This window comes from Pseudoalteromonas shioyasakiensis (assembly GCF_024518675.1).
Taxonomy (GTDB): Bacteria; Pseudomonadota; Gammaproteobacteria; order Enterobacterales; family Alteromonadaceae; genus Pseudoalteromonas; species Pseudoalteromonas shioyasakiensis_B.
On sequence record NZ_JANIGL010000001.1, the window covers coordinates 1,153,429 to 1,211,099 of the forward strand.

The 57,671-nt window shown below is 40.6% G+C and carries 48 protein-coding genes and 1 tRNA gene (2 of these 49 only partly in view); 13 read left to right on the forward strand and 36 right to left on the reverse strand.

Annotation, left to right across the window (positions count from 1 at the left end; translation table 11 throughout):
- The 3 genes in view from NQT69_RS05045 to NQT69_RS05055 are tightly spaced (at most 32 nt apart) and all read left to right on the forward strand, a layout consistent with a single transcriptional unit that may run on beyond the window.
- On the forward strand, window positions 1-1,295 hold the 3' portion of the coding sequence (locus NQT69_RS05045) for a type I secretion system permease/ATPase (RefSeq protein WP_256826583.1). It extends 844 nt beyond the left edge of the window; 1,295 of the gene's 2,139 nt are visible here — the last part of the coding sequence; the start codon falls outside the window, past its left edge; its stop codon occupies window positions 1,293-1,295.
- A complete protein-coding gene (locus NQT69_RS05050) occupies window positions 1,292-2,713 on the forward strand; it encodes an HlyD family type I secretion periplasmic adaptor subunit (RefSeq protein WP_256826584.1) in 1,422 nt (473 codons plus the stop codon). The genes NQT69_RS05045 and NQT69_RS05050 overlap by 4 nt, the downstream gene beginning before the upstream one ends.
- A gap of 32 nt (window positions 2,714-2,745) precedes the next feature.
- Entirely contained in the window at window positions 2,746-3,333 is a 588-nt protein-coding gene (locus tag NQT69_RS05055; RefSeq protein ID WP_256826585.1) for a response regulator transcription factor, read from the forward strand.
- Window positions 3,334-3,356: 23 nt separating this feature from the next.
- Here NQT69_RS05055 and NQT69_RS05060 read toward each other — a convergent pair whose 3' ends face one another.
- The 3 genes from NQT69_RS05060 to NQT69_RS05070 form a co-directional block, all read right to left on the reverse strand.
- A complete protein-coding gene (locus NQT69_RS05060) occupies window positions 3,357-5,342 on the reverse strand; it encodes a bifunctional diguanylate cyclase/phosphodiesterase (RefSeq protein ID WP_256826586.1) in 1,986 nt (661 codons plus the stop codon).
- Entirely contained in the window at window positions 5,342-6,055 is a 714-nt protein-coding gene (locus NQT69_RS05065) for a transglutaminase-like cysteine peptidase (RefSeq protein WP_256826587.1), read from the reverse strand. The genes NQT69_RS05060 and NQT69_RS05065 overlap by 1 nt, the downstream gene beginning before the upstream one ends.
- 119 nt (window positions 6,056-6,174) lie before the next feature.
- Window positions 6,175-6,627 carry an LPP20 family lipoprotein gene (locus tag NQT69_RS05070; protein ID WP_256826588.1) on the reverse strand — a complete coding sequence of 151 codons (453 nt, stop codon included), beginning with the start codon at window positions 6,625-6,627 and terminating at the stop codon, window positions 6,175-6,177.
- 145 nt (window positions 6,628-6,772) lie between these two features.
- Between NQT69_RS05070 and NQT69_RS05075 the strand changes: the two genes are divergently transcribed.
- Complete coding sequence (locus NQT69_RS05075) at window positions 6,773-7,960, forward strand: flagellar assembly protein FlgT (RefSeq protein ID WP_372822926.1); 1,188 nt, start codon at window positions 6,773-6,775, stop codon at window positions 7,958-7,960.
- On the opposite strand, the gene NQT69_RS05080 is transcribed toward NQT69_RS05075, so the two are convergent.
- On the reverse strand, window positions 7,944-8,846 hold the full coding sequence (locus NQT69_RS05080) for a LysR substrate-binding domain-containing protein (RefSeq protein WP_256826589.1): 903 nt from the start codon (window positions 8,844-8,846) through the stop codon (window positions 7,944-7,946). The two genes, NQT69_RS05075 and NQT69_RS05080, sit on opposite strands and share 17 nt — an antisense overlap.
- 112 nt (window positions 8,847-8,958) lie before the next feature.
- On the opposite strand from NQT69_RS05080, the gene NQT69_RS05085 reads away from it, so the two are divergent.
- Window positions 8,959-9,687, forward strand: coding sequence for a glutathione peroxidase (locus NQT69_RS05085; RefSeq protein WP_256826590.1), 729 nt, complete (start codon window positions 8,959-8,961; stop codon window positions 9,685-9,687).
- 129 nt (window positions 9,688-9,816) lie between these two features.
- Complete coding sequence (locus NQT69_RS05090) at window positions 9,817-11,265, forward strand: dihydrolipoyl dehydrogenase (RefSeq protein ID WP_256826591.1); 1,449 nt, start codon at window positions 9,817-9,819, stop codon at window positions 11,263-11,265.
- 298 nt (window positions 11,266-11,563) lie between these two features.
- On the opposite strand, the gene NQT69_RS05095 is transcribed toward NQT69_RS05090, so the two are convergent.
- The 11 genes from NQT69_RS05095 to rppH all read right to left on the reverse strand — a co-directional run bounded on the left by NQT69_RS05095 (window position 11,564) and on the right by rppH (window position 21,073).
- Window positions 11,564-11,638, reverse strand: a tRNA-Arg gene (locus NQT69_RS05095).
- A 99-nt stretch (window positions 11,639-11,737) separates the two neighbouring features.
- On the reverse strand, window positions 11,738-12,412 hold the full coding sequence (locus tag NQT69_RS05100; RefSeq protein ID WP_256826592.1) for a FlgO family outer membrane protein: 675 nt from the start codon (window positions 12,410-12,412) through the stop codon (window positions 11,738-11,740).
- A gap of 7 nt (window positions 12,413-12,419) precedes the next feature.
- Window positions 12,420-13,094, reverse strand: a complete 675-nt coding sequence (locus NQT69_RS05105; protein ID WP_256826593.1) for a FlgO family outer membrane protein — start codon at window positions 13,092-13,094, stop codon at window positions 12,420-12,422.
- A gap of 12 nt (window positions 13,095-13,106) precedes the next feature.
- Window positions 13,107-13,700: a FlgO family outer membrane protein gene (locus NQT69_RS05110; RefSeq protein ID WP_256826594.1), complete on the reverse strand. Its 594-nt coding sequence runs from the start codon at window positions 13,698-13,700 to the stop codon at window positions 13,107-13,109.
- 51 nt (window positions 13,701-13,751) lie between these two features.
- On the reverse strand, window positions 13,752-14,324 hold the full coding sequence (locus tag NQT69_RS05115; protein WP_256826595.1) for an SPOR domain-containing protein: 573 nt from the start codon (window positions 14,322-14,324) through the stop codon (window positions 13,752-13,754).
- Window positions 14,325-14,720: 396 nt separating this feature from the next.
- On the reverse strand, window positions 14,721-15,602 hold the full coding sequence (gene galU / locus NQT69_RS05120; protein ID WP_256826596.1) for a UTP--glucose-1-phosphate uridylyltransferase GalU: 882 nt from the start codon (window positions 15,600-15,602) through the stop codon (window positions 14,721-14,723).
- Between the two features lie 98 nt (window positions 15,603-15,700).
- A complete protein-coding gene (locus tag NQT69_RS05125) occupies window positions 15,701-16,552 on the reverse strand; it encodes a thymidylate synthase (RefSeq protein WP_256826597.1) in 852 nt (283 codons plus the stop codon).
- 12 nt (window positions 16,553-16,564) lie between these two features.
- Window positions 16,565-17,368 carry a prolipoprotein diacylglyceryl transferase gene (gene lgt, locus NQT69_RS05130; protein WP_256826598.1) on the reverse strand — a complete coding sequence of 268 codons (804 nt, stop codon included), beginning with the start codon at window positions 17,366-17,368 and terminating at the stop codon, window positions 16,565-16,567.
- A 12-nt stretch (window positions 17,369-17,380) separates the two neighbouring features.
- Window positions 17,381-18,190, reverse strand: a complete 810-nt coding sequence (locus NQT69_RS05135) for a sulfite exporter TauE/SafE family protein (protein WP_256826599.1) — start codon at window positions 18,188-18,190, stop codon at window positions 17,381-17,383.
- Between the two features lie 82 nt (window positions 18,191-18,272).
- Complete coding sequence (ptsP, locus tag NQT69_RS05140) at window positions 18,273-20,543, reverse strand: phosphoenolpyruvate--protein phosphotransferase (protein ID WP_256826600.1); 2,271 nt, start codon at window positions 20,541-20,543, stop codon at window positions 18,273-18,275.
- An 8-nt stretch (window positions 20,544-20,551) separates the two neighbouring features.
- Window positions 20,552-21,073: an RNA pyrophosphohydrolase gene (gene rppH, locus NQT69_RS05145; RefSeq protein WP_256826601.1), complete on the reverse strand. Its 522-nt coding sequence runs from the start codon at window positions 21,071-21,073 to the stop codon at window positions 20,552-20,554.
- A gap of 530 nt (window positions 21,074-21,603) precedes the next feature.
- Between rppH and mutH the strand changes: the two genes are divergently transcribed.
- Window positions 21,604-22,275 (forward strand): DNA mismatch repair endonuclease MutH, encoded by a 672-nt coding sequence (mutH, locus tag NQT69_RS05150; protein ID WP_256826602.1) that lies wholly within the window; start codon window positions 21,604-21,606, stop codon window positions 22,273-22,275.
- 94 nt (window positions 22,276-22,369) lie between these two features.
- Here the strand turns inward: mutH and eno are convergent, their stop codons facing one another.
- The 5 genes from eno to rlmD form a co-directional block, all read right to left on the reverse strand.
- Window positions 22,370-23,668, reverse strand: a complete 1,299-nt coding sequence (gene eno / locus NQT69_RS05155) for a phosphopyruvate hydratase (RefSeq protein WP_256826603.1) — start codon at window positions 23,666-23,668, stop codon at window positions 22,370-22,372.
- Between the two features lie 107 nt (window positions 23,669-23,775).
- Window positions 23,776-25,410 carry a CTP synthase gene (locus tag NQT69_RS05160; protein WP_256826604.1) on the reverse strand — a complete coding sequence of 545 codons (1,635 nt, stop codon included), beginning with the start codon at window positions 25,408-25,410 and terminating at the stop codon, window positions 23,776-23,778.
- Window positions 25,411-25,570: 160 nt separating this feature from the next.
- Window positions 25,571-26,371, reverse strand: coding sequence for a nucleoside triphosphate pyrophosphohydrolase (mazG, locus tag NQT69_RS05165; RefSeq protein WP_256826605.1), 801 nt, complete (start codon window positions 26,369-26,371; stop codon window positions 25,571-25,573).
- Window positions 26,372-26,379: 8 nt separating this feature from the next.
- Entirely contained in the window at window positions 26,380-28,536 is a 2,157-nt protein-coding gene (gene relA / locus NQT69_RS05170; RefSeq protein WP_256826606.1) for a GTP diphosphokinase, read from the reverse strand.
- 8 nt (window positions 28,537-28,544) lie between these two features.
- Window positions 28,545-29,870: a 23S rRNA (uracil(1939)-C(5))-methyltransferase RlmD gene (rlmD, locus tag NQT69_RS05175; protein ID WP_256826607.1), complete on the reverse strand. Its 1,326-nt coding sequence runs from the start codon at window positions 29,868-29,870 to the stop codon at window positions 28,545-28,547.
- A 98-nt stretch (window positions 29,871-29,968) separates the two neighbouring features.
- Here rlmD and barA point away from each other — a divergent pair, with 98 nt between their 5' ends.
- Complete coding sequence (gene barA, locus NQT69_RS05180; protein ID WP_256826608.1) at window positions 29,969-32,734, forward strand: two-component sensor histidine kinase BarA; 2,766 nt, start codon at window positions 29,969-29,971, stop codon at window positions 32,732-32,734.
- Window positions 32,735-32,747: 13 nt separating this feature from the next.
- Here barA and NQT69_RS05185 read toward each other — a convergent pair whose 3' ends face one another.
- A complete protein-coding gene (locus NQT69_RS05185) occupies window positions 32,748-33,722 on the reverse strand; it encodes a hypothetical protein (RefSeq protein ID WP_256826609.1) in 975 nt (324 codons plus the stop codon).
- A 122-nt stretch (window positions 33,723-33,844) separates the two neighbouring features.
- Between NQT69_RS05185 and NQT69_RS05190 the strand changes: the two genes are divergently transcribed.
- Window positions 33,845-34,312, forward strand: a complete 468-nt coding sequence (locus NQT69_RS05190) for a YcxB family protein (RefSeq protein ID WP_256826610.1) — start codon at window positions 33,845-33,847, stop codon at window positions 34,310-34,312.
- Window positions 34,313-34,346: 34 nt separating this feature from the next.
- Here the strand turns inward: NQT69_RS05190 and csrA are convergent, their stop codons facing one another.
- The 6 genes from csrA to NQT69_RS05220 form a co-directional block, all read right to left on the reverse strand.
- On the reverse strand, window positions 34,347-34,538 hold the full coding sequence (csrA, locus tag NQT69_RS05195) for a carbon storage regulator CsrA (RefSeq protein ID WP_004587515.1): 192 nt from the start codon (window positions 34,536-34,538) through the stop codon (window positions 34,347-34,349).
- An 89-nt stretch (window positions 34,539-34,627) separates the two neighbouring features.
- Window positions 34,628-35,845 carry an aspartate kinase gene (locus tag NQT69_RS05200; RefSeq protein ID WP_256826611.1) on the reverse strand — a complete coding sequence of 406 codons (1,218 nt, stop codon included), beginning with the start codon at window positions 35,843-35,845 and terminating at the stop codon, window positions 34,628-34,630.
- Between the two features lie 6 nt (window positions 35,846-35,851).
- A complete protein-coding gene (gene alaS / locus NQT69_RS05205; RefSeq protein WP_256826612.1) occupies window positions 35,852-38,452 on the reverse strand; it encodes an alanine--tRNA ligase in 2,601 nt (866 codons plus the stop codon).
- Window positions 38,453-38,471: 19 nt separating this feature from the next.
- A complete protein-coding gene (locus NQT69_RS05210) occupies window positions 38,472-38,924 on the reverse strand; it encodes a regulatory protein RecX (protein WP_256826613.1) in 453 nt (150 codons plus the stop codon).
- 8 nt (window positions 38,925-38,932) lie between these two features.
- Window positions 38,933-39,718 carry a BPSS1780 family membrane protein gene (locus NQT69_RS05215; RefSeq protein WP_256826614.1) on the reverse strand — a complete coding sequence of 262 codons (786 nt, stop codon included), beginning with the start codon at window positions 39,716-39,718 and terminating at the stop codon, window positions 38,933-38,935.
- 78 nt (window positions 39,719-39,796) lie between these two features.
- Window positions 39,797-40,420, reverse strand: a complete 624-nt coding sequence (locus NQT69_RS05220; RefSeq protein ID WP_256826615.1) for a GTP cyclohydrolase II — start codon at window positions 40,418-40,420, stop codon at window positions 39,797-39,799.
- 237 nt (window positions 40,421-40,657) lie between these two features.
- Here NQT69_RS05220 and NQT69_RS05225 point away from each other — a divergent pair, with 237 nt between their 5' ends.
- Complete coding sequence (locus tag NQT69_RS05225; protein WP_256826616.1) at window positions 40,658-41,740, forward strand: energy transducer TonB; 1,083 nt, start codon at window positions 40,658-40,660, stop codon at window positions 41,738-41,740.
- Between the two features lie 33 nt (window positions 41,741-41,773).
- Here NQT69_RS05225 and NQT69_RS05230 read toward each other — a convergent pair whose 3' ends face one another.
- The 5 genes from NQT69_RS05230 to NQT69_RS05250 form a co-directional block, all read right to left on the reverse strand.
- A complete protein-coding gene (locus NQT69_RS05230) occupies window positions 41,774-42,223 on the reverse strand; it encodes a low molecular weight protein-tyrosine-phosphatase (protein ID WP_256826617.1) in 450 nt (149 codons plus the stop codon).
- A gap of 14 nt (window positions 42,224-42,237) precedes the next feature.
- Window positions 42,238-42,657 (reverse strand): tetratricopeptide repeat protein, encoded by a 420-nt coding sequence (locus NQT69_RS05235; protein WP_256826618.1) that lies wholly within the window; start codon window positions 42,655-42,657, stop codon window positions 42,238-42,240.
- Window positions 42,658-42,715: 58 nt separating this feature from the next.
- Window positions 42,716-42,913: a TIGR02450 family Trp-rich protein gene (locus NQT69_RS05240; protein WP_256826619.1), complete on the reverse strand. Its 198-nt coding sequence runs from the start codon at window positions 42,911-42,913 to the stop codon at window positions 42,716-42,718.
- A gap of 63 nt (window positions 42,914-42,976) precedes the next feature.
- Entirely contained in the window at window positions 42,977-43,483 is a 507-nt protein-coding gene (locus NQT69_RS05245; protein ID WP_256826620.1) for a DUF3087 domain-containing protein, read from the reverse strand.
- A gap of 70 nt (window positions 43,484-43,553) precedes the next feature.
- Window positions 43,554-45,296, reverse strand: coding sequence for a potassium/proton antiporter (locus NQT69_RS05250; protein ID WP_256826621.1), 1,743 nt, complete (start codon window positions 45,294-45,296; stop codon window positions 43,554-43,556).
- Between the two features lie 382 nt (window positions 45,297-45,678).
- On the opposite strand from NQT69_RS05250, the gene NQT69_RS05255 reads away from it, so the two are divergent.
- Window positions 45,679-46,818 carry a PQQ-dependent sugar dehydrogenase gene (locus tag NQT69_RS05255; RefSeq protein ID WP_256826622.1) on the forward strand — a complete coding sequence of 380 codons (1,140 nt, stop codon included), beginning with the start codon at window positions 45,679-45,681 and terminating at the stop codon, window positions 46,816-46,818.
- A gap of 275 nt (window positions 46,819-47,093) precedes the next feature.
- Here the strand turns inward: NQT69_RS05255 and NQT69_RS05260 are convergent, their stop codons facing one another.
- Both NQT69_RS05260 and pbp4b read right to left on the reverse strand, forming a co-directional pair.
- Complete coding sequence (locus NQT69_RS05260) at window positions 47,094-48,470, reverse strand: Na+/H+ antiporter NhaC family protein (RefSeq protein WP_256826623.1); 1,377 nt, start codon at window positions 48,468-48,470, stop codon at window positions 47,094-47,096.
- A 122-nt stretch (window positions 48,471-48,592) separates the two neighbouring features.
- Entirely contained in the window at window positions 48,593-51,037 is a 2,445-nt protein-coding gene (gene pbp4b, locus NQT69_RS05265; RefSeq protein ID WP_256826624.1) for a penicillin binding protein PBP4B, read from the reverse strand.
- 401 nt (window positions 51,038-51,438) lie between these two features.
- On the opposite strand from pbp4b, the gene NQT69_RS05270 reads away from it, so the two are divergent.
- Together NQT69_RS05270 and NQT69_RS05275 are read left to right on the forward strand one after the other, a co-directional pair.
- Entirely contained in the window at window positions 51,439-52,284 is an 846-nt protein-coding gene (locus NQT69_RS05270) for a MurR/RpiR family transcriptional regulator (RefSeq protein ID WP_256826625.1), read from the forward strand.
- Window positions 52,285-52,751: 467 nt separating this feature from the next.
- Window positions 52,752-55,775, forward strand: coding sequence for a TonB-dependent receptor (locus NQT69_RS05275; protein ID WP_256826626.1), 3,024 nt, complete (start codon window positions 52,752-52,754; stop codon window positions 55,773-55,775).
- 706 nt (window positions 55,776-56,481) lie between these two features.
- On the opposite strand, the gene NQT69_RS05280 is transcribed toward NQT69_RS05275, so the two are convergent.
- Complete coding sequence (locus NQT69_RS05280) at window positions 56,482-57,591, reverse strand: exo-beta-N-acetylmuramidase NamZ family protein (protein ID WP_256826745.1); 1,110 nt, start codon at window positions 57,589-57,591, stop codon at window positions 56,482-56,484.
- Window positions 57,592-57,663: 72 nt separating this feature from the next.
- Window positions 57,664-57,671: the 3' end of an N-acetylmuramic acid 6-phosphate etherase gene (gene murQ / locus NQT69_RS05285; RefSeq protein WP_256826627.1), read on the reverse strand. 928 nt of this gene lie beyond the right edge of the window; 8 of the gene's 936 nt are visible here — the last part of the coding sequence; the start codon falls outside the window, past its right edge; it ends in the stop codon at window positions 57,664-57,666.

The window sequence follows — 57,671 nt, forward strand, 5'->3', positions numbered from 1 at the left end:
ATCTGCCTTTTGTGTTTTTATACATCATAGTAATTGCCATAATCGGCGTTCCTTTGAGTATTCCGATTATTGCAGGCGCTTTATTTTTACTGTGTTACGCATTAGCAGCGCATAGAAAATTAGAAGCTTTTTCTGAACAAACAATGAAAGCAAGCTCGATGCGCAACGCTACGCTGGTTGAAAGTCTAACTAATATTGAAGACGTAAAAAGTTTTCATAGTGAATGTAAAACCCAAGCTATTTGGGAAAAATCAACCATATTTATCGCCCGTATAAATGCACAAAGCAGGCTTATATCTGGGTCTATTTCAACTACGGCCACCTGGGCTCAACAATGTGTTGGCGTCATTATTGTTATTATCGGTGTTCATCTCATTATCAATGGTGATCTAACCCAAGGCGGGTTAATTGCTGCTTACTTATTATCGTCTCGAGCTATGGGGCCAATCGGGCAATCTGCGGCGGTTTTGGCCCAATTTCATCATGCAGCAATAGCTATGCATTCTCTTAACGAGATCATGGAGAACGAGGTTGAACGCCCGCCTGGAAAACACTGGGTAAGTCACCCAATATTAAGAGGCGATATTCAATTTAAAGACGTACGCTTTAAGTACTCAGATGAAAGTAATGATGCGCTATCAGGTATTAATATAACAATAAAAGCAGGTGAAAAAGTCGCTATTTTAGGCCGTAATGGCTCAGGTAAAAGTACACTTGAAAAACTTATATTAGGGCTTTACGAACCAACATCTGGGTCAATTTCTATTGATAATAGCGACATTCATCAAATTGACCCAGCCGAACTGAGACACAATATTGGTTATGTGCCGCAAACAGTTTCTTTGTTCTACGGTACTTTAAAAGACAATATCACCCTAAGTGCATGGCATGCTAAGGACGAACAAATTATTTCTGCCTGCGAAAAAAGCCAACTTTTTGAATTAATTAATTCTCATCCGGATGGGTTTGATCTACAAGTCGGCGAACAAGGCAGGCTATTATCTGGTGGTCAACGACAAGCGGTAGGCATTGCCAGAGCGCTTATAAATGACCCACCAATACTTATTTTAGATGAGCCAACATCTGCCCTTGATCATAATAGTGAAGCAAAAATTATTGCGAGCTTAAAACAACACAGTGTTGATAAAACCTTAATTGTAGTTACTCACAGAACTTCGCTATTAGAACTTGTTGACCGCATAATTGTATTAGACCAAGGAAAGGTATCAGCCGATGGCCCCAAAGATAAAGTCATCGCTTCACTTAACAAAACACCTGTGGAGCGTGCTTCATGAGTGAGAAAAAGCCGCCATTAGAGCAGCGTTCCTTCGAGTCGATGGAGCGGGCTATAGCAGCCAGCAAAGGCCACAAACCTTCAATATTTAATGGTTTATTTAAAAATTGGTTATCACCGCCAAACAACCAAGACTGGGTAGTGGATGCACAATGGGAAAAAATGCAACAACAACCTGCACAGGCGCGATTGCTGTTATATTTGATATGTTTGAGTATGTTGCTGTTAATTGTTTGGTCTGCGTTTGCAAGTCTAGATGAGGTAGCTCGTGGTGAAGGACGAGTGATCCCATCCAATAAATTGCAACTTGTACAATCTTACGATGGCGGCATGGTAGAACAAATCAACGTACGTGAGGGGCAAGTCGTTAGTGTCGGTGATGTATTAATCAAAATCGATCCTACTCGCTATATCTCAAGTTTTCGTGAAAATCAGGCTAAAGTACTCTCTCTCAGTGCCAAAGTTACCAGGTTAAAAGCACTTACGCAAAAGCAGCCTCTAACTTTTGATGAGCAACTAAAAATAGACTCCCCCGATGCAGTTATCCATGAGCAGGCACTTTATCTGAGTAATAAACAAGAATTAGATCAACAAATCAGTATTCATAAGCGCCAATTAGAGCAACGCCGACAAGATCATATCGAAGCCCAAGCCGCATTAAAGCAGCATACTGATGCTCTGCGATTAATATACCGGGAGCTACAAGTTACCCGCCCATTATTAAAATCAGGCGCTGTTTCTGATATCGACATCATCCGCTTAGAACGCCAAGCCATTGACCTGAAAGGTGAAATAAGCAGAACAAAAGCGGTGATAAATCGCAGTCTATCAGCCATTAATGAAGCAAAAAATAAAGTCGCGGAAGTTGAGCTAGTGATGATAAATCGATGGAATAATGAATTATCTGAAGCGTTATTACGCCTTGAATCGATTAAAGAAACTGAATCAGGTCTGGCGGATAAAGTCACCCAAACTGAAATTAGATCGCCGGTGAACGGCACTGTTCAGCGCTTAATGGTTAATACTGTCGGCGGCATCCTGCAACCAGGTAGTGACGTATTAGAAATAGTACCTCTGGATGATCAACTCATTGTAGAAGCGAAAATACCGCCTAAAGACATTGCTTTTCTGCGCCCAGGGCAAGCAGCAATGATAAAGTTTACCGCTTACGATTTTGCCATTTATGGTGGTTTACATGCCGAAGTGATACAGATCAGTGCTGATACAATTACCGATGAACGAGATAACACTTTTTATTTAGTGCAATTAAAAACCAATAAAAAACAATTTGCCGATGACCTTACCATTATCCCAGGCATGACAACCCAGGTAGATATAATTACAGGCAAAAAAACCGTCTTAGAATACTTACTCAAACCTGTATTGCGGGCTACCTCACTGGCCATGACTGAACGCTAAGCCTTAACCATTAGCCTTAAACGGGAGTTATAATGCGCTCACACATCTTTATTAGCACAGCTGAACTTGTATCTCCACATTGGAGCAATGCTTATCCTAATTGTGAGATCAAACAATTAGCGCCTAAGCATGTTACAGCTGATAGTGTAATTTGGATTTTAGCGGGAATGCCACAATGGTTAGAAATAATTGCTAGGTATAGCAAAAACCGCATTCCAGTGATCGTTATGGCAAAAGAGCTCAATATTAATGAGCTCGGTGCCGCACTAAAAATGGGTGCTAGAGGGTATGTTGAAGCCTTTGCAAGTCAGGTTATTATTGAGCAAGTAGCCGACACGACACTCAGTGGTGGTATTTGGCTACCCGGGCAATTATTGTCTAACTTAGTCGGCGCTCTATCTGAACAACCGATCAATTACAAACATGATTGTGACTTAAACTGCTTAACCAAACGCGAGCGTCAAGTTGTTGATATTGTAGTTACAGGTGCAACAAACAAACAAGTAGCTAAGCAACTAAAAATCACCGAAAGAACCGTTAAAGAACACATGAGCTCTGTGCTCAATAAATTAAACGTGCGCGATCGTATGCACCTAATGTTAGCCGTTAAAGGCAGCTAACATTAAAAGCTATATAGACGCTGTTAGTTATCTTGCTCTACAGTCTCATCTGTCGGCTGCGAGACAACACCATCAAAGCCAAGTGATTGCAACATGGTTAAATCATCAGGGTTATTAACCCCTTCTGCAATAACCTTAATTCCAATTGAATGCGCCATTGAACACACTCCCCGCAAAAACGTTTGGTTATCTTGGCTATAACTTATATTGTGGCCATAAATACTATCAACCTTTATCATCTCAAGACCCAGCTCTTGTAATTTATCAAGCTTGGTAAATGCAGAGCCCACTCTTTTGAGCGCAACTTTAGCGCCCATACTGTTTACTTGCCCACAAAAGTCTCTAAAAATTTTCAACTCGGCAACAGCTATACTCTCTTTTATATCAAAACAAATGTGCTTTGCTAAATCAGGGAAGGCTAAAAGATAAGTTAAGATTGCAGCAAGCGCACTATCATCAAGTAATGTTTCTTCTGATAACTCAACAGAAATCAATTTTAAATCTTCACGTTCATCAAACACTCTAACTAAATATTTGATTATTCCCCAATCTAACCGAGATAGTAATTTTAATCGCTTAGCCCAGTGGTAATAATAACCATGGCGGTAGAGCTCGCCATTTAATAATAAGCTCAACGTTAGCTGATTATGCAACAATTTACCGTTAAAACTGGTAACCGGATAAAGCATAATATCTAAATCATCATTATCCAATGCTTGTTCAATGGCCTCACGCCAACTATCTGGATTATCAAATAGCTCACTTTTGTTTTTATTGTCAGTCAGTTCAGCTTGAGTTGTTTGTTCACTTGAAGCAACTTTTAATAAGTTATCCACCCGTTTCAACAAAGTAAAACGGGTATCTTTACTCTCAATAAATGTACAACTATGTGGCACTGCTAAATCAACACCTTGATACTCACTTACCAATGTTTTATGCAGCTGTAATATCCGCTCACTAAGTAGTTTTAAATCATCAATGTCTGTCAGCAAAACAGTGAAGTCGGTATGTGACATACGCGCGATATGATTTTCAGAGAAACGATCTTCGTTTTCTTCTAAAAAGAGAATTAACGTTTTAGTAAAACGCCGTAAAAAGTCAACCATTTCAACTCGTCCCAACCGCTCACTAATTTGGTCTAAGTTCATCACTCTAAATAAAAACAACGCACCATGTGCATGATCTTCTGATTGTTTTAACTGCGCCTCTAAGGTGGCAGAAAAATACTCTCTATTTGCTAAACCGGTTAATTCATCATGCTGGCTTTTAAATCTAAATTCTTCTAAACGCTTTTTGTCTTCTTTAATTATTTGACTAAAGCGACTAGAGAGTTGATTCATCGAACTTACAAGGCGAGCAAATTCATAAGTATGTGGTACTTTTGATTTTATAAAACGCTTATTGCCTAATTCACTGGCCTGATACACCACATCATCCAATGGCCGTAATATTCTTGATAAAAAGTAGCTGCTTGCAATACAAGCCACTATTGCTACCAATAAGAAACTAAAAAATAACCTCACCGCGCTTTGCCATAAAGCCTGCTCTGTATACTGGCTATGACTTTCTAAAAATACAGTGCCAAACTGGCTCCAACCATCATTAACTTGAGAAACCCCAGGCGCAACATCTAAGTGATATAGGTGGTGAAACCAATCAGGTGTAGAAGTATCAAAATCGCCACTGAACACCCGCTTTGCGATGACTTCCCCGGTTGGGTCTTGTAACTCAATTCGCTGATAGTGACCGGTATCAAAAGTAGCAGAAATAAGTAACTCTAAACTTACAGGATCTTTCTCCAACTGGCTTATCATTAAGGCTAAATTGTTAGCATTATCTACATTTTTTAAATACAACTGAGATGAAAAGTAGTTTTTTGCTGAATAAGTACTAATCAATAAACTACTGATAAAGCCAACAAGTATCACCACCAGTATGGCAAGCCACAATTCTTGCCGAAGCGTGATACTGCTTTTTCTATTACGTTTAAATAAGGAAAAAAATGCCATTACCACATAACTCCTTCTCGTTGTGTTTGCTCTAATATCCGACGCCAACGCGATAAACGAGCTGTTGGGTTCGCAACACTTTTGGTTGAATTATTTGCCCATAACCCCTGACTATTGAAACTAAATACAGGGCTTAGATCTGTCCTTTTTGCCGCAGGTAGTACTTTTGTTATTAAACTATCAAGAATAAGAGGTTGAGCATTGGGGGTAACAAAATAACCCAGCACCATATGGGCCTGCGTTCTATTTGAACGGGGCCCACCGATTTGTGCTTTAACATAGATAAGCCTTAGCTTATTGTCATCAACACCTAGGGCTCGCAAGCTGATATATTTAGCAATTGCATAATCTTCGCAATCCCCCAAGCCTTTACCTAAGGTTTCAAGTGGCGTCGCCCAATAATCTTTTTGTTGCCAGAGCTGAATATCTGTTCGATAACGTAAGTTACGAGCAAAAAAGTCATTTACGATTAAAATTTTTTGTTGTTCAGGTTTGTTTTGTGATTGCACCAGCATGGTTTGCCAGCTCCGTGCAACCGCCAGCCTTGAAGGTCCAAACTGTTGATTAATTTGCTGAAAAAACACATTGAATTGAATAGGTAAACGGGCAGCGAATACCAGGCCATTAAGTACTACCAGCAACAATATAATTTGCCAAATATAGCCTTTATAACCTACAGGCCAAAGCCTGAGCTGCTTTACAAAAGCGTGCACAAGCAAAGCCACATAATAGCTGTTAAAAAATAAGTAAAACCTTTTCGTGCCACAGTTTTAGATCAAAAAGAATTGTTAAACAAAGCATAGCACTTAGGGATAAATATGAGATATTTTGACTAATAGTAAGTTACTTTTTTCACTTCTCGTGGCTTGATTTCACCGATATACAAATCGTGTACACGTTTCATATCAAGTCTAAGCTCTGTCGCGTAACTGTCACCCACTGGGTAGCTTTTGACTACTTGGGCGCCCTTTATGATCCCTTGCACCTGGCTTTGTAACTGATCATTTTGTGCAATACTGCCTTGCACTGTGGTCCCTGCGGTAATTTTTTGCCCATATACTTGCTCAGCAAGCTCACGATATGCTTCAAGCTTAGACGCCTTCAAGGCCATTAACGAGCGTTGCGATTCGTTTTCACCGGGTTGTGCACTGATTGGCGCATAACCTACAGCTTTTAAAACGGGGTAGCTGTCTGGCTCTATATAGCTGTATTCAACATGTTTATCAAAAATGCTACTACAACCTGCTAAACTGAAAAAGGCTAAAGTTAAAAGAACAATACGCATAAGATCTCACGTTAAAAAATGGTTTTATAGTGCTCTCAATGCACAATCAATGCCATGTTCTTGTGTGACTCTTATATTTTAAACAATTGGTATAGTCCTTGCGTAACAAGAGCAATTAACCAATATAATGGCGTGGACGTTTGAGATGAAAAAACTATTTACTTATGCTGTATCTGCAGCGTGTATTGCTCTATGTATAAGTATGAGTGCTCATGCACAATGGTTTGAATCAACAGGTCACGCAAGCATTAAAAACAACGATATTGCTAAAGCAAAATCGGTTGCCATCAAAGACGCTATCACTCAAGCGCTAGTATTCTCAGGGGCGCGAGTTACATCGATGCAAACCTTAGTTGATGGCGTACTCACCCAAGACCAACTAAAAATAAACAGCCATGGTGAAATACAAAAAATTGAAATGATCAGCGAAGACAGACATGGCGATCAATTTGCAATTACTCTACGTTTAGATATTTTCCCACAACAAGAGCATTGCCCAGCAAGTAACTTTAATAAGTTTGTTGCGATAACTCAAACTCAACTGAAAAACCGTGAACAAGCCAGAATGGGTCAAATTTTTGACATCAATAAAGCCACCAGCGAAAACCTGTATAACACGTTAAACGAATCACCAATAAGTACGCGCCCTACCGCTTACTTTAACTTCCCTATCCGTGTGAGTGAGTTTTTTACCCAGCAGTACGATTACAGCAACGCTCTACTTGAAGAAATTGCCTCTCGCAGTAATTCACAATATGTGTTGCTGAGCCAAATAGTGGATATATCGAATAGTGATAAACTTAATAATAGTTATGCGTTTTGGCAAGATGAAACCTATAAACGTGCATACAATGTTGATTTTGTATTATTTGATGGCACCACCTACGAACGACTTTGGCAAAAAAGCTACCGTGGCCAAGGCATATGGCCGTTTGAAAAAACTGAATTAATCGATGTCTTCAGCGAAAAATTTTGGCATTCTGATTACGGACAAACGATTACTGATATCAACCAAACACTTAGTTATGACCTGCAAGCTGCGATGGCCTGCCTTGAGACCCAAGGCAAAATTTTACATATTGAAAACGATAAATTAGTGATTAATTTAGGTAAAGCGCATGGGCTTGAAAAAGGGCAAATTTTAAATATTGCCCACCATAACTACTTAACCGACGTCGCTGGCAATAAACTGCCAAACCTTATCACGACTCTAAACCAAGTTCAGATAGAGCAGGTCTATCAGCAAAGCGCGGTTGCAACCAGTGTGGATAAACAGCCACTGCCTAATATTCAAATTAACGATATTGTAGAATTAGCTAAGTTATCACTTTAGTGAGCTGTTTACGTAAACCTGGATGCTCACTAAGCCATTTAGCTAATAGTTCAACACCAGCCAAGTGCGGGTAATGCTTACGAGATGCCAACACTACACTGCGTTGCTGAGTAGGGAATATGGGCAAATACTTGATTCCCTCACGCTCAGCAGCTGCAAGCTTAGGTACAAACGTTACACCATCATCCATAGCAACCAGCGCCAATAAGGTCTCTAAGCTATTTCCTTGGTACTCATGTGACACATCAACGCCTGCGGCAAAACAAAAGCGCTGCGCTTGATCTCTAAAACAATGGCCATCACTGAGCATTAATAAACTACATGCTTTTAGCTCATCTAGAGCAATTTTGCTGCGCTTAGCAAGCTTGTTTTGTGCTGATAATGCCACCAAAAAATCTTCTTTATATATATTAACTGTATGATAAAGCTTGAGTTCAGACACATCTGCTAGTATTGCAATGTCTAACTCACCGCTATCTAGTGCGGCTAAAATAGTGCTCGTTTGCATTTCCACAAAAGCAAACTGACTATCAGCAAAAGCTTCTTTCATAGAGGTGAGTAAGGTTGGCAATAAATACGGCGCAATGGTTGGGATAATGCCAATTTTTACTCTACCCTGTAATGGTGCGCTCGAGGTTGCCGCTAGCTCTTTTAATATTTGGGTTTGCTCTAACACTAACTTTATTTGTGTCAACAAACGTTCACCTTGCGTCGTTAAAGTAACTTGCTTAGTAGAACGGTCAAATAATGTAACACCCAGTTCTTGTTCTAGCTTTTTAATTTGTCCGCTCAAAGTCGGCTGACTCACATAACAGGCGTCTGCCGCTTTACGAAAATGTTTGTAATGAGCAACCGCTTTTACATATTCAAGATCTTTTAAATTCATAGTAAGGCCAAACTAATAGGTATTATCTATCATGGTAATACAAACAAACGATTGGAGCTATTATAACTTTCACGACATAATGGCTATCAACAAATCAAGAGGAACTAAAAACATGTTAAACAATATTGAAGGTCAAACAATTCCACAAGTTACATTCGCAACTCGCGTAAACGATGAGTGGAAATCAATCACATCTGACGACATTTTTAAAGGTAAAACTGTTGTTGTATTTTCACTACCAGGTGCATTTACACCAACCTGTTCATCAACTCACTTACCGCGCTATAACGAATTAGCGGGTGTACTTAAACAAAATGGTGTTGATGATATCGTATGCGTATCAGTAAACGACACCTTTGTAATGAACGCTTGGGCACAAAACCAAGAAGCACAAAACATCACTTTATTACCCGATGGTAACGGTGAATTTACTGACGGCATGGGCATGTTAGTAGACAAAAATGACCTAGGCTTTGGCAAACGCAGCTGGCGCTATTCTATGCTGGTTAAAGACGGCGTGATTGACAAAATGTTTATCGAGCCAGACTTACCAGGCGACCCGTTTGAAGTATCAGATGCAGACACCATGCTTGATTACATCAACCCTAAGCAAGTAAAACCAGAAGCCGTTAGTATTTTTACAAAACCGGGCTGCCCATTCTGTACTAAAGCAAAGGCACTACTTGAAGAAAAAGGCTTAGTGTTTGAAGAAATTACTATGGGTGCTGGTGCATCACTAACAAGCCTAAAAGCAATTTCAGGTCGTGAAACCGTACCACAAGTATTTATCGGCGGAAAACACATTGGTGGCTCTGACGATTTAGAAAAATACTTTGCTTAATTAAGTAATCCTTTAAGCACATAATTAGGGGCATTAATGCCCCTACTTTTACCTTTTACGTACCCATTTTATTAACTTATTTTGAAAACCAGTTTTTTAATAAAATTGGTATCACACAAGGACACCACGATGAAAGAATTAAACACAGATGTTGTTGTAATTGGTGCTGGTACAGCAGGCTTAAGCGCATACCGTAACGCCAAACAATACACCTCAAACGTACTTATGATCGAAGCCGGAGCGTATGGCACTACTTGTGCGCGTGTTGGGTGTATGCCAAGCAAATTGCTTATTGCGGCTGCCGAAGCTGCTCACTCAATCGAAACCGCCCCCGCATTTGGAGTACATAGCTCAAAACCCACTATCAACGGGGTAGAGGTTATGGCACGTGTGCGCAGTGAACGTGACCGCTTTGTTGGCTTTGTCGTAGAGGCTGTCGATGAAATCCCAAGTGAAGATAGAATTCGCGGCTATGCAAAGTTTTTAGATGCTAATAGAGTACAAATTGACGACCACACAATCATTAACGCCAAGCGCTTCGTGATAGCAACAGGGTCTCGCCCTGCTTACCCTGGGGTATTTAATAACTTTGGCGATAAATTAATAATTAATGACGACGTATTTAACTGGCAAGACTTGCCCGAATCAGTCGCCGTATTTGGTCCTGGTGTTATTGGCCTTGAAATCGGCCAAGCCCTGCATCGGTTAGGTGTTAAGGTAAAACTATTTGGTGTTGGTGGTGCAATCGGCCCTATTACAGACCCTGTTATTAAAGATTACGCAAATACCGTATTTGCTGAAGAGTTTTTTGTAGATACCGACTCAAACGTCTCAGATATGAAAAAAGTAGGCGACAAAGCGCAGCTTACTTATGTTGATAAAAACGGTGACAAACAAACTGAACAATTCGATTTTGTACTCGCCGCCACTGGCCGCATACCAAATACTGATAAGTTGGGTCTTGAGAATACCGGTATTGAACTTGATGAACGTGGCGTGCCAATCGCTGACAAACACACTATGCAATGTGGCGACTCAAATATATTTATCGCGGGGGATGCCAGTAATATGATCCCGCTGTTACACGAAGCGAGCGATCAAGGCACTATTGCTGGGCAAAATGCGGGGCGTTTTCCTGATGTACGTATCGGCCTGCGTCGTACACCAATCGCTGCGGTATTTAGCGATCCACAAATAGCCATGATAGGTGAAAGCTATAAGCAAATAACCGAGCGCTTAGGTGAATGTGGTTGCTTTGAAGTTGGCGAAGTCAGCTTTGAAAACCAAGGCCGCAGCCGTGTAATGCTAAAAAACAAAGGCCATATGCGGGTATACGCAGAGCAAGGTACTGGTTTATTTATAGGTGCCGAGTTTATCGGCCCACAAGCTGAGCACATAGCACATTTACTTGCATGGGCGGTGCAAAACAAAATGACCGTACCACAGATGCTCGATATGCCATTTTATCACCCAGTGATTGAAGAAGGTCTGCGCACCGCCCTTCGTGATTTAAATGCCAAACTTAAATTTGGCCCAGATATTATAAACCACTGCATGGAATGTGGACCGGGGAGCTAGGTTGCTAGGTTGCTAGGTTGCTAGGTTGCTAGGTTGCTAGGTTGCTAGGTTGCTAGGTTGCTAGGTTGCTAGGTTGCTAGGATAAAATATAACCAATAATCAAGGAGGTCTAGGCCTCCTTTGGTATTATTGGTTAACTCTATCACCATGACTTGGCGGCGTTGAGGTAACAATAAAAACCAAATCGTCCTCACCATAATTACATAGTTGATGAACAACCCCCTTTAACTTACTGTGCTACATATATGCTACACAGAAATTAAAAAAAGAACTTAAAACTGTAACCTATTGACTTTATTGGTAGCCCCTGCAGGAATCGAACCTGCAACTGCCCCTTAGGAGGGGGCCGTTATATCCATTTAACTAAGAGGCCACATTCGAGCTGATAGCTGATAGCTGATAGCTGATAGCTGATAGCAAAAGTATAACGGCTTATCCTGATTTTAATCAAGCTGTTAAAAAGAGAACTTAATTAATTTAGGCTGACGCGTTTGAGGTTTATATCGTCGTTATTTAAAACATAGTACGGCAGTAGTTTTTGACTGCTGGCGATAACACGCTTGCTTTGTACATCAATAACCCGCGTATTCACCTCTACCCCACTGCTACGATAGATTAAAGTACCGGATAACACATGACTGGCGATACGTTTGTTAGCTAGGTTTTCAATATCCCGTGAAAATACAAAATCACCACGTTCGTTCACTAAGATTTGATCTGTGGTTTTAAAGTCAACTACGCCATAGCCAAACTGCTGTAACTGATAAATAAACGACTCAGACAGTTGATTACCTAATTGGCTGCTGTTATTCAAGCTTGCATCTAAATCTACAAAAGAGGTGACTGCAATCGCTATATCTTGCTCTGATTGCATAGTATCAACTAAATCCAACGCCATTTGCTCTACATAGTGAACCAAAGTTTTATGATGATTTAGCGGCGTAAATTGAGTTGCATCTTGATATTCTTGCTGCTCACTTAATTGTGCTTGGCGTATCAGCTGATTTAAGTCATAACCGCCCGCTGTAGTCTGGGGTTTCTCTGTTACTGGTTGTTGCGTTGAGTTATCAAACGTACTACAACCAGTTAAAAGCGAGACCATTAAGCTAAAACTTACACATGCAGCATGCTTAGTTAAGATTGCCATATTAAATTCACTCGTTTGCTTGTTTGAGCATCACACCGTCGGTGCGGTAACTACTGTCTAGTGCATCAACGACAGACTGTGGAATAAAGCCTTGTGCTGAGCCCACAACTGCTTTGCTGGTTAATCCAATAATACGAGCATTTACAAGAACACCACCCTGATGGTTTACCATAGTGCCAGCTAATACATAATTAAAGTTTTGATCTTGGCTCAGCTCTAAATAATCACGACTAAAAACAAAATCACCACTTGGCGTGACCCGCATATAATTAGTAGTTTTAAAATCAATAACAGGCACACCAAAGCTATGCAACTCATGCATAAAGCTTTCAGAGATTTGATTCCCTAACAAAGTCCCATCATTGTACTCATCATCAAGATAGATAAAGCTTGCTACTGCTAAAGGGGTTTTAGTGTTTACATACTGCAGGTTCTCAGCCATATCTTGCATAATACCGCGGACATAATGATTAATATTTTTGCGTGTTGGTCGACTTATTTGGCTGTTATCATTCATCACTGCTGCATTTTGATAAAGTGAGCTACTTTGTCCAGGCTCTGCCACGGCTCGTTGTGTTATCAGTTGAGGCGAGTTGTCTTGTGCTGAGGTACTACTGTCATTCATAATTTGCGAACAACCAATGCCCAGAGGCAAACATAAAGTAAGTATAAAGCGTTTCATGAAGGCTCCTAATTAGTATTCGCTACGGTAGATATAACCACCACGTTGCTGAATTTTTTCATCTCCCCACATTACATTGATAGGGATTTCTGTGCTTGCGGCAGAGGCAATTACATTATCTTTTGTATCCACCATTCGAGCATTAACAATATAGGCATGTTGTTGCCGTGTAAGCGTGCCTGTTATTACGTAGTCAATATTCTGACGTTGACGTAGCTTAGTAATATCTCTGCTAAGCATACTATCGGCAGATGCAGATAAATTAATAGTGTTTTCTAAACGGTATTCAATAATGTTGTAACCCAACTGAGTGAACTGAGTGATCAAACTTTCTTGTATTTGCTGGCTCAGTCCATCGACTTGGCCATTAGCAAGGCCTGTTTCGAGCTCATCTGCTAGGTAAAAGCTGGTTACAGCAATACGTGCAGAGCTTTTAAATGGCCCATTAATATGACTAAGCTGGGTACTTAAATCATTCACATATTGATGCACAGTATAAGCAGACATGGCCGGTGTTTCGACTTGGCTTGGTGTCTTTTCTGGCTCATCACTGGTTAAACTACAAGCGGTGAGTGAAAGCGAAAATAAAATAATTAAAAGGCGCATATTTGCCATCCTCTAAAAGCATGGCAAATATAAAGCAATAATTATGCCTATTTATTGAGTGTATGGAGTATCAGTGTAATTACTAACTAAACAATCTACATTAAAGCTTTTAAACGTTTGGCAATCCGCCAAGGCATTTTTATAATACTTATAAGCGCCAAACTTGAGCCTATAGACATGCGTGTTTTGCACCATCGCGGTTTCAACATTAGTGATAAATCGGCCCTGAAACAAATTAGGCGCTTTATTTTTTAATGACGATAAACTGGTTGTTAAATTATCCCTGTTGTTAACTGATGCAATTTGTAGTGAAAACTGCCATTTTACATGCTCACCTTCAGACACATTTTTGCCATCATCAGTCATACTCATAAGTGGGAAAGGCTGTGTTGCCCTTTTGGCAATCAGTGAAGAGCTTTTTATGTTTTGATAAGAATAAAATAAATCATCATCGGGTGCTCGCAGAACATAATTACGCTGAGTTGGTAATTTACTTGCCTCACTGATAGCAATCTCAGTCTTGCTATTATCAATGTAGCCGCTTGGAACATTTTGGCAGCTCAAAAGCATTAAGCCAACCGATATAAGTCCAACAAAGGAAAATAAACGAGTGTGGTAGCGCATAAACTCCTAGCCTGTACAACATGCAATCTTCATCACAGCCAATTGCATAACAATAAATTAGTCACTAGTTCCATTTAGCAATTACTAGTTTTACAAAGACAAAAATAAAGACCTTTTAACCAGATTATATTATTAAAATGTTAATTTCTATACTTTACTAAAAAAGCAGAAAAAATCATTAGTCTCTATAATGGGTTTATAACTATGTACTCAGCAATGTTGATCAAAGATAAAAATGATAGCTGATAATCTAATGAGTTGTGATTCAACTATTGAGGGCTCTAAATAAAGTCCTCATTACGTGTCGTTTTCAACTATGATGAATTCATAGTTTAATACTTATAAAAACAAAAAAAGTGCCATTTAGGCACTTTCTTACAATTAATTCAGTTAAGTTTATTTAACTAAGTCTTTAATAAACGACCCTAAATCATCTTTAAATTCATCACGACGAAGAGCAAACTCAATTGTCGCTTTTAAATAGCCCAATTTACTACCGCAATCATGGCTACGGCCTTTAATTGCATAAGCTGCAACGGCTTCTTTTTCCATCAGCATCGCGATAGCGTCAGTTAATTGAATTTCATCGCCTGCGCCCGCTGGCGTTTTAGCAAGTAACGGCCATATATTTTTACTTAAAACATAACGCCCAACAACCGCAAGGTTTGACGGGGCTTGATTCACAGGAGGCTTTTCAACCATATTTAAAATACGAGCGCTTTGCCCTTGGCCTATCTTTTCGTCACCTAAGTCAACGACACCAAACTTGTTAACGTCTTGCATTGGTACTGGCTCTACCATTATTTGGCTTTCACCGGTTTGCTCAAAGTGAGTGATCATTTCAGCGAGATTGTCTTTTTCTAAGTTACTTTCGTAATCATCAATGATCACATCAGGCAATATCACCACAAAAGGTTCATCACCAATAATAGGTGCCGCACAATTAATTGCATGACCAAGGCCTTTAGCTTCACCTTGGCGTACCTGAATAATGGTTACATCTTTAGGGCAAATTGATTGCACTTCTGCTAATAATTGTCGCTTTACACGTTTTTCAAGCGTGGCTTCTAATTCAAAGCTGGTATCAAAATGGTTTTCAATTGAGTTTTTACTTGAGTGCGTAACCAAAACAATTTCTTTAACGCCAGCAGCAATCGCTTCGCTCACTACATATTGAATTAGCGGTCGGTCAACAACTGGTAGCATTTCTTTTGGTATCGCTTTCGTTGCTGGCAACATACGCGTTCCTAGGCCTGCAACAGGGATAACAGCTTTCATTAGTCTCTCCTTAAGTGGGTATTATTCTAATTTAATTAGCCTAGGTCATATTAGCATGCTAATTTGACCGTTCGCTTAATACCATTAGATTTACCAAATTATACTGAAAATGGGTATTTAATAGCGTCATGGTATTGGTAGCCAATCACTTCAAAGTCGTCTCTGGTTACCCATGTTTCAATGTCTTCTAATGTTTTTATTTTTGGGTTGATATGTAATTGCGGTGAGTCAAATGGTTCACGCTTTAATTGCACATCACGCATTAATTCTAGCTGATTTTCATAAATATGCGCGTTAACAATTTTATGATACGCCTTGCCTGCTTTATGCCCTGTAATTTGTGCTACTAAAGCAAGCAAAACAAAACATTGGATTTGATTAAAGTTCAAGCCAAGTGGCACATCACAGCTACGCTGATACGAGGTTAAATAAAGTGTATCACCTAAAAGTGAAAATGTATGAGTATGCATACAAGGGCGTAAGCAACCTAGCTCAAATTCACCCGGGTTATAAAAGGTGATTATCTCGCCTCTATCATCTACACCGTTTTTAAGGTTATCGATCACTTTTTTCAACTGATCTAGCGGCGTGCCATCTGGGCGCTGCCAATCACGGGCTTGCACGCCATAAACGCGCCCCATGTCGTCTTCACCCTTTCGATTAGGGTTATTTAGCCATGCTTGGTTTTCGTTAGCATTTGCATCCCAAGTCATGCAGCCTATTTCACGAAATTGCTCAGCACTGCTATAGCCACGTAAATAACCTAATAACTCTGCAATCGCGGCTTTATAATAACTTTTACGTGTAGTGATCATCGGAAATTTGTTATTCGCAACGTCGTATTCAAGCTCGGCGTTAATGACGGTTAAGCAACGTGTTCCGGTACGTTTATTTTCAACCCAGATGCCTTCATCAACTATTCGCTGACATAATTCTAAATATTGTTTCATTGTTCGCTCTTCTTAGGCTTTCTTTGCAGTCGCTGGTTGTGGCTTGTTATAGGCCCATAATATCAAACCAAGGCCGCCGATGATCATCGGCAACGATAAAATTTGCCCCATAGAAATAAATCCGCCGAACAAACCTAGGTGTGCATCAGGCTCACGGAAGTATTCAATGGCAAAGCGAAACACGCCATAACCTAATAAGAACAATCCACCCACACTCCCTGCTGGACGTGGCTTTTTAGTGAATAGATAAAGAATAATAAACAGTACTAGACCTTCAAAAAAAGCTTCATAAAGCTGCGATGGGTGACGCGCAAGTGGCCCACCTGTTGGGAATACCATCGCCCAAGGCACATCAGTGGTGCGCCCCCAAAGTTCACCATTAATAAAGTTACCAATACGTCCTGCAAGTAAGCCTACTGGTACTAACGGCGCGACAAAATCCCCTACAGCTAACAATTGCTTTTTACGAGTCCAAGCAAATACACAAATAGCGGTGATCACACCTAATGTACCACCATGGAATGACATACCACCTTGATCAATTCTAAATAAATACAATGGGTTTTCTAAAAAGTAGCTAAACTGATAAAACAGTATATACCCTATTCGGCCACCAAGAATGACCCCAAGCATACCGTAAAAAAGTAAATCGCTAACTTCTTCTTTTGTCCAGCCTGAATTAGGCTTTTGTGCTTGCCGATTTGCCCACCACATAGCAAAGGCAAAACCAATTAAATACATTAAACCGTACCAACGTACGCTCAATGGACCAACCGAGAAAATAACGGGGTCGATTTGTGGAAACTCAAGAGCCATAAAAATTAAACCTTAACTAAACACCATTTGCAGTGCGATAATAACCAATAATACTGCGAACGCTTTTTTAATCGTCGCAACGGGTAAATAATGAGTCGCTTTTGCACCGATTGGTGCCATAAACCACGAAGTGATTACTATACCTAATAATGCCGGTAAATAAACAAATCCTGCAAAGCCATGTTCTAAATCAGTCACTTTCCAACCGGCAGAAACATAACCAACAGAGCCAAATAACGCAATGACTATACCGCATGCAGCGGCACAACCAATGGCCTTTTTAATATCAATGGAAAAGTGGTTTAACAACGGCACTATAAGTGCCCCACCACCAATACCAATTAGCCCTGACAGCCCCCCCATTATTGCACTTAAAGTGCCAATAATAGGCCCGCTCGGCATTACATTTTGGCTTTGCTCAATTTTGCGGGTTGAAAGCACCATTCGAGCGGCAATAAACACCACACTTGTAGCAAAAACACCGCGTAGTAATTGTTCGGGGATATAACTGGCGGCAAAGCCACTTATCAGAGCACCTAAACCAACTCCTCCCATAACCCATGGCGCAATATCCCAAGGTACATTATTATTTTTATGATGAGCAAGCGCTGAAGAGGTCGAGGTAAATAAAATAGAGGCAAGGGAGGTGGCTATAGCAACCACTAGTACATGATCTGCAGATGCAACATCAAAGTTTACTAATAGTACACTTAACACTGGCACAATGATCAAGCCACCACCTATGCCGAGTAATCCAGCTAAAAATCCGACTATGCTCCCTAAAATTGCACAGCTGGCGATCAGTAAAACTAAATCATGCATAGCACACTCTTATAAATAAAATTGTTATATGCATATACTAATGGATTATAACGTATGTTCACAGCTAAAATTGTGGCCTTGTTTAACTATGATTTGGTGTGTAAAACAATTCACCAAGCTTATGTTCAATCATAAAGTTTCGGGTTAAGCGCAGTACTTGTTTAGCCGTTGATTGTGCTAAACATTCTGTAAGTAGCGCTTCCATATCAGTGACTTTTAAACGCCTTAGTACCCATTTCACCTTACTTAATGATGAATTATTCATACTTAAACGCCGATAACCCATAGCAATGAGTAAAATAGCGCCTTCTGGGTCGCCACCTAACTCACCACATAAACTTAATGATAAATCGTGCTGATTACATTCCAAGGCCACTTTTTGCAGCACCCGTAGTACAGCAGGATGATAAGGGTTAAATAAGTCTGCAACCCGTGCATTTGAACGATCTACGGCGAGTAAATATTGGGTTAAATCGTTACTGCCCACAGAACAAAAGTCTACTTTTTTCGACCATTCTGGCATCATAAATACACTTGAAGGAACCTCTAGCATCACGCCAATTTCTGGGCGTTCAATAACCTGCTCAGGGTATTGCTCTTCAAGCTCAAAATAAGCTTGCTCTAATAAAGCTAATGACTCATCAACTTCTTCTGTACCACTGATCATCGGCAGCATTATTTTTAAATTACCCAAGCCAATATTCGCTTTTATCATCGCTTTAAGCTGATCTAAAAATAGCTCAGGATGATCTAGGGTGACACGTATACCGCGCCAGCCCAAAAATGGGTTTTCTTCAGTGATATCAAAGTAATCTAAAACCTTATCACCACCTATATCTAGCGTTCGCATGACGACGGGCTCTGGGTGATAACTCGACAGTACTTCTCGATACCAATCTTCTTGCTCAGCTTGCGAAGGAAACTGGCCTTTTTGCATAAACCACGCTTCAGTACGGTATAAGCCAACGCCATCACAGACCTTAGTATTTGCAGTTTCAGTATTAAGATCTAAACCAGCATTCAGTAGCAAGCTAATATGCTCACCGTCCAAAGTAACCGCTTCACACTCTTCTTCAGCAATGAACTTATCGTTTAATAAGGTTTCTTGGTACTGTAATTGGCGATACTCGTCTTGCAGCATCTGCGATGGAGAGATATATAAACGCCCGGCATAGGCATCTAAAATCATCAACTTAGTATCTAGTTGCAATAATGGTACATCTTCGATACCCCAAATAGCCGGAATACCCATTGCACGCGTTAAAATAGAGGCATGGCTATTAGCAGCACCGTTCACACTGACTACACCAGCCAAATGGCCTTTGGGTACTTCTGCCAGCATCGCAGGCGTTAACGTATTAGCGATTAATACGGTGTCTTTTGGGTAGCTTTTAGCTGCGTGCTCAGTATTAACTAAATGATGTAATACCCGTAAACCAATGTCTTTAACATCAACAGCGCGCTCTTTAATGTAAGGATCTTGCATAGCGTTAAATTGCGCAATAAGTTTTTCAATCACGATTTTTAACGCACTTTTAGCACACCAACCTTGTTGTAATTGCGCTTCTACATTTTGCCCTAAGCTTTTTGCATCTAATAATTGCTGATATACATCAAATACAGCGAGTGCTTCTTTAGGGATAGAATCACTGAGTGTCATTGATAAAGTATTAAATTCTTTGCGTGTAGCAGATACAGCTTGGCTAAATAAGCGCTGTTGCAATACGGTGTTATCGTCTTTTTTCAGCTCTATGGATTTAAAGTCAAGCTTTGGAATAACCACATAAGCTTGACCGATTGCGATCCCAGGAGCACTTGATACCCCTTTTAGCACCGAGGTTTGATGAGATGACTCATCTTGACGTAATACTTCTTTTATCTCAGCATGCGCTAGTTGCGAAGCCAACTGAGCAGAAAGTGTAATTAAAAAGGACTCTTCATCTTGGCTAAATACGCGGGCTATTTTTTGTTGTACCACAATAACGCCAAGTACTTTCTTTTGATGTACAACAGGCACCGATAAAAAAGCGTTAAAGCCTTCTTCATCCACCTCAGGGGAGAGCTTAAATCGCGGGTGCGATTTAGCAAATGCAATATTGATTGGCTCTTCCCGTTGTGCCACTAAGCCAACTAAGCCTTCAGTAAAGCCAATTCTAAATTTACCCACAGCCGCCGGGTTTAAACCTTGGGTAGCCATAAGAACAAAGTCATCTTGGCTGTAGTCAGCAAAGTAAATAGAGCAACACTCGGTTTGCATGGCCTCTTTCACCATTTTAACAAAGCATGCTAAAGCGCTATCCAAATTCGCTTGTTGCGATACGGATTCTGCAATAGCTCTGAGTGTTGCTAGCATAGCTGTCCTTATCTACCTTTATGTCGCCATGAATCTTTTGACTGTTCACGCTTGTTAAATGGCATTGCGAACGGTGCAAACTCTTTCATAACGCGGCGATATACATCACGCTTAAAAGAGACCACCTGACGCACAGGATACCAATAACTCACCCAGCGCCAATCATCAAACTCAGGGTGGTGTGTTTTTAATAAGTCTACATCTTCGTCTTTACAACGAAGCTTCAGTAAAAACCATTTTTGTTTTTGCCCAATACACACCGGACTAGAATCACGGCGGATTAATCGTTTGGGTAATTTATAACGTAACCAATGTTTTGAACTTGCGACAATTTCTACATCTTCCGGGCGCAAGCCGACTTCTTCGTGTAATTCACGGTACATTGTTTGCTCTGGCGTTTCACCACTGTCGACACCCCCTTGCGGAAACTGCCAAGAATGTTGACCATAACGCCTAGCCCAAAAAACTTGTCCCTGATTATTGCAAATTACAATTCCGACATTGGCACGAAAACCTTCGGCATCAATCACCTTAGTGCCTCATTTGTAAGTCGATTTTTAACGATTGTTCCACATTAGGCGCGTTACGGCAAACACTATTATAGCCAACTAAGGTTCACTAACAAATTTGCCAGCTAATTCAGTGCAATATTTAATCATTCATGAGGTATCACAAGCAATTACTATCGTTATGCTTAAGACGGCAAGGGTTTTACGCACTTTACTCACAGCTTGTGCATAACTTTAGCTTATAGCGGTTATTTTGCAAACAAGTCCACAATAAGTGATCTTCTAAAACGCCTTTTCCACAGATTCTGTGGATAACGTTGTTCATATATCTGTATTTATCCCCGTAAACAATTTATTATTATTATTTCGCTGTATTTGTAAAACAACAAAAAACATTAAAATCATTAACTTACAAAATAATTCACCCAGTTAAGTCCTGTTCAAAAGTTAACTTTAAAATGGCGAACAAAAAACAGGCAAAGGCAGAGATATCCACGGTTACACACTTTTGCTATCATGATGAATGAATTTATACAATAGAATAAAGTGCAATGCGAGTTAATAAACCACAGTCAATCAATGAATTAATGCAACGTGTGAGCAACATAGCAGGCATGACATTGGGGCAACTAGCGCAGCAGTATCAATTTAAAACACCTGACGATTTACTACGTGAAAAAGGCTGGACGGGTCAACTTATTGAATATGTGCTTGGTGCAACGGCTGGCTCAAAACCCACCCCTGATTTTGAAGAACTAGGCATTGAGCTCAAAACACTGCCAATTTCTTATAAGGGCAAGCCCCTTGAAACCACCTTTGTCTCTGTTACGCCTTTGCTCAATGTAACAGGCATGACATGGCAACAAAGCCACGTTCGTAACAAGTTAAACCATGTATTATGGCTACCTATATTAGGAGAGCGCGATGTTATTCCCTTTGACCGAACCATTGGCAGTGGCTTTTTGTGGCAACCTACTGCTGAGCAGGATGCGCAATTACAACGTGATTGGGAAGAACAAATGGAGTTAATTGCACTTGGCAGAATTGATGAAATTTCGGGTCACTTAGGTGATGTAATGCAGATTCGTCCAAAAGCCGCCAATAGTAGAATTGTCACCGACGCCATAGGACCAAATGGAAAAATTATAAAAACCCTCCCCCGCGGTTTTTACTTAAAAACCAACTTTACTAGCGAAATCCTAAAGCAACAGTTTCAGCTGTAAAAATAAATGAAAAGCACAATGTAAAATTACGCCTACAAAACAAAAATCCCCGCCTGAGCGAGGATTTTTAAAAGTTTAAAACAGCAGCTAAAGCTTACTGACCTTTAACTTCTTTTAAACCGTTAAATGGTGCTTTAGAACCTAGCACTTCTTCAATACGAAGTAGTTGGTTGTACTTAGCAACACGATCAGAACGGCTTAATGAACCTGTTTTTATTTGGCCTGCAGCAGTACCCACAGCAAGATCAGCAATTGTTGCATCTTCTGTTTCACCAGAGCGGTGAGAGATAACAGCTGTGAAACCTGCATCTTTAGCCATTTTAATCGCAGCTAAAGTTTCAGTTAATGAACCAATTTGGTTGAATTTAATTAAGATTGAGTTAGCAATACCGTTGTCGATACCACGCTTTAAAATCTTAGTATTTGTAACAAATAAATCATCACCTACTAACTGAACTTTATCGCCCATTAATTTAGTTTGATGTGCGAACCCATCCCAATCTGACTCATCAAGGCCATCTTCGATAGAAACAATTGGGTATTGCTCAGTAAGCTGTTGTAAGAATAAGTTAAACTCTTCTGACGTGAACTTTTTACCTTCACCTTTAAGGTCGTAGATGTTTGCTTCTTTGTCGTAAAACTCAGAGGCAGCACAATCGAGTGCTAAGGTAATGTCTTTACCAAGCTCATAGCCTGCATTCGCAACAGCAACTTTAATTGCAGCAAGTGCAGCTTCGTTAGACTCAAGGTTTGGTGCAAAACCACCTTCATCACCAACTGCTGTAGAGTGGCCATCAGCTTTAAGTACTTTTGCAAGGCTGTGGAATACTTCAGCGCCCATGCGTAGTGCTTCACGGAAGTTAGCAGCGCCAACAGGTTGGATCATGAACTCTTGAATATCAACAGAGTTATCAGCGTGCTCACCACCATTGATGATGTTCATCATTGGCAATGGCATAGAATACACACCTGGCGTACCGTTTAAGTCAGCAATATGTTCATAAAGCTCAACTTTTTTCGATTGCGCAGCCGCTTTTGCAGTTGCAAGTGATACAGCAAGAATAGCATTAGCACCTAATTTTTCTTTATTTTCAGTGCCATCTAAATCTAACATTACTTGGTCAACAGTGCTTTGCTCTAATGCATTTTGGCCTTCTAATGCGCTATTGATTTCATTATTAATAAAACCAACTGCTTTTAAAACACCTTTACCTAAATAACGTGCTTTATCACCATCACGTAACTCTAGTGCTTCGCGAGTACCTGTTGATGCACCAGATGGTGCAGCAGCGCGACCCCAAGAACCGTCAGCTAAATGTACATCAGCTTCAACAGTAGGGTTACCACGCGAATCCATAATTTCGCGACCAATCACTTTTACGATATTTGACATCTCGATTCCTCTTTTCCCAAAATGGTGAGTTTGTCGGCTTTATTAATTTTCCTTAATACCGCCGCTTTAAAACAAATAAGCCGTGCATAGAGCACGGCTTATTCACATTACGATGACGCTTTTTGATGAGTATGTGCAGCTGCAACAAACCCTTCAAATAGCGGGTGACCATCACGTGGTGTTGACGTGAATTCCGGGTGGAATTGCGCGGCAATAAACCAAGGGTGATCTTTATTCTCAATGATTTCTACAAGCTTTTTATCTTCTGATAAACCAGTAAAGCTTAAACCAGCTTGTTCAAGCTGCTCAACAAAGTTGTTGTTTACTTCGTAACGGTGACGATGACGTTCAACAATTTCATCGCTACCATACACTTCATGTACTTTAGAGCCAGGTGTTAAGTGACATTTTTGTGCACCTAAGCGCATTGTGCCGCCTAAATCTGATGCTTCATCACGTATTTCTATCTTACCATCGGCGTCTAACCACTCAGTGATCAGGCCAACTACTGGCGCTGAAGATTTAGTATTAAACTCTGTTGAGTTAGCATCTTCTAAACCTGCAACATTACGTGCGTACTCAATAAGTGCTACTTGCATACCTAAGCAAATACCAAGGTAAGGAACTTTATTTTCGCGAGCGTATTTAGCCGCTAGAATCTTACCTTCAACACCACGACCACCAAAACCACCTGGAACCAAAATAGCATCTAGGTGAGAAAGTAACTCAGTGCCTTTGCTTTCAAGATCTTGTGAGTCAACATATTCAATGTTAACCGTTAAGCGATTTTTAAGGCCTGCATGTTTAAGTGCTTCGTTTACTGATTTATAAGCATCTGGTAATTCAATGTATTTACCTACCATACCAATAGTCACTTCACCCGTCGGGTTAGACTCTTGATACAGCACTTGTTCCCACTCAACTAAGTCAGCCTCTGGCGCTTCTAGGTGGAAACGACGGCATACAAAGTGATCAAGCTCTTGAGACTTTAATAGCGCTGGAATTTTATAAATGCTGTCAACGTCTGGTAACGAAATAACGGCTTTCTCTTCAACGTTAGTGAAAAGTGCAATTTTAGCGCGCTCGTTATTTGGTAGCTTACGATCAGAACGACAAATAAGGATATCTGGTTGAATACCAATCGAACGTAACTCTTTAACTGAGTGTTGTGTTGGTTTAGTTTTCACTTCACCTGCAGGGCCTAAGAATGGCACTAGCGTTAAGTGAATAAACAATGCGCGCTCACGGCCAATTTCGGTGCCAAGCTGACGAATTGCTTCTAAGAACGGTTGTGATTCAATATCACCCACCGTACCACCAATTTCAACGATGGCAACATCATGGCCTTCAGCACCATCATATACACGTTGCTTAATATCGTTGGTAATATGTGGGATTACCTGAATAGTTGCACCAAGGTACTCACCACGACGTTCACGACGTAGTACATCTTCATATACACGGCCTTGTGTGAAGTTGTTACGGCTTGTCATTTTGGTACGAATGAAACGCTCATAGTGACCTAAATCAAGGTCGGTTTCTGCACCGTCTTCGGTGACAAATACTTCACCGTGTTGAATTGGGCTCATTGTGCCTGGGTCAACGTTGATGTAAGGATCCAGCTTTAAAATGGTAACATTTAGACCACGGGCCTCTAAAATAGCTGCCAACGATGCTGCTGCAATACCTTTACCCAACGAAGAAACAACCCCGCCGGTAACGAAGATAAATTTTGTACTCATGCGAACCCTAGAATATCAGGAATTAAAAGGAATATAATACCCAAACAAGTGATTTTGGAATATGTTCAAGACGGGGCGAAATTATAGCAAAAGGCTCACTATCAATCCAGCAGAAATTAGCAATTGAGCGCACAAAAAACAACCGTGTTAATTTGCAATATTACGGTTGCTTTTTAATTTCATCCCACGCAGCGTCCATTTCTTCAAGGGTTGCCGTATCGAGCGATTGTCCGTGTGCATGTAAATACGCCTGAACTTTTTCAAACCGCGCCGAAAACTTATCATTGGCATTGCGAAGTAATTGTTCTGGATCTCGCTTTATATGACGAGCCACATTAACAGTAGCAAATAACAAATCGCCAATTTCTTCTGCGCTGTGTGCTGAGTATGGATCTACTGCTAGGGCTTCTTTAACTTCATCAACTTCTTCAGCCACTTTTTCTAGTGCGCCATGGTAACTTGGCCAATCAAAACCCAGCCCAGCCACACGCTGCTGAATTTTTTTGGCTTTACTAAGCCCAGGTAGGTTTGCTGGTATGTCTTGCCATAAAGCAGGAGGGTTACCCGAGTTCTTAGTGGCGCGCTCTTGGGCTTTTATCGCTTGCCATTGCTGTGCCACCTGTTGCTCGGATAACTTGCTATTGCTGGCAAAAACATGAGGATGGCGCCTCACTAATTTATCATTTAATGCGCTAATTACATCTTCAAAATCAAAGAGTTTTTGCTCCGCGGCCAGCTGGGCATAAAAAATCACCTGAAACAGTAAATCACCCAGCTCAGTTTTAAGCTCAGTAAAATCACCACGTTCAATACAATCAGCCACCTCATAAGCCTCTTCGAGTGTGTGCGGCACGATGGATTTAAAGTCTTGCTTTAAATCCCACGGACAACCGTTTTGCGGATCGCGAAGTTTAGCCATAATGGCTAATAACTCAGGTAATGCACTGGCCGACTTACTCATACAACCCTCTACTGACCTCGTTTAGCTTGGTGAACACCTTCAATTTGATCCAGCTTTGATAACAAACGATTAGTGCCTGATAAATCATGCACTTCAACTTGCATTGTAAATTTAGCAAGCTGCCTGTCTTCAAGTGTTTCCATATTCATGTTCAATACATTCACTTTTTCATTCGCAAGTACTGAGCTAATATCACGTATAAGTCCAGCCCTGTCACTGGCTTCTATTTTAATGCTTAGCGCATATGAACCATTTATTTCATCAGACCAACTAACGGCAATGACACGTTCTGGGTGATTATTTTTTAAATTATTAAATGAGTCACAATCATTACGGTGAACAGCGATCCCCCGCCCTTGAGTGATATAACCAATAATCTGCTCACCCGGTACTGGGCGACAACACTTAGCAACGTGACTCATTAAACTGCCTACGCCATCAACCACTATGCCGTTTTTATCCCCGCTCATTTTGGTTGGGTTTTTAAAACGAATAACCGGTTCATCATCAGTACGGTCAGTTATAAAGTTAAGCAACTGGTTTAAACGTACATCCCCCGCACCAATAGCAACGAGTAAGTCATCAAGCTCTTTAAAGTTATACCGTGCAATGGCAGGTTCAAGCTCTTTATATGTCAGCTCAAGTTTTTGCAGTTCATTATCTAAAATCTCTTTACCAGCGCTTAAGTTTTTATCGCGATCAAGTTGTTTAAACCAATGATGAATTTTCGCTCGCGCTCGTGATGATTTAATATAACCAAGAGATGGGTTTAACCAATCACGGCTCGGATTAGGTTGCTTTTGAGTAAGAATTTCAACCTGATCCCCCGTGCTCAATTGGTGGGTAAACGGCACTATTTTACCAAACACCTTTGCGCCAATGCAGCGATGCCCAACATTTGAATGAATGTAATAGGCAAAATCAAGAGGCGTTGCGCCCAGTGGTAGGTCAAAAATATCGCCACGTGGGGTAAATACATACACGCGGTCTTCGACCACTTGGTTTTTAAGTTCGTCAGCTAAATCACTGCCATCAACCACTTCTTCTTGCCACTGAAGTAACTTACGCAACCAGCTGATCTTTTGTTCATACCCTGAGCCACGCCCAGGTAATGCGCCTTCTTTGTACATCCAGTGCGCCGCAACGCCCAGCTCGGCATCTTGGTGCATGGCGTGAGTACGAATTTGAATTTCAACGGTTTTCCCTTCAGGGCCAAACACCACAGTATGAATAGATTGATAGCCATTTTGTTTTGGTGTTGCCACGTAATCATCAAATTCTTTATTAAGATGACGCCAATTGGTATGCACAATACCTAGTGCACCGTAGCAGTCCTGCAATTCATCAACCACAATACGCATCGCACGAATATCAAAAAGTTGATCAAATTCGTAGTTCTTTTGCGCCATTTTTTTGTAAATGCTGTAGATATGCTTTGGTCGACCATATACCTCGGCTTGAATACCCACTTGTTCAAGCTTGGTTTTTACTTGCTCAACCATATCTGCCATATACGCTTCACGACCAAGGCGTTTATCGTCTAATTGTTTGGCAATACTTTTATATAAATCAGGGTGAAGGTAACGAAAAGAAAGATCTTCTAGCTCCCACTTTAATTGCCCAATACCTAAGCGGTTTGCAAGTGGCGCAAAAATATCGGCTGTTTCTTTAGCGGCAATAACACGCTCTTCTTCGCTGGCATTTTTTAATTCGCGTAAATGGCACACTTGCTCTGCAAGCTTGATAACCACAGCTCTCACATCTTCAACCATGGCTAATAACATGCGACGAATATTATCCACTTGCACAGTGCCATTACCTTGATGAGCTAATGTACTAATGGTAGCCATTTGCGCTACACCGGTTAGTAATGTTGCAACATGCTCGCCCATCACCTCAGTCACGGTATCAATAGAGACTAAATCAGCTAAAAAATAAGGCGTAATATAAGCAGTTGCCAAAGTATCGGCATCCAGATTCATCTCCACCAAAATTTCAACCATCTCCATAGCCATAATTTGGTGCTGTTGATCAGGTAATGCGGCACATAAACTATTTGCTTGAATTAATAGCTCACGTTTTTCTTGTGCGACTGCTAACAAATCTAGTCGGGTGCTAAAATCTACCGGCTTTTCTTGCTGGTGTGACTGTCTCGTAGCTACCATGTTGCGCTCTACCTCCGTTGAAATAACGCCATTGTTTCAATATGCCCGGTATGTGGAAACATATTCATCAACCCTATTTTTTGCAGTGAAAATCCTGCTTGCGAAATAATTGCACTGTCACGGGCTAAAGTAACAGGATCGCAAGATACATATAAAATCGTCTTAAATTGCTTAAGCGGCAGTTGCTCTAAAATTGCTAATGCACCGGTACGAGAAGGGTCTAGCAACAAAACATCTAGCTCTTTACTAAACCACGGTGCCTGCTCAATTGTTTGAGTTAAATCAAAACAATGAAATTGCGCATTCGCTATTTGGTTAGTTTGCGCATTTTGCCGTGCCATTGCAACCGCTGATGACACACCTTCGACACCAATCACATTTTTTGCACATTTAGCCACCACTAAAGAGAAGTTACCGATACCACAGAACAGATCAAGCACCTGCTCGTCACCATTTAAATTAAGCCAGTCAACGGCTTGAGTTAGCATTGCTTGATTAACTTTGGCGTTAACTTGAATAAAGTTTTCTAATCCAAATTCAAACTTTAACTGTTGTGTTGGTAAGCGATAAAACGGCATTGGTAAATGGTCATGCTCAATAAGGTGACTTTCACCTTGGAAAATAACTTGCCATTGTTGTGCTAAACCAATTTCAATAATGGTTTGTTTGAGCGATTCACTGATTGTTTTGGTATGACGCAAGATAACAAAGTTTTGTTCATCTGCTTGGCATAACTGAATGTGACTTACACTGCGTAATTCGTGGTGGCTATTTAAAAGCGTATCAAACTGACTAAATACATCATCAAAAACCTGGCTTAACACGGGGCATTTGTTAATACTTACTATCTGTTTCGAGTTTTGCGCTCTGTATCCTACACGCATGCGTTTGGCCGCTTTATCATACATAACGGCTAACCGGGCGCTACGGCGATAATGGCTAGATTCACTCAGTAAAGGTTGTTGCCATGCCATATCGTCAAGTTTTGCAAACTTAGCAAACAATTGACTAACCGCTATTTGCTTTTCCACCAATTGCTGGTCTAACCGTAAATGTTGCAACTGACAGCCGCCGCATTGATGATAATGCTCACAAAATGGTTTTACTCTGGCATCACTGGCTTGCTCAACTTTTAATATTTTTGCTGTACAGTAGCGTGCTTTATCTTCGGTTAATTTAGCTTTAACTATTTCGTTGCTTAACGCCCCGCTGACAAAGCATACTTTATTTTTGTGTTTGGCTATTCCTCGCCCTTGGTGATCCATGCCTGTAACGGTCAGTGAAACGGCTTGCCCTGACAGGGTCTTTTTTTTAGCTTGAAAAAACTGTGCCATCGGGCAACACCTTAAATATTGATTTAACGGGCAAGATTGATTACTCGCTTATAAGTATATACTCTTAGATAACTAAAAATGATAACAACGTTTACTCTATGACTAAACTTGGTTTGCGCGACTCAGTTTTAACACTCACATTGATCCCTACAGTTTTAATCGGATTAATACTCGGCGGCTATTTTACAATAAATCGTTACTTTGAGCTTGATGAAATATTATATCAACAAGGTACGACTATTTCCGAACCTTTATCTATCGCAATTGAACAACCTTTGCTGGTTAATAATAAGCAGCAGCTAAATAGGTTGATTAGCCATGCCCACAACAAGCACTCTCCGGCAATTAAAACCATTGCTATTTTTGATGCCAATGCACAATTAGTATTGACCAGTAATTATCATCGCGATTTTGATGATTTAATGTTGAGCCAACACATAAACTCAGATAAATCGACTAAAGTGATTCAAAATAATGACTTTATTACGTTTTATACGCCTGTCATTAATCACTCAACACCTCAAGCGCATTGGAACGATGCTACATTTCAAGCTTCGATAGGTACTGTTGTTGTCCAGCTGAATAAAGATCAAGCCATTATAGGCCAGCAAAGAGCGCTGTTAGTTAGTGGTATCGTGATCATTTTTGCGTTGTTATTGGCTGTGATTCTTGCCATACGATTAAGTCGGATGTTTATGACCCCTCTTAATAAGTTAGTACTTGCAACCGACAAACTAACAGAGGGTAAAAGAGAAACTGGTTTAAACACACCAATGATGGGCGAATTTGAATTATTGCGTCAGGGTTTAAATACCATTTCAGATACCATGGTGATGCAAAAAGACGAAATGCAAAAGCATATCGACCAAGCTACCAGCGATTTACGCGAATCGTTAGAAATGTACGAGATGCAGAATATTCAGCTCAATATTGCCAAAACAGATGCTCAAGATGCAAACCGTGTGAAATCTGACTTTTTAGCAAAAATGAGTCACGAATTAAGAACCCCATTAAACGGTGTGATCGGCTTTACGCGTCAGTTGCATAAAACGCCGCTGAATAAACATCAAAAAGATTACCTTGATACCATAGAGCTTTCAGCTAATAGCTTGATGACAATCATTAGCGACATTTTAGATTTTTCTAAATTAGAAGCCGGTGCCATGGAGCTTGAGTCTATCCAATTTCAATTGCGTGATAACATCAATGAAGTGCTCACATTATTAGCTCCCAGCGCAGATGAAAAGCAGCTTGAGTTGTCGATTTACATTAACTCGCAAGTGCCAGATAACATTACCGGCGACCCAACTCGCTTTAAGCAAGTACTAATAAACCTGATCAGTAACGCTATCAAGTTCACTGAAAAAGGGGCCATAAAGATTGATGTTGGACATCGCTTACTTGATGAAGAGCGCACATCTATTTTAGTGTCTGTCACCGACACCGGTGTGGGTATTCCTATGGACAAGCAAGACGCGCTATTTACCCCGTTTGGCCAAGCTGATTCAAGTATAACCCGTAAGTTTGGTGGCACAGGTCTGGGTCTTATCATAACAAAACACATCGTTGAGGCGATGGGAGGCCGTATAACGCTAAACTCAGCCCCAGGCCACGGCACCTGCTTTACCTTTAATGGCGTATTTAACTTACCGAGCCATGGTTACAACAGCGATTTACCAAGTAAATCACTGGCCAATAAACGCATATTATATCTCGAGCCACACGAACACACTCATCAAGCCGTCGTGTCGTTATTAAATGAATGGCACACTCAAGTTACCGGCTGCTTTAATGAAGAAAGCTTTTTAGAAGAAGTGAAAAAAGACTTTAATTACGATATTTGTATTATCGGCCATGTTGCTTCAGTTGATGAAATGCAGCGGCTGAAAAGCTATATAAAAGCAGCACGTGAATCTACTGATTATCTCTACCTAATGCTTAATACTGTGTCACACAGCATGCGCGAAGCATACATTGGCAGTGGCGCTGATGCTTGTTTAAGCAAACCATTAAACCATCGTAAATTATGTGAAGTATTGGCCGCGCCCTATCGTCTTGATCACCCTGTGCATAATATTGAAGAATCTGACGAAAAACTCCTACCACTAAAAGTGTTAGTGGTTGATGATAATGATGCCAACTTAAAATTAATTTGTACTTTACTCGAAGAACAAATTGAAATGATTGATACCGCACATAATGGCTCACAAGCGTATAGTTTAAGTAAAAGCCATAAGTACGATATTATTTTTATGGATATTCAAATGCCAATTATGGATGGTATTACAGCGTGTAAGCTTATTCGCGAATCATCCTTAAACGAAGATACACCCATCATAGCCGTAACCGCGCATGCGTTAGCTGGCGAAAAAGAACAGTTAATAAAAGATGGCTTCAAAGGGTATTTAACCAAGCCTATTGACGAGGATATGCTTAAACAGATCATCAGTGATCACAGCCCAAAATCCCCGCTAAAGCGTGATAAGAGCCGTCAAGAGCAAGCGAACTATGAACCGCCTTTTAACAGCAGCTCTTTAGATTGGTCACTCGCGATGCAACGCGCTGGAGGCAAACATGAGTTGGCCCTTGAAATGCTGAATATGCTGCTATTAAGCGTACCTGAAACACTGCGTTTATTAGACGAAGCGATACAAAGCCAAGATTGCGAACACGTGCTGAGTATTATTCATAAGTTTCACGGCGCATGCTGTTACACGGGCGTTCCAAAGCTGAAAAAGCTAGCCGAAGCATTAGAAACCGCCTTAAAAGGTGACTGCGACTTAAGTTATATCGAGCCTGAATTGTTTGAATTACAAGATGAGCTTGAAAACTTAATGAAAGATGCTGGCATGGCTGAACAATAACGCTTAGGTTTACCTAACGGCACTCCCGAGTTAAAGGCTCAGCAGTTTTTAAGCTGCTGATATGCCAACTTACGCTGCCTTCATGGGCTTGAATAGCAACCCGTGCTATATCACTCACCATATAATCACCTGGGGCGTTTAAACGAGTGAGATTATCACTAAGTTGCTGCTGGCAATTAGGACCTGTATCACCATGCATCACCAAAACGGGTTTTGCTACCATTTTTGCAAACTGCGCGATAGCATCACGATAAACTTTAAAGCCATCACAGTTGCTGACGACCGTTGCACTGCATGCGCTCTGGCTGGTGCCATGGCTATAAATATCAGCCTGAAAACCAATAACATACCCTTTAGCTTCTGGATCTGCTGCCGCTAACCACGCCAAGTTGCGCTCATCTCGTTGCGCCGCGGCGTTGTTCGCTTGCGCTTTATCTGTTAGCAACACCTGCCTACGACCATTATGGGTACCAGGTATATGCAAGGTCATAAATTCCACACCGGCAAACTGCCAGCGGGCATTCTCACGCATTTCAGGCTGGGTTTTATAACCTGTCAATTGTTTTGCTCGTTGCTGATATTCAGTTGAATACATCAGGTTTTTTATAAAGGTGAGCCTTTCAAGTTCATCAAAACGAGGTTGAAGATTCTCACGATCGCAATCTGTCCATTCATTATCACCGGGTGTATAAATAAATGGCTGCTCTGTCAGCCCTGTTAGTAACTGTTTATTACGCTTCAGTAATTCATCTGCACAAGGTTGTGAACCGGCTTTTATATCGCCTAAGTGCATTAAAAATCCATGAGGGGTTTGCGTTATCTTTTTGGCGAGTATTCCACCGGCTGTTAAATTAGCGGTATCGATTGGGGTATAAGGCATATCAGCAATAACTAAAAACTCATTAACTGTGGCAGGAGATGATGTGGCTTCAACGCTTGATAGCGCCCCTACAGATAAAACCTGAATCATACTAAAAACAGCTAACATATTAACTCCTTATAAACCTAAGCTCTCTCTATTAAACCATCTCATAATGACAGATAAAAGAAACGGCTTTTTTTGCTCAGTCTTGTTAAAATAGCGCAACCGTTATTATTAACAGCCCTATTATGCAATTTACCACCAGCTACACGCTTGATAAGCCCTACTTCTACGAATGTTTCGATGAGTCACTGCCTTACAGTGCACAGGCCAAACCTAAATATGCTTTTTTAGTGCTCTTAATTAGCTTAGGCTTAATTTCGATTTATGCGCTAGAACAACACTACCTAGGTAACTTTATGATTATGGCAGCTGTTCTTGAATGCGTCGCCTTTTACTATCGCAGACCGTGGTGGGTAACAAGGCAAATGTTGAGCCGTGCTTCTGGTTCGCAAGCTACGCTGACAATCGATGAGCAAGGTTTTAGCAGTGAAAACCCACATAAAAGTTATCAAATAACATGGCAACAAATTGATGAGGTTATTTTTACTTCACGAGGCATTTTGCTGAAAAGCAAACAAGGTATGCAATACATATCAAACAGTGTATTGAGTGATGACGCTATAAACTACATAAAAAAAAGAGCCGCTAAATAGCGGCTCTTCTATATCAATTTAATTGATATGTTGATTAAGCATTGCCCGGATTAGGGTTAGACTTTTCAGCTTGAATACGCATGTAAATTTCTTCACGGTGTACTGAAACGTCTTTAGGTGCATTTACACCAATACGTACCTGATTTCCTTTAACACCTAGTACAGTGACTGTTACTTCGTCACCAATCATTAGGGTTTCACCTACTCGACGAGTTAGTATTAGCATTCTCTTGCTCCCATATTCCAATAAATTAAAAGATTCCGCGTTCGTATCTTAAAGAAAATAAACCTTAAAAGTAAGTAAAAACTCTATTTCTATTCATTTTCTGTTAAAAAAACTCTGTGTAATGCACGAACTGCTAGCTCTAAATATTTTTCATCGATCAAAACTGATATTTTTATCTCAGAGGTTGATACTAACAACACTTTAATATTTTCTTGAGCAAGTGCATCAAAAAATAAACTTGCCACACTAGAGTGGGACTTCATACCTACACCAACAGCTGAAACTTTTGCCACAGCATTACAACCAGAAACTTCGGTACTACTAATAATATGGTGGTTGTCATGCAATACTTCAAGCGCTTGTTCAAAATCATTGCTGTGTACAGTAAAAGCATAGTCTATTTTTTCAAAGTTATGATTAACTTGATTAATCATGTCTATTTCGATGCCATTATTTGCAAAAAGTTTCAATATAGCGGCTAAATATTGTGTTCCGTTTGGCACACTTTTGATCTCGATCAAGCTTTCATCACGATTAAAGGCTATTCCTGATACTACATTGTTTTTCATCTCGGTTTGCTCAAAACTAATCAAGGTACCTTGATCGGGGTTAAAACTAGATAAAACGCGAACGGGGATATTATATTTGCCGGCAGCTTCAACACAGCGAATATGTAACACTTTAGCTCCCAAACTGGCCATTTCGAGCATCTCTTCAAAAGTGACCTGACTCATACGTCGCGCTTTGGGTTCAATGCGCGGATCAGTGGTATACACCCCATCAACATCAGTATAAATTTGACACTCGTCAGCCCCAATAGCACCGGCAATTTCGACTGCTGATGTATCTGTGCCACCACGCCCTAGCGTGGTTATATTTCCCTCGATATCACGGCCCTGAAAGCCAGCAATTATCGCAATACGATTATGCTCAAGTTCATGCTTTAAACGTGTCGCAGCCACATCGGTAATACGGGCTTTACCAAACATATTATCAGTTTGAATATTAACTTGGTCAGCCAGTAAACTCACTGCAGAGTGCCCACGTTTAATAATCGCCATGGCAAGTAAAGCAACTGATACTTGCTCACCTGTGGTTAGAAGAACGTCGAGTTCACGGCTGCTCGGACGAGCATCGATTTGTTTAGCAAGATTAATAAGGCGGTTGGTCTCCCCTGACATTGCAGAGAGTACCACCACCACTTGATGTCCTTGTTGTTTGGTTTTCACAACAAGGTCGGCGACAGCTTCGATTCGCTCAATTGAGCCAACCGAAGTACCACCGAACTTTTGAACAATAAGCGCCACGTAAGCTTATACGCGCTCAGTCAACCATGATGTTACACTATCTAGCGCTGCACTTAGGTTCTGTGGCTGTGAACCACCAGCCTGTGCCATATCTGGACGACCACCACCTTTACCACCGACTTGCGATGCCATATGGTTTACCAGCTCACCGGCTTTTACTTTACCAGTTAAATCTTTGGTCACACCGGCAATAAGGCTTACTTTAGCGCCATCAGCAACACCTAAAGCAATAACACCTGAGCCAATCTTGTTTTTAAGGTCATCAACCATGCCACGTAGCGCTTTTGATTCTGTCCCTTCAACATTAGCAACCAATAATTTAACGCCATTGATTTCAACAACAGAGTCAAGTAACGATGCGCCAGCTGCACTCGCTAGTTTATCGTTAAGTTGTGCGATTTGCTTTTCAAGGCCTTTAGACTTTTCAAGTAATGCAGTCACTTTTTCAAGCACTGATGCACTATCACCTTTAACAAGCGCGGCCACATCATTTAAGTGCTGCTCTTGCTCATTCACATACGCAATGGCATCAGCACCGGTCACAGCTTCAATACGGCGAACACCCGCTGCAATACCACTCTCTGATACAATTTTGAATAGGCCAATATCACCAGCGCGGTTAACGTGTGTACCACCACAAAGCTCGATTGAATAATCGCCAATTGTTACTACGCGTACTTCGTCATCGTATTTTTCACCAAATAATGCCATTGCACCTTTTGCTTTAGCATCATCAATCGCCATAAGCTCAGTTTCAAGCGCAAAGTTGCGACGAATTTCGTCATTAACCACACGTTCTATTTCGCGAAGTTCATCTTTTGTTACGGCTTCAAAATGCGAGAAGTCAAAACGTAAACGCTCAGGGTCAACTAATGAACCTTTTTGCGATACATGCTCACCTAATAATTGGCGTAATGCTTCGTGCAAAATGTGCGTTGCTGTGTGATTCTTTTTAATACGCTCGCGACGGGCGTCATCGATGTTTGCTTCAACCTTGTCATTGACACCAATACGCCCCATCACAGTACCGTGATGAGCAAATGCGTTACCTAGTTTAGTAGTATTCGTTACTGTAAATTCACCACCAGCCACAGTCAATGTGCCGGTATCACCCACTTGGCCACCAGATTCTGCATAAAACGGTGTGCGATCTAGAACGACAATGCCTTGTTGGCCATCTTCAAGCACAGACACTGATTCACCTTGGGCAAACATTTCAATCACAGTGCCACTGTAATGAGTCGCATCGTACCCTTTAAAGTCAGTGTGTTTATCAGACTTTAATTGCTGATTGTAGTCGGCACCAAACTTACCTGCTTGCTGAGCCGTTTTACGCTGTACGTCCATGCACTCTTGGAAGCCTTTTTCGTCAATGGTCATAAAGCGTTCACGAGCCACATCAGCCGTTAAGTCAGCAGGGAAACCATAAGTATCGTAAAGTTTAAACACTAGCTCGCCGGGGATCACATCGCCAGTTAAATTAGTTAAGCTGTCTTCTAAAATAGCTAAACCACGCTCAAGCGTTTTGCCAAACTGTTCTTCTTCAATACGTAGCACTTTTTCGATAATTTCTTGCTGCTTAGCAAGCTCAGGATACGCTTGTCCCATTTGCTCAATTAACGCGGCAACCAATTTATAGAAAAATGCGCCTTGGGCACCTAACTTGTTACCGTGGCGAACAGCACGACGAATAATACGGCGTAGTACATAACCACGGCCTTCATTTGAAGGCATAACACCGTCTGAGATTAAAAATGCACATGAACGAATATGATCCGCAACTACGCGTAAAGACTTATCGTCCATATCTTTAGCATTGGTTACTTCAGCGGCGGCTTTAATTAAACCTTGGAATAAATCGATTTCGTAGTTTGAATGCACGCCTTGTAAAATAGCAGCAATTCGCTCAAGGCCCATGCCGGTATCAACAGACTGCTTTGGTAGTGGCTCCATAGTGCCGTCGCTTTGACGGTTATATTGCATAAATACCAAGTTCCAAATTTCGATAAAACGGTCACCATCTTCTTCTGGAGAGCCCGGAGGACCACCCCAAATTTCTTCGCCGTGATCATAAAATATTTCAGAGCATGGACCACATGGACCCGTGTCACCCATCGACCAAAAGTTATCAGATGTATCAATGCGAATGATGCGTTCGCTTGGTAAGCCAATGTCTTTCGACCAATAATCGAATGCTTCCTCATCAGTATGATAAATAGTAACCAGCAGCTTTTCTTGTGGAAGTTTTACAACCTCAGTTAAAAACTGCCACGCAAACTTAATCGCGTCTTGTTTAAAATAATCACCAAAACTGAAGTTACCTAACATTTCAAAAAATGTATGGTGGCGCGCGGTATAACCCACGTTTTCTAAATCGTTATGCTTACCACCGGCACGTACACAGCGTTGAGAGCTGGTTGCACGATTGTAAGGACGGCTTTCTGCGCCTAAAAATACATCTTTAAATTGCACCATACCGGCATTATTAAATAATAACGTCGCATCGTTGCCCGGAATAAGCGAACTTGATGGAACAATTTGGTGTTGTTTAGAGGCAAAAAAGTCTAAAAACTGTTGCCTGATCTGTGCGGTAGTCATGTGCTGCATTTGAAAGTCTCACCCATTTTTACTGTGCTTGCATTGCAAAATCTATTTGTTCGTAACTGAACCCTCGATACATTAAATAGCGCGTACGCTTTGCTTTTTCTTTGTAGTCGAAATCGTTCTGTGCATTTGAATACTTTTTTAAATACGCATCCTGCGCCAGTTGAAACCAATCTATTTCCATTGTTTCAACAATTGTACTGAGCAAGGCTCTATCAATTCCCTTTGCCATGGCTTCGCTTTGTATACGCTTTAAACCATGCTTTTTAGCAATTTGACGGCGAACAAACCCTTCTACATATCGTTGCTCATTAATAAAATTGTGCTCTTCACACCAATCTAATAAAGCTTCAATAAACTCAGGAGTTGCCTCTTTTTGCTGTAATTTTTTAGTTAGTTCGCGGCGTGAATACTCTTGCCGCCCAAGTAACCATAGTACGTAATTCTTTAACTTCTTTTTTACCGCTTCATCCATTTGTATCATTAAGCGTCAAAACGCCCAGTGTCGTTATTTTGCGGCGCAGCAGGTTCATTTCCTGCAGGCGGCACAACGGGCATAAAAATAGCCTGATATGAAACAAAAAAGCTAATGTAGCAAATTGGCATTAAAACCAACAGCGGTAAGAAGGTTAAAAACGCAGATATCACCATAAATACAGCACAAATAGCACCATAAACACTCAATGCCGCCATATTATGATAAAACACTAACAATGAACTTTTCAGCACATCAAAAATACGCTTTTGTTGATTAAAGTAAACCAGCGGTACGGCATAGGCAAACGCCGTTAGGTAAAATGAAACAGCTAATAAAAACAGCACTAAGTTAGCCATAGAGATACTCTCTATCACTTGTTGTAAAGCAAGATTGGGGTCAATATTAGGGTTGCTCATAATAGCGACCGCCTCAGCAAACAAGCCATTTGCTAACAACGCCATTAATACACCTGCGGCCATTTGATAAAGTGCTAAACGCAGTAAGCCAAGACGATTACCTTTAGCCGAAAAAGGCTTAAGGATATCTGCCAGCATAATTTTACCACCCTGCTGTTTCGTGAGTACCGCTTGGTAAAAACCCGCCGTTAAAAACGGCGTTGCAAGGGCTGCAATAATTTGCAGAAATGGCAAAAATAATGACAATAAGCCAACTACACCAATAAATAAGTGCATAAAAATAAACGTCAGAGGTTGGGTTTTAAATATAAGCCAGCCGGCTTTAAACCACTTAACTCCCGCTTCAGCTTTAAATACTCGTAACTCGATTGACATACGTGCTCTTTAGTTAACAACAAAACACGCCGAGTATAACTCGGCGCTTAATGGGATTACAGGGGCGAGACTGTAAAACTACGGTTTTTTAATCTTCTTTATATCTAACATATGCGCGCCGTGTTTAATTTTGGTTTCTAGGTAAGATTTATTACCAGCAACACCAGCCTTAATATGAGCATGAGTGCCAATAACCGAATCAACCTCAATACCCGCATCTTTTAGGGCATTGAGCTTTTTAGGGTTATTGGTCATTAATTTCACATGCTTTAAATTCATCGCTTCAAGCATTAATACGGCATCTGAAAAATCACGTAAGTCATCAGCAAAACCTAAATGGTTATTTGCTTCGTAGGTGTTCATACCTTGCGACTGCAACACGTAAGCATCAATTTTATTATATAAACCAATGCCTCGGCCTTCTTGGCGTAAATAAAGTAAAATACCGCCTTGCTCATGCATCATTTCGATACATTCATTGAGCTGCTCTCCGCAATCGCAGCGCGATGAATGAAAAACATCACCCGTTAAACACTCTGAATGCATACGAATTAGCGGAACTGATTGCTCGCTATCTGCATTATTAAACACCAAAGCAACGTGCTCTTGGCCATCATTTAAACCGCTGAAAGAAATTATTTCTGCGGGGATATCACTGTTTTTGCCAACATTAAGCTGGACTCTAGCTCTTACTTGCGCCACGACAAATCCAAATTTATAAAGTAAATGCGATACTGCAAATGTGATAATATCACAAAAATAACATTAATTAAGTTCATCGCAATAAGTGGTAACTATATTGAGGCGGTAACCTACAATTCAAGTATTATACCCGAACCACCTAAAGATACGAGTTTCAAACAAACGTTTGCTAAAATTTAGCGACAAACACGTCCCTATTTGATAGGCTGGTTTTCTAACACGATAATAAGGATTATTATGAAAGCAGCTTCATTAGTGCTCTGCCTCAGCCTTGCTTATAACAGCTATGCGCTGGCTGACGAGAGCTTAACCACGCAATTTAAAAGCGCCTACCAAGCCTACTTAACCGCCCAAGAATCCGCTGAAAATGCACTTCCTTTTGCTGAGCAAGCCTATGTATTGGGTAAAGAAGTCTATGGTCCGCAATCAAATAACACTGCCAACTTAGCGGTTAACTACGCCAATGAGTTAAAAAATACCACGAAAGAGCTTAAAGCTAAGCGTTACCAGCTATTTAACAGCGCTTACGAAATTTTGCTAAGTAATTATAATGCGACAAGTTTAGAGCTTGTTGATTCTTTGTCTGGCATGGCCAATAGCGCTCCCTCTGCACACAGCGCTGTAGATTTATATGATCAAGTTATTGAGCTCGCTGAAAAGCAAAATCTTCCAAAGCTAGCTGCAGACCTAAAAATCAGTGCCGCAAAAGACTTAGCCTATAACTACCGAGGCAGTAAGTACCGTACAGCACAGGATTACTTAGAACAAGCAGACGAGTATTACACACAAAACTTACCCGAGAACTCAGTTGAACGCATAAAAGCAGACTTTTTAGTTGCTGCATTCGCACAAGGTAAAAGGCAATATAACAAAGCAATCGAACGACTAAACCGAGTCGTGAATGTGTTTGATAAAGAGCTTAGTTTTGATCACCAAGCAGAACTCTCTGCGCACTCTAAACTTGTTTACCTTTATGAAAAAGAAGGCCGAAGTGACGAAGCCACAGAACACTGTATCGCCATTGCTAAAATGGTACCGTGGAAAGAAGACCAAGAACAAACGCCCCTTTATCGCGAGCCTCCCGAGTACCCAATGAACAAAGCAAAACAAAGACGAGACGGCTACGTTCAAATGCGCTTTGATGTGAGTAAGGCAGGCTTTGTTGAAAATATAGAGGTAATTAAATCTAAAGGCGGAACAGCCTTTGAAAAAGAAGCAGTAAAGGCCATGGAAAAGTGGCGCTACGCACCTAAATTTGAAAATGGGCAAGCCGTGGTTGCAAGCTCTAAAGTGCAACTTGATTTTAAAATTGGCAGTTAAGCTATCAAATGATAGCCCTAACTAGGGCTATCTTTATAAACTATCGAGTAATTTCTCACTGGCACCTTCAATTAAATCAAGCACCTGCTCAAAGCCATTAGCGCCACCGTAATAAGGGTCGGGTATTTCTTCAATATCACTGTCGCTATAGCTTAGGAATAAAGCTAATTTATATTGCAAATGCACAGGGCAAAGAGCATTTAAGTCCGCTAAATTTTGTCGATCCGCAGCTAAAATTAAATCAAAATAATCAAAATCACCCTGCTCGACTTGTCGGGCATGGATCCCTTTAAATGAATAACCTCGTTTTAAAGCCGCCGATTGAGAGCGTTTATCTGGTGGATTACCGCAGTGATACGCCGCAGTCCCGGCCGAGTCGATATCAATATCAATATTTCTCTGTTTTGCTTTTGCGCGTAAAACAGCCTCTGCTGTTGGAGAGCGACAAATATTACCTAAACACACCACCAGCACTTTTTTCACAGTTTTGTCCTTGATTAACGTTTAAGATCATTCAATAACTCATCGATTTCGCTTTTAAGTTCTTTATCTGCAATTTTATTAGCGCTTATTTTGGCATTCTCAAGCGCGGTAATTGCAGCGTCTGTTTGCCCCAATTCAATGTGCATGGTGGCTAATGAATAACTTATAGACGACATATAGTCTTTTGCATTAATTGCGGTTGCCTTTACTAATGCCTTTTCATAAAGCGTAACTGCATCAGCAAATTCATCAGTAAAATCGGCCAATGTTTCCCACTGTACAGGGTGATCTTTAGGCGTATTTTCGTTCTCTAAACACAGTGTATTTAGCTGAGAGTAAAGCCTATCAAAACGTTTTTGATCTTTTCTTTGCGCCGCATCAACAAGCTCACCGGCTAAATTAAGTACCACTTTGTACAGCTTAGTATTCATCATGTTTACAGCCTTTTATGGATAAGAACTTTATCATAACTTATCACTTCCAACCTTGTAACTAGCTGTGTTGATCTTTTAATTGTTGCCAATCGATAAGCTGCGTGCGTTTAGACATAACCGCTTCTATCTCACAATGGATAACATGGCCTTCTTCATCAAACTCCATCTCTGTGATCATAAAATGTTTGTCTTTATTGATAGGAGATACCGCTGTCCATTTACTGTTGAGCAATTTTTTAGGGGTTATTTTATTCATGTTCAGCACTATAAGCGTATGTTAATTTAATTAAACATACGCTTATAGCGTTAATAGAGTTCATTAATATTGTTTTAGAATTGCTTCATCGTAATCATCTGCGTTTAACGTTAAGTTAAACTTTTCTGCAACGCTATCAAGCTCAGTTTGCTTAATAGCCAACTCGTCCATAGTAATCGTGTTATCGTCAAGCTGCCATAACAGCCGCGAGCCGGCGTAGCTATAATGAATAGCAAGTAATGCATTAGCATCACCTTCACGTCCAGCGGCTTTAAGTTTCGGCATTTTACGGGTGATTTTATTGAGCGCTTGTTTCAGCTCCCACACATACACCACTTCAGTCATATAATCATGTTTACGGTATTTATTGAGTAAATACGCAATTGCTAAACTCGTTACCACCACACCTAACAAGTTCCAATGAAAATGGCTGCCACTTTCATCTGGAAATAACGCAATTAAAGTTTGCGAAATAGCTAAGCTACCTGCGGCTAAAGCTAAACCACAGCCAATAATGACGCGGTTTAAGTGTTTGCGATAACGCGCTTTATCTATTTGTATAAGTTGCATAACTGCCTAATAAAGTAAAAACAAAAATAACAAGCCATTGTAACTAATCATACTCGCTTTTAGTACTTGCCTAATTAACTGTAATCTCTTTACTTTTTTCACTGATGTATTTTAAACCAATTGTTACTATGCGGGTGTTAACCATGGTAATGACGCGCAATTGCACATTATTAATCACCAGTGTCGCACCTTTACGCAGTGGCTCATCGAGTTGCTCGTTTATTAACTCTTCTAAACTCACATTTTCTGGCGCGTCTATTTTCATGTTGTATGAATAATAAATATCACCCACTAAAGTAACACCTTTTACTCTGAGCTCATTTTTAGAAAGGTGATTATCTTCTTGATGAGTTTCATCAGTGGCTGCAAAAACTAAGTCAACAAACGGCCTATTTTTAGGTTTAAGTACCACAAACAAATGATCTTGCGACTTTAAAATAGTTGAACCTCTAGGAGGAATCGTGGAGCTACCACGGGTTATCATCGCCACCACAACGCTTTCGGGTAGTGCAGCTCTTGATAAACGTCGCCCGACAACACGTGATTCATCACTGAGTGTATATTCGACAATCTCAATATCGATTTCATTAAGCGCAGTGATCTCCAATTTAGCCGCAGCATGCATCGGCGGCGCTTCAACTAAGCCTAATTTGTTTGCAATCCATGGCATTGTTGCACCTTGCAGCGTCGCTGATATTAATACAACGAAAAACACCACATTAAAAATCAGCTCTGCACCCGTAAGGCCAAAAAGTAATGGAAAGATTGCCAAAATAATAGGCACTGAACCACGCAAACCAACCCATGAAACAAATATCGTTTCTTTATTGTTAAAGCCAAATAGCTTTAAAATAGGCGCGACCGCAAGAGGTCTGGCGATAAAAATAAGTGCCAACGCAATAAGTAAACCTTCTAGCCAAACATCCACTAATGATGAAGGGTTTATCAATAAGCCAAGCACCACGAACATGGTAATTTGGCCAAGCCACGCTAAGCCATCATGAAACAAAAAGATGCCGCGTTTATAAACAAATTCGCTATTCCCTAAAATGACACCGGTAATAAATACAGCTAAAAAGCCGCTACCGCCTAAGGTGGCCGACAGACCAAACGACAACAAACCAAATGCCGTTACCATCACCAAATACAAGCCAGAGGTATTGAGTTTAATTCTATTAACAAGCCACACCGCGAGCTTACCAATAAGCACACCACACAGCGCACCTATTCCCATTTGTTGCACAAACAATAGCAACAACTCAGCACCCAGCTTCATTTCGTTAACGAGCACTTCAAGCAAACCAATCGTTAAAAAAATGGCCATGGGATCATTTGAAGCACTTTCAATTTCAAGGGTCGATTTAAGCTTTTTATTTAAGTGAATACCCGCACTTCGTAATAACGCAAATACCGCCGCGGCATCAGTAGAGCCAACAATAGCCCCGAGTAAAATCCCCTGTAATACAGGTAACTGCAAAATATAGGTAGCAACTAACCCGGTAATAATTGCAGTGAAAAGCACCCCCACCGTTGCCAGCGCTGATGCAGGTTTCCAAACCTGTTTAATTGACCCTATCGGTGTTTGTAAGCCACCATCAAACAAAATAATAGCAAGCGCAAGCGTACCAAGCGCATGGGCAGCTTCTGCATTATCAAATGAAATACCGGCAATACCATCTTCACCTGCGAGCATGCCCACTAATAAAAATAAAACGAGAACGGGAAGGCCAACTCGAGCCGATAACTTACTCGAAATGACCCCCAATAAAATTAATACGGCACTGAGCAGAATGATATTATCAATAACAAACATAGTGTGAATTTATACCTTGTATAAATAGAAATGAAGACGACTAAAGCTCTATAACTTTAACATAAAATACAACAACCTAATAAAACAGCTAAATGAAAGTTTAAATAAACCAGCAAAAACTTAAATGAATTTCACCCCTTTTTAATTTACCACATGTTTACTCAACAGTACGTTATTAATTATAGAGGCTCGCTTATGCAAACATTCGTAGCTGAAGCCAGCCACACGCGCCAGCAAGCTCAGCTCCTACACTCCAGCGCGGTGTTTTCCCGTTATTTATCTTACATTTTTCATAAGTAGTCGCACTTTAATGAAAGTTAATAACAATTTTACTTAGAACACGCTAGGCTATTAACATCGTATTTTAAAAATTGGAGTCATCATGAAAAAGTCTTTTTGTACTAGCTTAATCATCAGCCTCATTGGTTTCACCAGCTTGCAAGCGTGTGCGCAGCAAACCGAACAAACTATCCCAGTGGCCGCCAGTGCTGATAACTATGAACTTGAATTAATCGCCAAAGGGATTCAAATTCCGTGGGGAATGGCTTGGCTTAACGAACAAGATTTATTAGTAACAGACCGTTCAGGTGAACTTAGACTGATTCGTGATGGCAAATTGCTAGAACAAAAAATCACTGGTGTGCCTAAAGTGCATGCGCAGGGGCAAGGTGGCTTGCTAGATATTGAGCTTGATCCTAATTTTAGCGACAACGGTTGGATTTACTTTTCATACTCTGGCTATGAAGGGGATGAAGAAGGCTACAATACGTCAATCATGCGCGCACAATTAAAAGACATGGCGCTGGTGAATACGCAATTACTATTTGATGGTTCACCCAATACCACGGCAACCAAGCACTATGGCTCACGTATTGAGTTTGATAACGACGGTTATTTATATTTTTCTATTGGTGATCGCGGCAAACGTGATGTACACCCACAAAGCCTTGAATATGATGCGGGTAAAATTCACCGTATTAATAGCGATGGTTCAATTCCAGAATCAAACCCATTTGTAAATCAATCAAACGCTCGTAAAAGCATATATTCATACGGCCATAGAAACCCACAAGGTATGGCTATGCATCCAGAAACAGGCGCAATTTGGAGCCATGAACACGGCCCCCGCGGTGGTGATGAAATCAATATAGTCAAAGCTGGTGCAAACTATGGTTGGCCGGTGATCACCCATGGTATCAATTACATTGGCACCAAAATCACTGATGAAACCAGCCGCGAAGGAATGGAGCAGCCTGACTGGGTATGGGTGCCGTCTATCGCGCCTTCTGGTATGCAGTTTGTTACTAGTAGCAAATACCCGCAGTGGCAAGGTCATGTGCTTGTTGGTGCAATGAAGTTTGCCCACTTAGTGCTCGTTGAGCTTGATGGCAACAAGGTTACGGGTCACAGTAAACTGTTTGAAGGCGCTGGCCGCGTACGCAGTATTGCCACTCACCCTAATGGTGATATATATCTAGGCATTGACGGTATGGGTATCTACCGCATAGTACCGAAGGCATAGCGGTTCTAAGTTCGGCTGCGGGCTGCGGGCTGCGGGCTGCGGGCTGCGGGCTGCGGGCTGCGGGCTGCGCAATATGGTATTAAAATAAGGAAATTACTTTCACCATTAAACGTTCACAAAGAGGTCATGAGACGCTGCGCTGAAGAGGTATATTATTAAATAGCCCATTTTCTTCTCATTCCTTTCTCTTTATGAAATAGATTTACTCAGCAATAAAAAAGCCTGCAAATTTGCAGGCTTTCTTACTAGCTTTACTCTCGCAAGCTCGCCAACTCCTACAACACAATAATGCTCGTAACCAAGTAAGCCACAAATGTTAAGCCACCAGCGAATAGCGCATATGGCATTTGGGTTTTAACGTGAGTGAGTAAGTCACAACCTGATGCAATTGCAGAAACCGCACTGGTGTCGGATATTGGCGAACAGTGATCGCCAAATACGCCGCCACCTAAGATTGCCGCAATCACTAACGAAGGTGGTAAACCTAAAGCTTGAATAAGTGGCACACCAATTGGGATAAGAATTGCAAACGTGCCCCACGAGGTCCCCGTAGTGAATGAGATAACCGCACCGGTTACAAACAACACTGGTACCACTAAGTAGATAGGTAAGTAATCACCCACTAGCCCTGCGACAAATATACCCGTACCTAAGTCTTTTAAGCTGGCACCTAACGTAAGTGACAGCAGTACTATAGCGACTAAAGGCAAAAGTTCGCCCATACCTTTAAAACCAATATCAACGAGTTTGTGGTGCGTAAATTCGCGTGATGACACCATTAAAAAGTAAGCTACTACACAGGCTAAAATAGTGGCATACAACACTGATTTAGAGCCACTGCCGCTGGCAATATCACCATTACCCGACCAATACATAAAGCCCACCATACTACCAATTAGGGTAATAAGTGGAACTAGCATATAACGTGCTTTAGTACCTTTAACTTCTTCTTGTAGCTCAGTTTGTTGTTGATCCAGCTGTTCTTCAGCTTTTTTTAGTGGACCATGTACTTTATCAAATGAAATAGTGTAGAACACAATAACTAAAGTAATGATGGCGTAGAAGTTATAACCAATACTACCCCATAAAACCGACACAGCCGATTCCGACAACTCATAATTACCCAATAAGCCAAGTACATATGCACCCCAACCATTAAGTAATATTAAAATACACACAGGTGCACTTGTACTATCAATAATGTAGGCTAAACGGGCTCGGCTCATTTTAAATTTATCGAATAAACCACGAGATAAAATACCCGCAGTAAGTACACTTAAGTTAGATTCAATAAATACCGCAATCCCTGAAAACATAGTTAAAAAACCAACTTGGCGCTTACTTTTAGCGACGCCTTTATTCATCAGCATATTCACAGTGGCGGCAACACCACCAGATTCACGGATGTACGCGAGCAAAGCACCAATTAAAATACTAAAGATTAAAATACGGCTATTGCCTGGGGAGCTTGCCACCGCGACTACACGCTCAATTGTATTGATAAATGTGTTAAACAGTGTATTACCGTCGCCTTGTAAGGCTAATAAAAATTCTGATGAAGCAACTGCAACCAGCAGCGCCATAATCACTTCTTTACGCCAAAAAACGATTAATATCGCGATTAACGGCGGTAAAATGGAATACCAAGACATACAATAACCTTTTAAGTAGCGACTACGCCGCTGTTATAATTATTTTACCTTCAATACTAGGCTGAAGGTTAGAACAAACCCACTAGCTTAATATGTTGCGCAATAAACTCAACTTAATTCGACTAATGATTTAAAAGTGCTTCATAAACAAGCGAAATCACTGAGCCATACTTACCTGTTTCAAACTTTTTACCGACAAACTCATAGTGTGTGTCACTGCCTTCAATGGGCGTGTGACGCGCATTTGTTAATAACACAATTGCTAAATCATACTCAGGGTCGATAACCGTTACTGTACCTGTCCAACCAGTGTGGCCATATGCTTGTGGACTAGCGTATGGGCCAAAGTGCCATTTTTGTGCCCCATGACCTGCTCTGCGCCAACCTAAACCATAAGTCTCGTTACTCGCTTGTGCGTTAGTGAATTGCTCAATCACTTGCGCAGTAAAAAATTGTTTATCGCCATAGCCGCCGCCATTTAAAAGCAACTGCATCATAATACTCATGTCGTATCCTGTGCTAAACAGTCCTGCATGACCTGCAACACCTCCGAGTGCATAAAATGCTTTTTCATCGTGCACTTGGCCTTGCAACACATCTGTTCGTACATTTTCAAATTCTAATCGGCCACCACGGGTATTACCTTGCAGCTCAGTAGCGGCAATTTGATTTTTGTTAAAGCCTTTTTGCAATGGGTTATAAACGGTCTGCGTTAAGCCCAGCGGTTGATAAATTTGCCCTTCTACGTAGCTATCAAGTGACTGCCCCGTAATACGCTCAACCAGTACTCCCAGTAACATGTAATCAATATCTGAATAAAGATGCCTTACATTACGACCAGCCACAAAGGGGACGCCAGTTAATAGTAAATTTTTAGTGCGCAGACTATTTTGCGAGAAAAATCGCTCGCCGAATTTATTATCTTTACGATGAAAGTCCACCACTGCTGGGTAACCTGCACTATGGGTCAATAAATCTTTTACCAAGCGCTGTTCACGCCCTGCACCTCTAAACTCTGGCAAGTAATAAAATAAGGGTTTTTCCACATCAAGTTGACCTTCACTAGCCAGCTTCATCAATGCAAAGTTAGTGGCAAACATTTTTGTGTTTGATGCAATATCAAACAGGGTATCGGCCTGCATTTTCTGCGGGGTGGCGAGTTTCCCTCCCGTTGCATTATATTTTTTTGCATCGCCATAGTGACTTAGCTTAATCAGCTGACCATCTTTAACCACGGCTAATACAGCGCCAGGGAAACCTTGACTGATCTCTTCATTGATCAGTGCATCAACCGCTTTGAAGTCGACTTTTTCTGCGGCTTTATCTGCAAGGGTTGGATAGGAAAAATGTAATGTTAAACGTGCACCTTCAGGCATCACATTATCAACCTTGAAAGTATTAGTGCCATTATGAGTACGCTTATAAAGGCTGTATTTATACTGTTTTTGGGGAGCTAATGGCTTAGCAATATTGATTTTTTCGCCATTGATATAAATATCGGCACTGGTTGCATTATTGTTTTCAATAATTAGTTCGCCGCGACCTTTGTACGCTTTGAAAGTCCCGCGGTTGTTTACCAATAAACGGCTACTTGGGTTGCTGTCAGGAATTTTTGCAACGACTTGTGCGTTGTTCAATATCTTAGGTTTGGCAACATCTTCGGTTTGCTCTTGCTGATATTGCGCCATTAATTTTGCCGCTTTTTTAGGAAAGTACTTTTCCATTAGAGCAAACAACACCGCAGCACTTCTGGCATCGGCATTACCACTCACATGCCATGGTAAAAAGTGCATTTGAAATGCACTTAAGGTATCAAGTGTTTGCGAGTCGAGTTGATTTGTTGCTTGTACGTCATAACCATAACCACGTAATGCTTTTTGCATTAACGCTATTGACGGTTTAACTAAACTAAATTTCTGCCAATATTTATCAACCGTTTCACTTTCGTACCACGCTCCTATACCTGCTTTATAAAGCTGATACCAAGGAAATCGTGGGCCCGGATCGTTTTTACGGCTCGGTGCAATATCTGAGTGACCAACGACTTGAGTAGGGCCAATATCAGGATTACGCGCTAAAATACCTTTACTTAATTCAATCAACAACTCCATTTGCTTAGCATCGTAATCAGGAAAAATACACAGCTTAGTTGCATCATTTTCCATCTGTATATCCGCAGCTACCTCTGGGTAGTGGCAAGTGGGCACATTTACAATTTCAATACCAATTGATTGATCGTTTAAATCTTCTCGGCCTTGCCAAAAGCTGCGTCCAGCGTGCCATGCTCTATCATGTTCATCCACTAACTGAATAATTTTAAGTTCGTCTTCTGGATAGCTTGGATCATTTGATTCAGGTAATAAGTAATGAGCACTCAAGCCACCTTCTTCGACCAATACGCGCATTGATTTTTCATAATCAATGGCTGTGTAATGCATCACTAAAAACTTAACGCGGTGGCTGTAATTAGCTGATTGAGTGAATTCATAAGGTGACGAAGCACAGCTTATTAGTAAGGCTGCCGTAGTGATTAAACCAAGTTTTTTAAACCAAGATAAAAACGTCATAGCTCTCTCATAACTGAAAAATCAAAAACATAAATAGTGAGACTGACCGTTATCAAGTTTTGAACTCACTTTTCCTACATAAACACTAACACAGATGAACTTCTTGTAAATATTTTATTTCAAAAAACAAATAAATGTGAGATATTTTATAAACACAGTGTTTTTACCTGTCCTCATAACTACAGGTTTGCCTAGTAAGGTTGTCAAGTTAATAAATTCAAACTATATTATTCCAGTTATTCTTAAATATTATTCCAATAAAAAACATATAAGTAATGGAATATTAAATTTAAATATAAAATTACACATACAAACTTATAGCAGCAACTGAACCCAAAACAAGTACAAAACAGTTTTGTTTAATGCTATAAATACACTAAATACTTTAATAAGCGAGTACTATGTCTACATTTGTTAAAATCAAAGCATTGCGTCAGTCTTTATCAAGCAGTGAAGCAAAGCTGGCAGACTTCACATTGAACTCAGCTAATGCAATTCGTAACCTTTCTTCTGTGGAACTTGCCAAAGTAGTTGGTGTTAGCCAATCGAGCGTTGTAAAGTTCTCACAAAAATTAGGTTATAAAGGCTTTCCTGCATTCAAATTAGCTGTAATAGATGCATTAAATGGTGAAACCAGCGAACCAAAACTGCATGGTAAAATAACGCTGAACGACTCTTTAGAACAAATAGCCGAAAAATTATTAAGCAGTAAGCTTGCGGTTCTCACTGAAACCAAAAATTTGAATGATGCCCCAGCTTTTGAACAAGCCGTTAGTTTACTTAAATCAGCTAAACGCATTTTAATTTGTGGCTTAGGTGGCTCTGCACTAGTGGCAAAAGATTTTTCTTATAAACTACAAAAATTAGGTATGCCTGCTATTGCAGAGCCTGATGGTCATGCACAACTATCCTACGTGTCTACCTTTGGTAAGGGCGATTTAGTTATTGCGATTAGTGAGTCAGGGGTAACCCGTGAAATCGCTGAGGTTGTGAAACAAGCTAAACACAATAATAGTCATGTAATTTCTGTGACTAAGTTTGGCAACAGCCCAGTTGCTGATGCCGCTAATGTAAAGCTATTTTCGGTGGCAGAGGAAGAGTCGGTGCGTTTATCATCTATTCTTGCGCGTACTGCACAAGACTTTGTCATAGATATTCTATTTATTGCTTTAACACAGTCTAGTCGTCAAGGTCGTAAACTATTAGAGCACTCTAATGATGTCGTAGGTGAATTTAGAAATCATTAATTTAAACGACCTTTTAAAAACAGGCTGTTTTTGCAGCCTTTTTATTTGTTAATTCAAGTCCCCTACTCCCCCACGCATAAATTATTTCAAAAATTGTCATGGTAAAATTTAGTATTTATTCATCACCATTTACTTAAGCCTTGCTTACACGATCAGTAAAAATGATAACAAGCAAACCACACAATAAAAATAACCAATTGTTTTTAATAATAAAGAAATAAAATTCGCATTGTTTTATAGATAATTTCTATATTAAAAATATTGCTATATTGAGAAAAATTATATCCAACTCACTTTTAATATATATTATTTCCAATAAAAAATAGTTAAGGAAGAAATTATTCTTGACCAATACTGGCAACACATGTTTAATAGAATGGCAACAAATAATAAAAGTTTATGACTCTATTCGGGGAATCAACACAGTTCAGAGCAATAAACATACTTATAATAAGGACGGGGAAACGATGAAAAAACATGCACCAACCTTCAATATAAGCTCTTTAGCGCAAGCAACGCACCGCGCTCTACGAGTACCAAAAACTGCAATAACAAGTGCGCTTATAGCCGCAGCTCTGACAAGTGCCCCAGCACTAGCCAACTTAAACGGTGCCATTAAGGGTAAAGTAGTCACTGATCAAGCTAATCAATCTCTAGCTGGTATCACAATCACAGCTCGCAGTAACGTCATGCCAAAAGCACGGACAGTCGTGACCCGCGAAGATGGTAGTTATGACTTACCTCAACTAAAACCAGGCACATACGAATTAACTTTTGAAGACAGCAACGGTATTACACAAACCATGACTGTTGATGTACGACTTGAACAAACCTCAAACGCTAATGTGGTGCTTAGTGCTAATAAAGAGAGTGTTGAAGTAATTACAGTGACAGGTAGTAAGTTATTCCGCCAAGGTAATTCGTCATTAAGTAACTCGCTTGGAGAAAAAGCAATTGAAGGCGTACCTGTAGGTCAAGACTATCGCGATTTATTAAAGCTTGTACCCGGTGTCGAGCTTTCACAAAACTCGACTCTTGGCCCATCAGCCGGTGGTTCAGGGGTTGATAATTCATATGGCTTTGATGGTGTAGACGTATCATTACCAATGTTCGGTAACTTGGCTTCAGCACCTTCAACTCACGATGTTGAGTTTGTAACTATGGATAGGGGTGGCGCAAAAGCCGTTGGCTTTAACCGCTCTGGTGGATTCTCAATTAATACAGTATCAAAATCAGGTACTGATGAGTTTCACGGAAATGTTGAATATAAAGTCCAACCTAAAACATTAGTTGCAACACCCACGGGCTCTGAAAGCTATGAGCTTGATAAAAGCTGGTTAACTGCTAGTTTAAGTGGCCCACTCATTGAAGATTCTCTATATTTCTATACTTCTTATTACCGTCCTGAAACAACTCGCGAAAATAAAGATACTGCATATGGTGAGGCTAAAGATTATGAAAGTATTAGAGATGAATTTTTTGGTAAATTAACTTGGGCCCCAACGGACGATATACTTTTAAACATTTCTCAACGCTCATCAGAAGAAACCCTTGAAGGCGGCTCTATCGGCGCTTATGAAACAGATAGCGTGTCTGTTGGTGCGCAGACCAATTACGATATATTCACTTTCGACGGTTCATGGATTTTAGGTTCTGCAACAACATTATCATTTCAATATAGTAAATTTGAAAATGAAAGTGGGTCTAAACCAGATACTGAACTCAGTGTTTCCCCTTCACTAACAGGGCAGTTAGATTTAAATAACTTAGATCAAATGGGGTATTTTTCAGTACCAAGCACCTTAGATAGTGATGCTAATTACACAGCAGAACAAATTGCAGCATACAACGCAGGCGCTACTACTCTTATCAACCAGTACGGTTACCTTGAAGATGGCCAGATGACCGGTGGTGGTGGTGTTGGTGCTTATTACCAATACGATAATCAAGACTTTTTCCGTGATTCATTTGAAATTAACTTAGATCATGAATTTGACTGGGGTGATACATATCATACCCTACATATTGGTGCTGAATGGAAGGAAGGTAAAGAAATACTTACCCGTTTATCAAACGGGTGGGGTAGAGTCTCTTATGTAGGTGGCCTTGATGAAAGTTTAGAAGAAGGCAGTACTACACCAGTTGTTTATCGTGCATATGTACAACAAATGAGCTTAGTTGGTGACAGCTCTGAAGCTGTATCAGCCATTGTATCTGAAACAAAAACTATTAACTTTGAAATCAACGATACCATTGAATATGGCGATTGGACTTATAATGTAGGTGTACTAATCAGTCAAGATACATTATATGGTCAAGGTTTGAGTGAAAAATCAGGAACAGTTTCTGGTTATGAGCTCGCGCCTGGTAATAAATACGAAATGCACCAAACAGATTGGACAGATATGATTCAGCCGCGTTTAGGTGCAACTTGGACCTACTCTGAAGAAGACTCTGTGTTTGCTAACTTCTCAATTTACAACCCTGAGGCTAGCTCTCTTGCACGCGCTGCATCATGGGATCGTAATACCCGCGCTGAAATCGAAGTGGAGTTTGATGCAGCTGGGAATGCATTTTACGCAGAACCACGCCAAGGCTCATCAGGTAAAGTATTTGCTGATGACTTAACACCACGTCGTATTACTGAGTTTACATTAGGAACGACTAAATATGTCGGTTCTGATTTAGTATTACGTGCTCATGTTCGTCATCGTAAAGGCAATCATTTTTGGGAAGATATGCCAAATGATGCACGCTTAACTGATTATTCAGGTGTTGATGCATCAGGTGTACCAGAGAACATTGCTTCTCAAGGCCTTTATGTCGATAACTTAGCTGAAATTCGAGATGAAATTGGTGGTTCTTCATACGTTATTGCTGAAGTTGATGGTGGCGAAACCAAATATTGGGAAGCCAGTATTGAAGCTGAGTACATGGGTGAAAACAGCTATATAAACGCATCATATGTTTGGAGTCATTACTACGGTAACTTTGACCAAGATAATACCACCGCAACCAATGATGCTAATACGTTTGTTGGCTCATCAAACTATGGGGATGGCCGTGGTCGCTATTCATGGGATAACAAATACGGCACCTTATCTGGCGACAAGCCTCACCTATTAAAAGTATACGGTTACTATACGGTTCCTTGGGAAGCGAATGTGGGTGCTTACTTTGTATTTCAATCAGGTAAACCATGGGAAGCATGGGATGGCTCAATCTATGGTTACTCAAGTGGTACAAGTCGCTATGGCGAACCTGCAGGTAGCCGTCGTAGTGCGAGTCATTGGCAGCTAGATTTAAACTACACTCAAGATGTTACCATTGCGGGTGATTTTGAAATGCAGTTCCGTGCTGACCTATTTAACGTATTCAATCGTCAAACAGGTTATAACAATAACCCATATGTGACATCTGAAACGTTTGGTGAAGCCCGTAACTACTATAACTCACGTAGATTGCAGTTATCTTTTAACTTCCAGTTTTAAATCACAACCAAGCGCTTAAATTAGCGCTTCTTCACCCATCCAGGGTAAGGCCACATTTGTGGCCTTTTTCATGTTTTAACGCAGAATTTATTGCACAAAGCGCTGATCATTAGCAATCTCACATTGAGCAACCTCTTTCGGTTGGTTGTTCCTGTCGACTACCCAGCATTGGTCATAGATAGAGCAATAACAAAGCTCAATTAAAACTTCCCCTTCCATTTCAAGTACTCACTTAAGTAATCTCTATCTTTTAACCTAGCAGCTTTTACATTTGCTTGGTTTGGTAAAATCCGTGTGCTTATGTGAGATTGAACAAGGTTCGAATTATCTAAAAAGTCAGACCACTTTTTAACAGTGTTCATTATTATAGGTAACTTTGGCATATTTTATTATTGCGGGACCAGTACCATTATTTATTATTAAGCCATAACTAAAGCTTTCTTGTTCTGGCTCCACCGAAAAGCTTCGGTATAGTTCAACCCTAGGCCAGACGGATGCCCTTGCGTACGAGCGGTCAATCATGGTTGAGTAAATCCGCTATGATTGTTGTAACTACACTGATAAGTAAAGCTGATAGGGCCACAATCATTTCTGGTTTTTTATACCGTTAAGTTTGGCTACACCATACCGTTAGCCTTTTTTAAGCGCAATAAAAAACGCAGTCTAGGCTGCGTTTATCAAGTTAATAATGTACTGCTTTATACTCTTACTGATACAGCAAATACGGCTTTCGCTGTTGCTTAAAACGCTCTAACCCCTGCTGCCAGCTTTGCTTTATTTGCTGCTGGGATTGCCCTGCTTTGATGGCTAAGCGCAGTTTGTCGGTGCCTGCGAGCTTATCCATAAAACTTGCACGTTCGAAAAACACCAGATCATTAGCGTTGAGTTTTTTATAAGCACTAATAAATAAACTTAAATCGAGTCCCTTAATCGTACTGTCACGTAAATCAATGCCTTGCACCTTCACATCTTTAAATTTAGGGCTCATAGACGCGCCTTTAATCGCACGAGGTGTGAAGCTAAACTCACCTAGAGCTACGGGCGAATAACCAACCACCTGAAATGGAAAATCAGTACCACGACCAATAGTAATTGGTGTTGCTTCAAAAAAACATAATGACGGATACAAGGTAATTGATTGTGCATTAGGTAAGTTAGGGCTTGGCTTTACGGGCACTTGGTATGGGGTATTGCGAGTATAATTGGCAACTGGGAATACACTCAAATCAAGTTCATTAGCGCTATCTATCCAACTCTCACCTTTGATCATTTTTGCTAATTCCCCCACGGTCATACCATGTAACACCGGAATGGGGTGCATCCCCACGAATGAGCGAAATTCAGGCTCTAAAATTGGCCCATCAACATAAGCAATGTTTGGGTTTGGTCTATCAAACACCATAAACTTTACGTTGTTTTGCGCCGCGGCTTCCATCATATAATGCATCGAGCTGATATAGGTATAAAAGCGCACACCCACATCTTGAATGTCAAAAATGATGACATCTAATTCGCGTAATACTTTAGCATTGGGCTTTTTATTACTTCCGTAAATAGAGATAACATCAATGCCCGTTTTTTTATCTACGGTACTTTTAACATGGGCACCAGCATCATGATCACCACGAAAACCATGCTCAGGGGCAAAAATTTTGACTATGTTTACGCCGTTAGCACGCAGTAAATCAACAAGGTGAGTGCCATCAACTTGAGATGTTTGATTAACCACTAAACCTACTCGCTGACCTTTTAACGCAGGCAGGTATTGTTCAAGCTGCGCAGCCGCTACTGTTAATTGTGGGCTCTGCAAGGGCATTTTGGCTCCAGGCGAGTGGCCACAGGCTAAAAGTAAGAAACTGGCGAGTAAAACGAACACTCTTAACAACATTTACAGCT

Bases quoted from the DNA above. Each gene is read 5' to 3' on its own strand.
- alaS (WP_256826612.1), bottom strand. From the start codon at position 38,452: ATGCAGCACATGACTACCGCACAGATCAGGCAACAGTTTTTAGACTTT.
- NQT69_RS05275 (WP_256826626.1), top strand. From the start codon at position 52,752: ATGAAAAAACATGCACCAACCTTCAATATAAGCTCTTTAGCGCAAGCA.
- NQT69_RS05115 (WP_256826595.1), bottom strand. From the start codon at position 14,324: ATGCGCTACCACACTCGTTTATTTTCCTTTGTTGGACTTATATCGGTT.
- NQT69_RS05190 (WP_256826610.1), top strand. From the start codon at position 33,845: ATGCAATTTACCACCAGCTACACGCTTGATAAGCCCTACTTCTACGAA.
- NQT69_RS05080 (WP_256826589.1), bottom strand. From the start codon at position 8,846: ATGAATTTAAAAGATCTTGAATATGTAAAAGCGGTTGCTCATTACAAA.
- pbp4b (WP_256826624.1), bottom strand. From the start codon at position 51,037: ATGACGTTTTTATCTTGGTTTAAAAAACTTGGTTTAATCACTACGGCA.
- NQT69_RS05135 (WP_256826599.1), bottom strand. From the start codon at position 18,190: ATGCATGATTTAGTTTTACTGATCGCCAGCTGTGCAATTTTAGGGAGC.
- NQT69_RS05225 (WP_256826616.1), top strand. From the start codon at position 40,658: ATGAAAGCAGCTTCATTAGTGCTCTGCCTCAGCCTTGCTTATAACAGC.
- NQT69_RS05110 (WP_256826594.1), bottom strand. From the start codon at position 13,700: ATGCGCCTTTTAATTATTTTATTTTCGCTTTCACTCACCGCTTGTAGT.
- NQT69_RS05235 (WP_256826618.1), bottom strand. From the start codon at position 42,657: ATGATGAATACTAAGCTGTACAAAGTGGTACTTAATTTAGCCGGTGAG.
- NQT69_RS05125 (WP_256826597.1), bottom strand. From the start codon at position 16,552: ATGAAACAATATTTAGAATTATGTCAGCGAATAGTTGATGAAGGCATC.
- eno (WP_256826603.1), bottom strand. From the start codon at position 23,668: ATGTCAAATATCGTAAAAGTGATTGGTCGCGAAATTATGGATTCGCGT.
- NQT69_RS05160 (WP_256826604.1), bottom strand. From the start codon at position 25,410: ATGAGTACAAAATTTATCTTCGTTACCGGCGGGGTTGTTTCTTCGTTG.
- NQT69_RS05245 (WP_256826620.1), bottom strand. From the start codon at position 43,483: ATGCAACTTATACAAATAGATAAAGCGCGTTATCGCAAACACTTAAAC.
- galU (WP_256826596.1), bottom strand. From the start codon at position 15,602: ATGAAAGCTGTTATCCCTGTTGCAGGCCTAGGAACGCGTATGTTGCCA.
- NQT69_RS05075 (WP_372822926.1), top strand. From the start codon at position 6,773: ATGAAAAAACTATTTACTTATGCTGTATCTGCAGCGTGTATTGCTCTA.
- NQT69_RS05250 (WP_256826621.1), bottom strand. From the start codon at position 45,296: ATGTTTGTTATTGATAATATCATTCTGCTCAGTGCCGTATTAATTTTA.
- mazG (WP_256826605.1), bottom strand. From the start codon at position 26,371: ATGAGTAAGTCGGCCAGTGCATTACCTGAGTTATTAGCCATTATGGCT.
- NQT69_RS05090 (WP_256826591.1), top strand. From the start codon at position 9,817: ATGAAAGAATTAAACACAGATGTTGTTGTAATTGGTGCTGGTACAGCA.
- csrA (WP_004587515.1), bottom strand. From the start codon at position 34,538: ATGCTAATACTAACTCGTCGAGTAGGTGAAACCCTAATGATTGGTGAC.
- NQT69_RS05260 (WP_256826623.1), bottom strand. From the start codon at position 48,470: ATGTCTTGGTATTCCATTTTACCGCCGTTAATCGCGATATTAATCGTT.
- NQT69_RS05100 (WP_256826592.1), bottom strand. From the start codon at position 12,412: ATGGCAATCTTAACTAAGCATGCTGCATGTGTAAGTTTTAGCTTAATG.
- NQT69_RS05280 (WP_256826745.1), bottom strand. From the start codon at position 57,591: ATGCCCTTGCAGAGCCCACAATTAACAGTAGCGGCTGCGCAGCTTGAA.
- NQT69_RS05240 (WP_256826619.1), bottom strand. From the start codon at position 42,913: ATGAATAAAATAACCCCTAAAAAATTGCTCAACAGTAAATGGACAGCG.
- NQT69_RS05210 (WP_256826613.1), bottom strand. From the start codon at position 38,924: ATGGATGAAGCGGTAAAAAAGAAGTTAAAGAATTACGTACTATGGTTA.
- relA (WP_256826606.1), bottom strand. From the start codon at position 28,536: ATGGTAGCTACGAGACAGTCACACCAGCAAGAAAAGCCGGTAGATTTT.
- NQT69_RS05270 (WP_256826625.1), top strand. From the start codon at position 51,439: ATGTCTACATTTGTTAAAATCAAAGCATTGCGTCAGTCTTTATCAAGC.
- barA (WP_256826608.1), top strand. From the start codon at position 29,969: ATGACTAAACTTGGTTTGCGCGACTCAGTTTTAACACTCACATTGATC.
- lgt (WP_256826598.1), bottom strand. From the start codon at position 17,368: ATGGCTCTTGAGTTTCCACAAATCGACCCCGTTATTTTCTCGGTTGGT.
- NQT69_RS05085 (WP_256826590.1), top strand. From the start codon at position 8,959: ATGTTAAACAATATTGAAGGTCAAACAATTCCACAAGTTACATTCGCA.
- NQT69_RS05050 (WP_256826584.1), top strand. From the start codon at position 1,292: ATGAGTGAGAAAAAGCCGCCATTAGAGCAGCGTTCCTTCGAGTCGATG.
- NQT69_RS05185 (WP_256826609.1), bottom strand. From the start codon at position 33,722: ATGTTAGCTGTTTTTAGTATGATTCAGGTTTTATCTGTAGGGGCGCTA.
- NQT69_RS05070 (WP_256826588.1), bottom strand. From the start codon at position 6,627: ATGCGTATTGTTCTTTTAACTTTAGCCTTTTTCAGTTTAGCAGGTTGT.
- mutH (WP_256826602.1), top strand. From the start codon at position 21,604: ATGCGAGTTAATAAACCACAGTCAATCAATGAATTAATGCAACGTGTG.
- NQT69_RS05215 (WP_256826614.1), bottom strand. From the start codon at position 39,718: ATGTCAATCGAGTTACGAGTATTTAAAGCTGAAGCGGGAGTTAAGTGG.
- NQT69_RS05255 (WP_256826622.1), top strand. From the start codon at position 45,679: ATGAAAAAGTCTTTTTGTACTAGCTTAATCATCAGCCTCATTGGTTTC.
- ptsP (WP_256826600.1), bottom strand. From the start codon at position 20,543: ATGCTAGCAACACTCAGAGCTATTGCAGAATCCGTATCGCAACAAGCG.
- NQT69_RS05055 (WP_256826585.1), top strand. From the start codon at position 2,746: ATGCGCTCACACATCTTTATTAGCACAGCTGAACTTGTATCTCCACAT.
- NQT69_RS05060 (WP_256826586.1), bottom strand. From the start codon at position 5,342: ATGGCATTTTTTTCCTTATTTAAACGTAATAGAAAAAGCAGTATCACG.
- rlmD (WP_256826607.1), bottom strand. From the start codon at position 29,870: ATGGCACAGTTTTTTCAAGCTAAAAAAAAGACCCTGTCAGGGCAAGCC.
- NQT69_RS05105 (WP_256826593.1), bottom strand. From the start codon at position 13,094: ATGAAACGCTTTATACTTACTTTATGTTTGCCTCTGGGCATTGGTTGT.